42 protein-coding genes (1 of these 42 only partly in view) are annotated in these 46,599 nt (G+C 38.5%); 22 read left to right on the plus strand and 20 right to left on the minus strand.

Features of this window, described 5'->3' with window-relative positions; genetic code table 11:
- From CDOM15925_RS01185 to tupB, 4 genes are all read right to left on the minus strand, one after another.
- Positions 1-493, minus strand: partial view of a HugZ family heme oxygenase gene (locus CDOM15925_RS01185; RefSeq protein ID WP_169940224.1) — the 5' portion only. 299 nt of this gene lie to the left of the window's left edge; the window shows 493 of its 792 coding nt (coding positions 1-493); its start codon is at positions 491-493; its stop codon lies off the left edge, out of view.
- A gap of 73 nt (positions 494-566) precedes the next feature.
- Positions 567-2,147, minus strand: coding sequence for a cyclic peptide export ABC transporter (locus CDOM15925_RS01190; RefSeq protein WP_169940226.1), 1,581 nt, complete (start codon positions 2,145-2,147; stop codon positions 567-569).
- A gap of 65 nt (positions 2,148-2,212) precedes the next feature.
- Entirely contained in the window at positions 2,213-3,178 is a 966-nt protein-coding gene (gene tupC, locus CDOM15925_RS01195) for a tungstate ABC transporter ATP-binding protein TupC (protein ID WP_169940228.1), read from the minus strand.
- Positions 3,175-3,867: a tungstate ABC transporter permease TupB gene (gene tupB / locus CDOM15925_RS01200; protein WP_169940230.1), complete on the minus strand. Its 693-nt coding sequence runs from the start codon at positions 3,865-3,867 to the stop codon at positions 3,175-3,177. Before tupB ends, tupC begins: the two co-directional genes overlap by 4 nt.
- 82 nt (positions 3,868-3,949) lie before the next feature.
- Here tupB and tupA point away from each other — a divergent pair, with 82 nt between their 5' ends.
- The 3 genes from tupA to msrB all read left to right on the plus strand — a co-directional run bounded on the left by tupA (position 3,950) and on the right by msrB (position 6,634).
- Positions 3,950-4,765, plus strand: a complete 816-nt coding sequence (gene tupA / locus CDOM15925_RS01205; protein WP_169940232.1) for a tungstate ABC transporter substrate-binding protein TupA — start codon at positions 3,950-3,952, stop codon at positions 4,763-4,765.
- Between the two features lie 106 nt (positions 4,766-4,871).
- Entirely contained in the window at positions 4,872-5,492 is a 621-nt protein-coding gene (locus tag CDOM15925_RS01210) for an IMPACT family protein (RefSeq protein WP_169940234.1), read from the plus strand.
- 68 nt (positions 5,493-5,560) lie between these two features.
- On the plus strand, positions 5,561-6,634 hold the full coding sequence (gene msrB, locus CDOM15925_RS01215; RefSeq protein ID WP_502707271.1) for a peptide-methionine (R)-S-oxide reductase MsrB: 1,074 nt from the start codon (positions 5,561-5,563) through the stop codon (positions 6,632-6,634).
- 66 nt (positions 6,635-6,700) lie between these two features.
- Here msrB and CDOM15925_RS01220 read toward each other — a convergent pair whose 3' ends face one another.
- Together CDOM15925_RS01220 and CDOM15925_RS01225 are read right to left on the minus strand one after the other, a co-directional pair.
- Positions 6,701-7,150: a low molecular weight protein-tyrosine-phosphatase gene (locus CDOM15925_RS01220; RefSeq protein WP_169940238.1), complete on the minus strand. Its 450-nt coding sequence runs from the start codon at positions 7,148-7,150 to the stop codon at positions 6,701-6,703.
- A gap of 4 nt (positions 7,151-7,154) precedes the next feature.
- Positions 7,155-8,741 carry an ABC-F family ATP-binding cassette domain-containing protein gene (locus CDOM15925_RS01225; RefSeq protein ID WP_169940240.1) on the minus strand — a complete coding sequence of 529 codons (1,587 nt, stop codon included), beginning with the start codon at positions 8,739-8,741 and terminating at the stop codon, positions 7,155-7,157.
- Positions 8,742-8,969: 228 nt separating this feature from the next.
- Between CDOM15925_RS01225 and CDOM15925_RS01230 the strand changes: the two genes are divergently transcribed.
- From CDOM15925_RS01230 to CDOM15925_RS01245, 4 genes are read left to right on the plus strand one after another with little or no spacing between them, the layout of a single operon-like run.
- On the plus strand, positions 8,970-10,082 hold the full coding sequence (locus CDOM15925_RS01230; protein WP_169940242.1) for a diguanylate cyclase: 1,113 nt from the start codon (positions 8,970-8,972) through the stop codon (positions 10,080-10,082).
- On the plus strand, positions 10,067-11,155 hold the full coding sequence (locus tag CDOM15925_RS01235) for a GGDEF domain-containing protein (protein ID WP_211436627.1): 1,089 nt from the start codon (positions 10,067-10,069) through the stop codon (positions 11,153-11,155). The genes CDOM15925_RS01230 and CDOM15925_RS01235 overlap by 16 nt, the downstream gene beginning before the upstream one ends.
- A gap of 44 nt (positions 11,156-11,199) precedes the next feature.
- Entirely contained in the window at positions 11,200-11,952 is a 753-nt protein-coding gene (locus CDOM15925_RS01240) for a DUF5131 family protein (protein ID WP_349644304.1), read from the plus strand.
- An 8-nt stretch (positions 11,953-11,960) separates the two neighbouring features.
- A complete protein-coding gene (locus CDOM15925_RS01245; protein ID WP_169940248.1) occupies positions 11,961-12,758 on the plus strand; it encodes an alpha/beta hydrolase in 798 nt (265 codons plus the stop codon).
- A 41-nt stretch (positions 12,759-12,799) separates the two neighbouring features.
- Here CDOM15925_RS01245 and CDOM15925_RS01250 read toward each other — a convergent pair whose 3' ends face one another.
- The 3 genes from CDOM15925_RS01250 to thiC form a co-directional block, all read right to left on the minus strand.
- Positions 12,800-13,999 (minus strand): 2,3,4,5-tetrahydropyridine-2,6-carboxylate N-succinyltransferase, encoded by a 1,200-nt coding sequence (locus CDOM15925_RS01250; protein ID WP_169940250.1) that lies wholly within the window; start codon positions 13,997-13,999, stop codon positions 12,800-12,802.
- 113 nt (positions 14,000-14,112) lie between these two features.
- On the minus strand, positions 14,113-15,213 hold the full coding sequence (locus CDOM15925_RS01255) for an Mrp/NBP35 family ATP-binding protein (RefSeq protein WP_169940252.1): 1,101 nt from the start codon (positions 15,211-15,213) through the stop codon (positions 14,113-14,115).
- Positions 15,203-16,537 (minus strand): phosphomethylpyrimidine synthase ThiC, encoded by a 1,335-nt coding sequence (gene thiC / locus CDOM15925_RS01260; RefSeq protein ID WP_169940254.1) that lies wholly within the window; start codon positions 16,535-16,537, stop codon positions 15,203-15,205. Before thiC ends, CDOM15925_RS01255 begins: the two co-directional genes overlap by 11 nt.
- A 105-nt stretch (positions 16,538-16,642) precedes the next feature.
- Here thiC and CDOM15925_RS01265 point away from each other — a divergent pair, with 105 nt between their 5' ends.
- The 4 genes from CDOM15925_RS01265 to CDOM15925_RS01280 all read left to right on the plus strand — a co-directional run bounded on the left by CDOM15925_RS01265 (position 16,643) and on the right by CDOM15925_RS01280 (position 20,470).
- Positions 16,643-17,761 carry a bifunctional 2-C-methyl-D-erythritol 4-phosphate cytidylyltransferase/2-C-methyl-D-erythritol 2,4-cyclodiphosphate synthase gene (locus tag CDOM15925_RS01265; protein ID WP_249934649.1) on the plus strand — a complete coding sequence of 373 codons (1,119 nt, stop codon included), beginning with the start codon at positions 16,643-16,645 and terminating at the stop codon, positions 17,759-17,761.
- Positions 17,758-18,648, plus strand: coding sequence for a response regulator (locus CDOM15925_RS01270; RefSeq protein WP_169940256.1), 891 nt, complete (start codon positions 17,758-17,760; stop codon positions 18,646-18,648). Before CDOM15925_RS01265 ends, CDOM15925_RS01270 begins: the two co-directional genes overlap by 4 nt.
- On the plus strand, positions 18,629-19,810 hold the full coding sequence (locus tag CDOM15925_RS01275; protein WP_169940259.1) for a sulfate adenylyltransferase: 1,182 nt from the start codon (positions 18,629-18,631) through the stop codon (positions 19,808-19,810). Before CDOM15925_RS01270 ends, CDOM15925_RS01275 begins: the two co-directional genes overlap by 20 nt.
- Positions 19,811-19,942: 132 nt before the next feature.
- Positions 19,943-20,470, plus strand: a complete 528-nt coding sequence (locus tag CDOM15925_RS01280) for a phosphatidylglycerophosphatase A family protein (protein WP_169940260.1) — start codon at positions 19,943-19,945, stop codon at positions 20,468-20,470.
- 188 nt (positions 20,471-20,658) lie between these two features.
- Here the strand turns inward: CDOM15925_RS01280 and CDOM15925_RS01285 are convergent, their stop codons facing one another.
- The 7 genes from CDOM15925_RS01285 to CDOM15925_RS01315 form a co-directional block, all read right to left on the minus strand.
- Positions 20,659-21,102, minus strand: a complete 444-nt coding sequence (locus CDOM15925_RS01285) for a fatty-acid--CoA ligase (protein WP_169940262.1) — start codon at positions 21,100-21,102, stop codon at positions 20,659-20,661.
- An 8-nt stretch (positions 21,103-21,110) separates the two neighbouring features.
- Positions 21,111-24,182: a cytochrome c biogenesis protein gene (locus CDOM15925_RS01290; protein ID WP_169940272.1), complete on the minus strand. Its 3,072-nt coding sequence runs from the start codon at positions 24,180-24,182 to the stop codon at positions 21,111-21,113.
- 247 nt (positions 24,183-24,429) lie between these two features.
- Positions 24,430-25,206 carry an ATP-binding cassette domain-containing protein gene (locus CDOM15925_RS01295; RefSeq protein WP_169940274.1) on the minus strand — a complete coding sequence of 259 codons (777 nt, stop codon included), beginning with the start codon at positions 25,204-25,206 and terminating at the stop codon, positions 24,430-24,432.
- Positions 25,203-26,057 (minus strand): ABC transporter ATP-binding protein, encoded by an 855-nt coding sequence (locus CDOM15925_RS01300; RefSeq protein WP_169940276.1) that lies wholly within the window; start codon positions 26,055-26,057, stop codon positions 25,203-25,205. The genes CDOM15925_RS01295 and CDOM15925_RS01300 overlap by 4 nt, the downstream gene beginning before the upstream one ends.
- Positions 26,057-26,911 (minus strand): ABC transporter permease, encoded by an 855-nt coding sequence (locus tag CDOM15925_RS01305; RefSeq protein WP_169940278.1) that lies wholly within the window; start codon positions 26,909-26,911, stop codon positions 26,057-26,059. Before CDOM15925_RS01305 ends, CDOM15925_RS01300 begins: the two co-directional genes overlap by 1 nt.
- Positions 26,908-27,915, minus strand: a complete 1,008-nt coding sequence (locus CDOM15925_RS01310) for an ABC transporter permease (RefSeq protein ID WP_169940280.1) — start codon at positions 27,913-27,915, stop codon at positions 26,908-26,910. Before CDOM15925_RS01310 ends, CDOM15925_RS01305 begins: the two co-directional genes overlap by 4 nt.
- Before the next feature lie 13 nt (positions 27,916-27,928).
- Positions 27,929-29,521 (minus strand): ABC transporter substrate-binding protein, encoded by a 1,593-nt coding sequence (locus CDOM15925_RS01315; protein WP_169940282.1) that lies wholly within the window; start codon positions 29,519-29,521, stop codon positions 27,929-27,931.
- Positions 29,522-29,926: 405 nt separating this feature from the next.
- Between CDOM15925_RS01315 and phsA the strand changes: the two genes are divergently transcribed.
- The 5 genes from phsA to CDOM15925_RS01340 are packed head-to-tail and all read left to right on the plus strand — an operon-like array spanning position 29,927 to position 35,554.
- Entirely contained in the window at positions 29,927-32,227 is a 2,301-nt protein-coding gene (gene phsA, locus CDOM15925_RS01320; RefSeq protein WP_169940284.1) for a thiosulfate reductase PhsA, read from the plus strand.
- An 11-nt stretch (positions 32,228-32,238) separates the two neighbouring features.
- Positions 32,239-32,808, plus strand: a complete 570-nt coding sequence (locus CDOM15925_RS01325; RefSeq protein WP_169940286.1) for a 4Fe-4S dicluster domain-containing protein — start codon at positions 32,239-32,241, stop codon at positions 32,806-32,808.
- On the plus strand, positions 32,801-33,772 hold the full coding sequence (gene nrfD / locus CDOM15925_RS01330) for an NrfD/PsrC family molybdoenzyme membrane anchor subunit (RefSeq protein WP_169940288.1): 972 nt from the start codon (positions 32,801-32,803) through the stop codon (positions 33,770-33,772). Before CDOM15925_RS01325 ends, nrfD begins: the two co-directional genes overlap by 8 nt.
- A gap of 5 nt (positions 33,773-33,777) precedes the next feature.
- Positions 33,778-34,446 carry a response regulator transcription factor gene (locus CDOM15925_RS01335; RefSeq protein ID WP_169940290.1) on the plus strand — a complete coding sequence of 223 codons (669 nt, stop codon included), beginning with the start codon at positions 33,778-33,780 and terminating at the stop codon, positions 34,444-34,446.
- A 28-nt stretch (positions 34,447-34,474) separates the two neighbouring features.
- On the plus strand, positions 34,475-35,554 hold the full coding sequence (locus CDOM15925_RS01340) for a sensor histidine kinase (RefSeq protein ID WP_249934650.1): 1,080 nt from the start codon (positions 34,475-34,477) through the stop codon (positions 35,552-35,554).
- On the opposite strand, the gene CDOM15925_RS01345 is transcribed toward CDOM15925_RS01340, so the two are convergent.
- Positions 35,551-36,411 carry a cache domain-containing protein gene (locus CDOM15925_RS01345; protein ID WP_249934651.1) on the minus strand — a complete coding sequence of 287 codons (861 nt, stop codon included), beginning with the start codon at positions 36,409-36,411 and terminating at the stop codon, positions 35,551-35,553. The genes CDOM15925_RS01340 and CDOM15925_RS01345 overlap by 4 nt on opposite strands.
- The gene (locus CDOM15925_RS01350; RefSeq protein WP_169940294.1) at positions 36,404-36,769 is read right to left on the minus strand and encodes an HIT family protein; all 366 of its coding nucleotides are present in this window, start codon (positions 36,767-36,769) and stop codon (positions 36,404-36,406) included. Before CDOM15925_RS01350 ends, CDOM15925_RS01345 begins: the two co-directional genes overlap by 8 nt.
- A 121-nt stretch (positions 36,770-36,890) precedes the next feature.
- Between CDOM15925_RS01350 and CDOM15925_RS01355 the strand changes: the two genes are divergently transcribed.
- Positions 36,891-37,379, plus strand: a complete 489-nt coding sequence (locus CDOM15925_RS01355; RefSeq protein ID WP_169940296.1) for a type 1 glutamine amidotransferase family protein — start codon at positions 36,891-36,893, stop codon at positions 37,377-37,379.
- Between the two features lie 52 nt (positions 37,380-37,431).
- Here the strand turns inward: CDOM15925_RS01355 and glmS are convergent, their stop codons facing one another.
- Positions 37,432-39,243, minus strand: coding sequence for a glutamine--fructose-6-phosphate transaminase (isomerizing) (glmS, locus tag CDOM15925_RS01360; RefSeq protein WP_169940298.1), 1,812 nt, complete (start codon positions 39,241-39,243; stop codon positions 37,432-37,434).
- 2 nt (positions 39,244-39,245) lie between these two features.
- Positions 39,246-41,786, minus strand: coding sequence for an HD domain-containing protein (locus tag CDOM15925_RS01365; RefSeq protein ID WP_249934652.1), 2,541 nt, complete (start codon positions 41,784-41,786; stop codon positions 39,246-39,248).
- Between the two features lie 59 nt (positions 41,787-41,845).
- Between CDOM15925_RS01365 and mqnE the strand changes: the two genes are divergently transcribed.
- From mqnE to CDOM15925_RS01390, 5 genes are read left to right on the plus strand one after another with little or no spacing between them, the layout of a single operon-like run.
- Positions 41,846-42,910, plus strand: coding sequence for an aminofutalosine synthase MqnE (gene mqnE, locus CDOM15925_RS01370; protein ID WP_169940300.1), 1,065 nt, complete (start codon positions 41,846-41,848; stop codon positions 42,908-42,910).
- 13 nt (positions 42,911-42,923) lie between these two features.
- Positions 42,924-44,216 (plus strand): NCS2 family permease, encoded by a 1,293-nt coding sequence (locus CDOM15925_RS01375; RefSeq protein ID WP_169940302.1) that lies wholly within the window; start codon positions 42,924-42,926, stop codon positions 44,214-44,216.
- An 11-nt stretch (positions 44,217-44,227) separates the two neighbouring features.
- The gene (locus CDOM15925_RS01380; RefSeq protein WP_169940304.1) at positions 44,228-44,668 is read left to right on the plus strand and encodes a phosphoribosyltransferase; all 441 of its coding nucleotides are present in this window, start codon (positions 44,228-44,230) and stop codon (positions 44,666-44,668) included.
- A 16-nt stretch (positions 44,669-44,684) separates the two neighbouring features.
- On the plus strand, positions 44,685-45,890 hold the full coding sequence (locus tag CDOM15925_RS01385) for an ArnT family glycosyltransferase (protein ID WP_169940306.1): 1,206 nt from the start codon (positions 44,685-44,687) through the stop codon (positions 45,888-45,890).
- A gap of 2 nt (positions 45,891-45,892) precedes the next feature.
- Positions 45,893-46,549: a pilus assembly FimT family protein gene (locus CDOM15925_RS01390; protein ID WP_169940308.1), complete on the plus strand. Its 657-nt coding sequence runs from the start codon at positions 45,893-45,895 to the stop codon at positions 46,547-46,549.
- Positions 46,550-46,599: the final 50 nt, after the last annotated feature.

The raw sequence follows: 46,599 nt of genomic DNA on the forward strand, positions 1-46,599 counted from the left end.
AGCGGTTTCTTGCAAATATCGTTTTTGCAGAGCTTTCATCTTCTATGAAAAGCAAAGAAATTTTATCAGGGTTTGCCTTTATCGAGTGGTAGTGCTCGGCAACCGAACTTAGGCAGATGTATATATCTTCATTAATTCTTACAAACGGCGTATATGAGCCGACACATTGCATGTTACTATGCACGCTTGAAACGATAACCGTTTTTAGAGAGTCGATAAGTTCGATAACGCCTTTTTCGATCTTTTCAAGCCCGCTTCCTACATCAAGGCTTCTGTAAAGAGCTATTATCTCGTCTTTATAATTTCCATTAACCACTTTTTGCAAAAACGGCGCAAAAACTTCACCTTGATCACATGTGATAATCAGTCCGTCTTCGTTCATATCGGTTAGTTTTACGTTGCTTACGTCTTTAAAAGAACCGAATTTCTTGCAAAACGCAATAACGGTTTCCAGATGATCTGAGTTCATATGCTCGATCGCTCTTTCTTTCATTAACACTCCTTAAAATTTAAAAAATTACTCAATAGTAACAAAATAGATTTTAATTAATAATTAAAATCAAAAATTATTTTATTTGACTTAAATTTCCGTTTTCTATGCTGTAAATTTTGTCCGCACATTCAAAATAAGCATCGTCATGACTGATGGCAAAAACAGTGTAGCCGTCTTGTTTTAGTTCGTTTAAAATTTCTTTGTAAAACATCTTTCTAAACTGCGGATCTTGATCAGCAGCCCACTCGTCAAGTATGATAAATTTGCGTTTTTCAAGTAGTGCCGCAACCATGGCAAGGCGTTTTCTTTGTCCTTGAGAGAGGTTTAGGGTGCTAAATTTATCATCTTTTACGCTTACTTTTTTATCTAAAAACATCTTTTTAAGAAGCTCGTCTATAAATTTATCATCATCGCTTAAGACTTCGTCAAATAGATAAAAGTCGCTAAATACGGCGCTTATCGTATTTGCATAGGCTTTTAAATTCTCTTTTGTGATAAGCAGATCATCCACATACATCTCTCCGCTATTTGGCTTTAAGAGTCCTGCTAATATCATAAAAAGAGTTGATTTGCCGCTTCCGTTTTTGCCCACCAGAAATACAACTTCGCCTTTATTTATCTCTAAATTTATATCGTGCAAGCCAAATTCATCGTTTATGTCGTATTTGAAATTTATATTTTTTAAACTTAGCTTGTCCCAGCTTTGCGGGAAATTTTCACTCATGCTAAATTCTGCTTCGTATTTAGTTAGATCAAGCTTTTTTAGCTTTTCGTAGGCTATTTTTGATTTAAAAAGACTTGGAATGCTTGAAACCACCATCATAAGCGGCGCTCTTAAAAATAGTATGGTCAAGGCTATCGTTATGGCATCTTGCAAAGTCGTAACCTGATACGCAAGACAGATATAAATAACCGCTCCTATGGCGCCTAGCATCATAGCGCTGATCCAATTGCTGGCAAATGATGAGTAAATTTCAGCTTTTATGATATTTGAGCGAAGATCCTTGGCGTTTGGCACGAATCTGTCATTATAAAGCTTTTTTGCTCTTTTTAAATTTAGGCTTAGCTCCCTGTGTCCTTCTATGCTGGTTTGGTAGTCTTTGTATAACGTATCTTCGTTTTGTCTGTGAAGTCCGTAGTATTTATAGATATTTTTCATAGAAGCGTTGCTGATAAATATCGTAACGCTCATCCAAATAAGCAAAAAAATAAAAATTTCATGCGACAAGTAGGCTATATAAAAGCTTGCAAAGGATATGATCAAGCTTCCTTGTATGATGTCCGGAATCCTTGTAAATCCGTTTGTAAGGCTTATGATGTCGCTTGAAAGAGAGGCTAATAAATTCGACTTTCCTATGGCGGCTATTTTTTGATTGGGAGTATCTAAAATTCGCTTTATTATCTGCATTCTCATATCAAAGACGAAGTTGTGACCGATAGCAGACAGCGCTATGCGAGAAAGTATCGAAGAGATCAAAAATGCAGCCAAAAGCCCAAAGAAGCTAGCCAAAACAAGAGCGTTTTTTTGAGTTAAGGTTAGTAGGTATTTGTTTATAAAAAATAGTATCAGTATGCTTGAGCCGCTATAAATAGCCCCCAAAACTATCATCGCAAGGATTTTCATAGCCAAATTTCTTGAAATTTTTGAGTCCATTTTCGATTTTTAACCTTATTAATTTAAAAATCATTATCATATCAAGAAATTTATAAATTTTTAATTTATTCTATATCCAAAAATGCCTCGTCGCTAAAGCCAAAATATACATTTTCGCCTGTTGTTAGTTTATTTCCTATAAAATTTTGGCTACTAACGACCGCTTTTATAAGAAAATCTCCGATTTTGACCTTAACCAAAAGAGATGTGCCGTAGATAATGGAAACGGAGTGCAAAAGTCCGCTAAAACTACCGATAAAAGGCTCTTTGCTTAATATTATCTTGTTTGGATTGATTGCGATTTTGTTTGCGTTTTTTAGAGCTTGCGGCAATGCAAATTTAACTTCGGAGCCAAAATTTAAAAAGCCGTTTTGATTTTCGAATATGTTTTTTATCTCAAATTCGCTTACCTTGCCTCTGTGTAAAAACACGCTATCTTGCGCGATTGCGCTTAGCCATTTTTCATCGTGGCTCGCGATTATAAAGCCGCTTTTATACTGTTCGTGCTGATATTTTACGGCTTTGCCAAACAGCTTTGAAGTGGCTAGATCTACGCTATTTGTCGGCTCGTCAAGCAAATTTAGCCTTGAACGCAAAGCAAGAACGAGAGCAAATGCTATGCGCTGAGTTTGACCCGAGCTTAACTCATAATTTTTCTTATCTAAAAAGCTCTCGTCAAGCCCTACAAGCTCGAGTGCTTCGCCAACTCTTTGGTTAAATTCGTGCTCTAAATTTCTACTTTTTAACGCAAACTCGAAATTTTGCCTCACACCTCTTTTAAGAAGCATGGGCTCGGGAAAAAGCACTGAAATTTGACGTAGGGTTTTTAGACTAGGCTTACTCTCTTTCCAAATTTCGACATAACCCGAATTTGGCTTTTGAAGAAAGGACACAACTCTTATAAGCGTGCTTTTGCCGCTTCCGTTGTTGCCCATAAGCGCGGTTATACCTCTTGTTTGAAGCTCTAAATTTTTTATATCAAGCACGATGTTGTTTTCGTATTTTACGAGCACGTCTTTAAGTTTTATCATTTGTCAAGTCTTTTTAGTTGGTGAGTGGTTAAATTTACGGCAAATGCGATAAAAATCAGCACTAAAGCAAGAGCGATACCCATAGAAAATTCGCCCTTGTTTGTTTCAAGCGATATCGCCGTGGTTATAGTTCGGGTAAACCACTTTATGTTTCCGCCTATCATCATCGCAACGCCCACTTCGGCCACGATCCTGCCGTAAGCGGTTGCAAAAACCACAAGAAGCGAGTATCTAAGCTCGTAAAGAACGGCTAGAATGAGCTTAAATTTGCTCAAACGATAGCTCATTAGCGTAAGATAGTGCTTGCGCTCCATATTTTCTATAACGCTTGCCGTTAGCGAAACAACAATAGGCATAGCTAGCACAAACTGCCCCAGCATGACGGCTTTTAGCGTAAATAAAAGCCCAAATTCTCCAAGCGGACCGTGTCTTGAGATAAAAGCATAAAGTATAAGTCCGATAGCAACCGTCGGCACTGCTAGAGCCGTATCGCTTAGAAGTCTTAGAAATTTCTTTCCGAAGAAGTTGTAAAATCCCAAAACAAAGCCGATAGGAAATCCGCAGATGATAGCAAGCATGATCGATATGCTTGATGTATAAAGTGTCGCCTTAATCGCCGAATAAGTCTCTGCATCGCCGTTTAAAAGCAAGCCGAAGGCGGATATTATCCCTTCTAAGATGTAATCCAAAATTAATTTCCCAAATTTGATTTAAATTTATTTAAAATCTGCTATGATAGCACATCTTTATTAAAATTTTAAAGGGAGAAAAATGAAAAAGTTAATCTTAAGCTCACTTGTTGTTGCATCTACTGTTTTTGCCGCTGATAGCGATCTTGTGATGGCTACTACGACAAGTACCGATAATACTGGCTTGCTAGATGCTATCTATCCTGCTTATAAGGCTGAAACGGGAGTGGATCTAAAATGGACTGCCGTAGGTACGGGAGCGGCACTTAAACTTGGCGAGAACTGCGATGCCGACATACTTTTCGTGCATTCGCCAAAGGTTGAAAAAGAATTTGTTGAAAAAGGCTTTGGTGTTGAGCGCAAGGCTGTTATGTATAACGACTTCGTTTTAATCGCCGATAAATCAATCGCGCCTAAATTTCAGGGTAAAGACATAAAAGGCTCTTTTGAGATGATTAAGGCTGAGGGCATTAAATTTTTCTCACGCGGCGATAAATCAGGCACCGATAATAAAGAAAAAGGAATTTGGAAAAAAGTTGCAGGCGAAGTTCCTGAGAAAGACGCTTGGTACGCTCAAACAGGACAAGGCATGCTAGCTACGATAAATGCGGCTGCCGAGCAAAAAGGCGTTACATTTACCGATCGCGGCACATATATCAAATATGAAGCGAACATGAAAAACGATCCGTCGCTTGTAATCGTAAATGAAGGCGATGACGATCTTAAAAATTTCTACTCCGTAATCGCCGTAAATCCTAAACACTGCGCAAAAACCGACGTAGAAAATGCAAATAAATTTATCGAGTGGATAACAGGCGAGAAAGGGCAAAAATTCATAGCCGACTTTAAGCTTATGAATAAGCCTTTATTTACTCCTGATGCGACTACTCGCAAATAATTTTGCCAAATTTGAGCGGATTTTCCGCTCTCTTTGCTCTTTTTAACTTCTTTAAATTTTACAAATTTGCTAAAATCAACTAAAATTTTTAGGAAATTCATCCGCTATGCAGACAATATCTGAAATTTACACCGCCAAAAGCGAGATCAAAAAATCTACATTTTTAAGCTATCTTGTGCCGCTTAGCAAGTTTAAATCAGTCCATGAGCGACTTAAAACCGAGCATCCAAAGGCGGTGCATATAGTCTGGGCTTACCGCGAGCTAAATAAATACCGTCAAATCGTAGAAAATCAAAGCGATGACGGCGAGCCAAAAGGCACAAGCGGAGCTCCGAGCTTAAACGCATTGCGAGGAGCGAATTTGATAAATGCAGGCGTGTTTATAGTGCGCTATTTTGGCGGGATCAAGCTTGGCACGGGCGGGCTTGTAAGAGCTTATAGCTCGGCCGTAAATTTAGCGATAAATGAAGCGGAGCTGAAAAAATTTGAGTTTAAAGACGAGTGTAAATTTTATACTCCTTTTGCTTTGATGTCTCGCTTTGAGCATTTTTTTAGCTCTCAAAATTTAAACGAATTTGAACGCGAATTTAACAGTAGCGGTGCGATATGGACGGCTAAATTTAACGAAGAAGAGATGAGTAAATTTTATGAATTTGCAAATGTTTTTGAGATTGAAGAGTTTAAATTTCTAGCCTTGCCGCTCTTTGCAAATAAAATTGTTATATAAATTTAACACTAGCTTTACAAATCTAATATATCATTTCAAAATAAAATTAGAAATGAGGAGAGAAAATGATTAAAAAAATCGTTGCGGCTTTGCTTATTACAGCCGTATCAACATGGGCAAAAGGAGCCGAAATGGGAAATAAAACTATAGTTTTAGCGGGAGGGTGCTTCTGGGGAACGGAGGCTTATATTAAGCAGCTCCCAGGAGTGAAAGATACGTATGTCGCTTACGCGAATTCAAAAGTGCCAAATCCAAGCTATCAGCAAGTAAGCTACGGCAACACAAATGCAGCCGAAGCCGTATATGTCGAGTATGATGAGTATGTTATCGATTTGCCGCATTTGCTTAAGTATTTTTTCTATACGATTGATCCGACTAGCTTAAATAAGCAGGGAAATGATCGCGGAACTCAGTACAGAACGGGAATTTACTTTACCGATCCAAAGGACGAAGCTGAAATTTTAGCTTTTATAAAAGAAAAGCAAAAAGAGTATAACAAGCCTATAGTTGTCGAGGTTATGCCGCTACAAAACATCAGCAAAGCAGAGGAGTATCATCAAGACTACCTAACTAAAAATCCAAACGGATACTGCCACGTGACATTTGAGAGCTTACCTCCAAAAGACGCGGTGCTAAGCAGTAAAAAGAAAGAAGCGAAAATGGATATGGATAAGCTAAAAAGTTATCAAAATAAAAACGATGCACAGCTTAAAAGCGAGCTTAGCGATCTGTCTTACGACGTAGTTAAAAACTCGGCTACTGAAAGACCTTTTACGAGCGAACTAAATGATGAAAAAAGGGAAGGGATATTTGTAGATATAACTAACGGACAGCCGCTATTTTCATCTTATGATAAATTCAATTCAGGCTCGGGCTGGCCAAGCTTTACCAAGCCGATAGACGGCTCTTTGCTTGGCGAAGTGGCTGATAACAGCTACGGTATGCGAAGGGTTGAAGTGCGCACCAGTCTTTCTGATTCGCACCTTGGGCATGTTTTTGACGACGGTCCAAGAGATAAGGGCGGTCTAAGATACTGCATCAACGGCGCTGCACTTAAATTTATCCCAAAAGAGGATATGGAAAAAGAGGGCTATGGCTACTTGATACCGTATCTTAACGAGCAAGCCAAGGCTGCAAAATAGATAATTTCATGCATCGTCTAGTCTTAGGCGGTGCATGAATTTTAGGCCAAAACCAAGCAATTTAGCCTAAAATTTTAAAGTAGATAAAAATCCCTCAAGCCCCATCTTGATATCTTTAAATGTGGTTTCAAAATCCCCTGTGTACCAAGGATCGGCGACATCATCGCTAGAGCCTGCAAACGAAAGCAGCTTTGCAACTTTTGAGCTTTTATACCCTGTGATACGCTCGATATTTCTGATGTTTGCCGTATCCATTGCGATTATGTGGTCGTAGTAGTCTATATCGCTCTTTTTCATCTGAACGGCTCTGTGTGATACTACCGCTACGCCTTTTTCTTTTAATTTAGATTGTGTGCCGTGATGAACGGGATTGCCTATCTCTTCGCTGCTTGTGCCTGCAGAAGCTATTTCAAATTTGCTCGCTAAACCATGCTTCGTAACTATGTGCGTAAATAAAGACTCCGCCATCGTGCTTCTGCAGATGTTTCCGTGACATACGAACAAAACCTTTATCATGTACTTAAACTCCAGCCTCAAGCTGCTGCATATACTCTTCAAATGTGCCTTTAAAATCCACTATCTCGCCATCTCCTTTAAGGTGGATAATGCGGTTTGCAAACGCATCAATGAGCTCCCTGTCGTGGCTTATGCAGATTACGTTGCCGTTAAATTTATAAAGCGCCTCACCAAGAGCGATGATAGCCTCAAGATCAAGGTGGTTGTTTGGCTCATCTAAGATCAGCAAGTTTCCGCGGTCAAGCATGATCTTACTAAGCATTAGGCGGTGTTTTTCGCCTCCGCTTAACGAGCTTACCGATTTTTCTTGCTCGGCACCGCTAAAGAGCATTCTACCAAGGCACTTTCTGATCTCATCTAGGTCTTTGTTTTTCTCATCTTGTAGCCACTCGTATAGCTTAAGTTCGCCTGAAATTTTATTTGTCGTATCTTGTGCGAAGTAGCTTGGCTCGATGGTTGCACCTATGTGGATATCGCCGCTATCGGGCTTAACCTCTCCTATGATGATTTTAGCCAGAGTGCTTTTTCCTACGCCGTTTGCGCCGATGATGGCTACTTTATCGTTCTTTTCGAGCTTGAAGCTAAAATTTTCAAAAAGCGTTTTGTCAAATTTCTTGCTTATGTTGCGAACTTCTAAAATTTCATTTCCGATATCGCGCTTAGTGCGAAAGAGTATGCTCGGATCGCGTCTGCTTGAGACTTTTATCTCTTCGATATCAAGCTTGCTTAGTTGTTTTTGACGGCTTGTAGCTTGTCTAGCCTTACTTGCGTTTGCGCTAAATCTGGCGATAAATTTCTCAAGCTCCTCTTTTTCTTTAAGTTTCTTATCGCGCTCCATCTCATGCTGCTTTGCAACAAGGGTTGAGGCGATATACCAGTCGTCGTAGTTGCCCGTAAATTCGCGAATTTTCTTAAAATCCACATCTAAGATATGTGTGCAGACCGCGTTGATAAAGTGGCGGTCGTGGCTGATTACAACCATCGTGCCTTCATGGCGATTTAGCTCGTTTTCAAGCCACTTGATGCTTTCGATATCAAGGTTGTTAGTCGGCTCGTCTAAAAATAAAATATCAGGCTTTGGAAAGAGCACTTGAGCTAAAAGCACTTTAAATTTGTCCGAATTTTCAACTTCACTCATAAGCTTATCAAAGTCGCTAAACCCAAGCGAGCTTAGGATTTTTTCTATCCTTGTTTCATACTCGTAGCTTGGATCTTCTTCGGCCGTTATCATCTCTAAAACGCCTAAGCGCTCGTTTATCTCGTCGGTAAATTCCTCGCTCATGTAGAGCTTTTCTTTTTCTTTAACCGCATCATAAAGGCGTTTGTTACCGTATAAAACGGCGTCTTTAATAGTGAAATTTTCAAATGCGAACTGATCTTGCCCCAGCGTGCCTACTCTAAGTCCGTTTTCTATGACAATGTCGCCTGAATTTGCTTCAAGCTCTCCTGATAAAATTTTTAAAAACGTTGATTTACCCGCGCCATTTGCGCCGATGAGCCCGTATCTATTTTGGCGATTTAGCTTTAAATTTACATCTTCAAATAGAAGTTGCGCATTAAATCTCATAACTAAATTTTTAATCTCAACCATAAATTTACCTCTGAATTTCGTTATTTTTAATAATCTAATTATCTTGCCAAAAAGTTGTTTAAAATTCGTATAAACTAAATTTATATAGCGATAAAATAGAGCTTGATAATATTTATTATTACTTCTTTTGTTTTTGTGTTGTATTAATTTTAATTTAATATTGTGATATAATTGTGTTTTGATATAGTCGCTTAAAGCAAATAAGGGTAGTTTAGGTTGATTTAAAATATGACGACAAAGTACAATATACTAAATATCCAGCATAGAGCCAATAAAAGCGGTCAGGGTCAAGTATATAACTTTTTGCTATTGCTTTTTGTGTTTATAAATATTGTAGTTTCCATATTTTTAGCAACTCAAAATATAGACTTCAAAATCATCACCGTATATCTCATTACCGCTTTAGTTACATTTGGATTTTACTACCAAAGAAGATCTTCAAAAGAAGTTGTCGTGTATTGGGTTCATGCAGCGGCTGTTTTTCACGCTGTTTTTGGAGTTTTGGTCTTTGGCTGGGGATACGGCATAGAAAATATTCTCATTTGGGCTATAGGCGCTAATTATTTTATGATATTAAAGAGGAATTTTTTCTCTTTTGTTATCATAGCTATAGAGGCTACTCTTTATCTGGTGCTTTATATTTATAGAGATAGCTTGGGTATGCAGCTGCTTGATGAGCAATTTAAAGAGGGCTGTTACGTATTTATATTTGTTTGCATATTTACTTCGTTTTTAAAAAGAACCATGGCTCTTGGCTCTATGCATGTTCAAAATTTTAAAGATATTCAGATGAGAAGCGATAGAGTTAAGGAGATATCCGAGCATGACTATCTAACAGGGCTTAAAAATCGCTCAATCGTCGAAGAGAGAATTTCTCAGATGATAAAAACCCATCTAAAACAAAGCAAGACCGGCGAAGGCAAAAAAGAGATATTAATAGCGCTTGCGGATATAGATAACTTCAAAAACATAAACGATACTTTCGGACATACTCAAGGTGACGAGGTTATAGTAGCCACTGCAGGAGTACTTAGCGAAAATTTTAGAGCCGATGAGGATATAGTCTCCAGATGGGGCGGAGAGGAATTCTTAATAGCCGCTTTCATCTCAAATAAAGGCGATGCAGAGAAAATTTTAAATAGAATTTTGCGTAAAATAAATATGATAAAGACTCCTGATGATAAAGGAGTCGGAGTAACTTTTGGAGCCATTATTTTAAGCGAAGGCGTTAAGCTTGATACTGACATTAAGCAGATTATAAAGAGTGCCGATGAGCTTTTATACGCAGGTAAAAAAGAGGGTAAAAACCGAGTTAAGATTAAAAAATGGGCGCAGGAATGACAAGGTCGTTTATCGGTTCTGATATCAGCAAAAAATTACAGATCATAATGATAGCTTTTATGCTCGTTCATGTGGTCTATTTTGTTATATTTTTGTATATCAATAAGCCTTATTTATCCATGATGAATATCGCTAGCGTTTTGATATATGTGTATCTTGCTTATATATTAAAAGATAGCAATATGATTCAAAGAGTCCTTGCGGTAACGAGATTTGAGATATTTATCCACGCTTTTGTTTGCGCCTGTGTGCTTGGATGGGGATATGGATTTCAAAATATCATTTTAGCCCTTATATCGGTGGCTTTTTTTACTAATTCCATAGGCAAGATACTTGGATATATAGTCGCGTTTATTCAGGGTGCGGCTTATTTGTTGCTATATGTTTTGTTTCATGATACTGCCGAGGTTGCAAGTAGCCAAGCTCAGCTCATATACGTATTTAACTTTTTTTTGGTAGTTTGCGCTCTTGTGGCTTTTTCCTCTCTGCTTGGAATTTTAAACACCATGATATATCTAGGTATGCTTGATAAACAGCAAGAGCTTGAAATGGCGGCAAATAAAGACCCGCTTACTCAGTTGCCAAATCGCAGGGCTTTTATAAATTTAGTTCAAGGAAACGCTTTTAACTCTAAAAGCAGCATAAGTGTAGCGGTAGGCGATCTGGATGATTTTAAACGCATTAACGACAAATTCGGACACAATGCAGGTGATGAGGTGCTAAGAAAAGTTGCGGATATTATAAAAACAAGCCTTAGGAAGCAAGACTATGCGTTTAGATTTGGAGGTGAAGAGTTTTTGCTACTTATAATAAATACGAATTTAAAAAATTCAAACATCATATTAAATCGCATTAGGGAAAAAATCCATAAACACACCTTTAAATTTGAGCAAGAAAAGCTTAACGTATCGATAACTTTTGGCTTTGTTCATGCCGATATAGACGATAAATTTGACATTGATAACGCTATTAAAGAGGCTGATAGCTTGCTAGGTCAAGGCAAAAAATCAGGCAAAAACTGTATCACGGGCAAAGTTTTAAGGGATATTAAATTTAAAGAAGCTTTATCCTGAAACTCTCTTTCGTAAAATCCAAAAACATCATCTCTTCTTCTAAAATTTCAGGCTTTAACTTCGCTATTAATCCTTATGTGGGTTGCCCGCACGCTTGCATTTATTGTTATGCCGAATTTATGCAAAAGATGAGCGGACACTCTGAAAAGTGGGGAGAATTTGTTGATATTAAGGAGTTTGATGAAAGCTCGCTTGAAAAATTTATGCGAAATTACAAAGGCGAGAGGATTTTTATGAGCTCGGTCACGGATTGTTATAATCCGTTTGAAGCTAAATTTAAAAACACTCGCAAAGTGCTTGAAGCGTTAGCAAATTCGGATGTGAATTTGCAAATTCTAACCAAATCAAGCTTGCTAATGCGTGATATCGATCTTTTTAAAACTATGCTGAATTTAAGAGTAGGGCTTAGTTTTTCTACTCTTGATGAGAATTTGCGAGCCGTTTTTGAGCCCAGAGCAAGCAGGATTAGTAAGCGTTTAGATGCGTTAAGGAGCTTAAAAGAGCAGGGCATTAAGACATTTTTATTTGTTGCTCCTATTTTTCCTGCTATTACTCCTGCGATTAAATTTGCGCATGATTACGGCGATATGGCAGATGAGATTATGTTTGACAGGCTAAATTTGTATCCTGCTTTTAAAGATAAAATTTTAGCCTTTATAGGGCGAAATTTCCCGCATATTTTAGGACTTTATAAGCAAATTTATATTTTTGGCGATGATAGTTACTACGCAGGTCTTAAATCAAATTTGCAAGATGTTTTAAACGCTAATAAGCTACAATACAAGATATTTTTTTAAGGATTTTTATGGGCAAGACCGTTTTATATCTTTCTAGTGTATTTTTTCTGTTTTATCTGGTTGTTTTAGCTCTGCTTTATGTATTTCAAGAAAAACTCTTGTTTGTTCCCACAAAGCTTGCAAGCGACTATAAATTCGAGTTTGGCGGTAAGTTTGAAGAGATAAATTTAAATGTAGAGGGCGCAACATTAAACGGGCTTCATTTTTATGCGCACAACCCAAAGGGGGCGGTTTTGTTTTTGCACGGCAATGCAGGCTCGCTAAAAGGCTGGGGCGGTTTTAGTAAATTTTATACAGATTTAGGCTATGATTTTTATGTTTTTGACTATAGGGGCTATGGCAAAAGTAGCGGCGAAATTTCAAATCAAAACGAGCTTTATAATGATAGCTACGAGATGATGAAGCGAGTGCTTGAGGATTTTGATATAGGCAAGATAAGGCTGGTCGGATACTCGCTTGGAAGCGGACTTGCGGCAAATATCGCGAGTAAATTTGACGTACGCGAGCTTGTTTTGGTTGCGCCTTATTTTAAATTTGACGAGCTGGCAAGCTCAAAAGTGTTTTTTGTGCCAAAATTTATAGTTAAATACAAAATTCCAACAGTTTCGTTCTTAAAAGAGGCAAAAAATACGAACATATCGATAATTCACGGCAAATTTGACGATCTTATAGAGGTTGTAAATTCTCATAAATTATCTAAAATTTTAAAGCCAACGGATAAATTTTATGAGATTGATGCGGAGCATAACGACATACTTCATAATGCGGAATTTGAGCAAATTTTAGAAGGAATTTTAAGCAAGTAGTCTTAAACCCGCCTTGTTTTAAGCGGGCTTAAAAGCAAATTTTAATGAAGCGCTTCGTTTAGTTTTATCGCGCGCTTGCTTGCGCTTGCCGTGATCTGACCTGTTTGGCTGTTTTGTCGGAAGTGAAGTCCGTCAAGGTTTGCAAGCTCAAGACCCTTGTAAATTTCGCGATCAAATTTGAAATTTGGATTTATCTCGTTTAGTTTTGCTCGCTCGACTTCGTTTATAAAGACCTTTGTACCTTCTAGTATCGCGATTCCCGCATCGACTATGCATTTGTCGCCAAGCGGTATTCCTGTAACTGAATTTGCGCCAAGCAAGCAGTTTTTGCCGATGCTTACAGGATTGCCGTTTGTGCCGCTTAGCACGCCAAGGATGCTTGCTCCTCCGCCCACGTCGCTTCCTTCGCCGACTACGACTGAGCTACTTACTCGTCCTTCTATCATAACAGAACCCGTCGTGCCAGCGTTAAAATTCACATACGCAGCGCCCGGCATTACCGTAGTGCCCGAATGTATGGATGCGCCTAGGCGAACCTTTGCGCTATCAAGGATTCTTGTATTGTCGCTTGGGATGATGTGGCTTAAGAAGCGCGGGAACTTATCTACGCTTACTATCGCAGGATATCCGCCGCTCATCTTTAGCCAAATTTCGTTTTTGCGAAGCCACTCAAGCTCGATCGGGATATTTCGGCTCGTCCATGCTACGTTTGGTAGCACGCCAAACGCTCCGTCAAGCACCAGGCTTCTAAGCGGAGCTTTGTTTAAAGAGAGTAGATAAAGCTTCAGATATACGATTTCAACGCTCTTTGGCTTGGCATCTTCAAACATAAAAGCGATCTTAAATTTATCTTCGTTGTTTTCCAAATCCTCTTCAAAAGCGTGCTTTATCATGTGTAAAACTTGCACGTTTTTGTGTTTTTCAAGCTCGTTTTCAAAGACGCTAAAGAGTTTGCTTGCTTTTTTGGCTACTTTTGGAGTAAATTCGGCTACAAATTCGCTATCTGTAAAATCAACCTCCACTCCGCACTTTTCAAGCGCCCATATAAACGCGGCGGCTGATAAAAAGCTTTCGTTGTAATTTACTACCGCGTAGCTTGCTTGCAGGATTTTATCTCTGTTAAGCTGCCCTCTATCTACTCTAGCGATAGCAAACGCAACCGGGTCTTTATAGCCCTTTTTAGCTCTAAATTTCTCGCAAAATTCTTTGAATTCATCCGCTGTTTTAAACTCTTTTGACATTTTTACTCCTTGTAAATTTATTTTGTGAAGTTTAACTAAATATTGTTTAAGATGAAATTTTGAAGTTGTGTTAGTTGGTTAAATCCCCAAAAACAGGGGATTTAAACTAGTTATTATTTACTGCAGGCTGATTTGCCGTCCATTACGGGCTGGATTGATGAATTGTCCGCTCCGCCGCCGTTATTGATATTTTCTATTATCTCCCAAAGGCGAGCGGCGGCTTTTTCGTAGCGTTTTGCGGTTACGGAATTTGGCTCATAAAAGCTTATCGGTTTTCCGCTATCGCCACCTACGCGCACCGCAGGTTCGATCGGCACTTCGGCTAAAACTTCAGTTTTATAGGCTTTTGCCATCTCTTCGGTCGTGCCTTTGCCAAATATATCATACTCCTTGCCACTTTCAGGACAGATAAATCCGCTCATGTTTTCTATCACGCCAGCTATTGGGATATGAAGTTTTTCAAACATATCAAGCGCTCTTTTGCTATCATCAAGTGCGACTACTTGAGGTGTTGTTACGCAAATTCCTGCTGTTACCGGTACGCTTTGAGCAAGCGTCAGCTGCGCATCGCCCGTTCCCGGAGGCATATCCAAAAATAGCACATCAAGCTCGCTCCATATAACATCTTTTAAAAGCTGCTCGATAGCTTTCATTATCATGGACCCTCTCCATATAAGGCTCGTTCCTTCCTCCATAAGCACGCCCATGCTCATCATCTCAACGCCGTGGCTAAGTATCGGACGAAGCTTGTTGCCTATAACTTGAGGCTGAGTATTTACCTCTCCAAGCATTCTTGGGATGTTTGGTCCGTATATGTCGGCATCCAAAATTCCCACTTTTTTGCCGAGTTTTGCCATTGATATAGCTAAATTTAAAGTCGTTGTCGATTTGCCTACGCCGCCTTTTCCCGAGCTTACCATGACGAAATTTTTAACTTGCGGAGCTATGTTTTTACCGCTTTGAGAGTTGCTTTTTTCCTCGGGAATTTTTGGCTGGATTATATTGATAACAGCCTCGTTTGAGCCAAAAACTCTTTGGATATCCAAGCGAAGCTCTTTTGCTATGTCGGGATTTGAGCTTACGATCTCAACCTCTACTAAAATTTTATCGCCAATCTCTACGTTTTTTACAAATCCAAAGCTTACTATGTCTTTTTCAAAGCCCGGATATATAACGCCTTTTAATCTTTCGATAACCTGTTCTTTACTTAACATCATTCTCCTTTATAATATTTCTTGAAATTTTATAAGCGCAAAATTTCGGCCCGCACATCGAGCAAAATTCAGCCTCTTTAAAAACATCCTGAGGCAGGCTTTCATCGTGAAGTTCACGCGCCTTATCAGGATCAAGAGCTAGTTCAAACTGCTTGTTCCAGTCAAAGTTATACCTAGCATCACTCATTGCGTGATCGCGCTCTATGGCGCCGGATCGCTTTCGCCCTACGTCCGCTGCGTGAGCGGCTATCTTGTGAGCTATGATACCGTCTCTTACATCAGCGGCATTTGGCAAGCCTAAATGCTCTTTTGGCGTTACGTAGCAAAGCATACTAGCTCCGTGATACGCCGCTAAAGCGCCGCCTATGGCGGATGTTATATGATCATATCCCGCGCCGATGTCGCTAACAAGCGGTCCAAGCACGTAAAACGGAGCATTGTGGCAAAGCTCTTGTTCTATTTTCATATTATACTCAATTTCGTTTAAAGGTATATGACCCGGACCTTCAACCATTACCTGCACGTTCTTTTCCCACGCTCTAAGCGTTAGCTCCCCAAGTACTTTTAGCTCGCTTAGCTGCGCTTCGTCCGTTGCGTCATACAAACATCCCGGGCGCAAGCTATCTCCAAGCGAGAGCGCTACGTCATATTTAGCGCAGATATCGCAAATTTCATCAAATGCTTCGTAAAAAGGATTTTCTTTATGATAGTGCATCATCCAGCTTGCCATAAGGCTTCCGCCACGGCTTACGATGCCCATTTTTCGCTTTGAGATTAAAGGCATGAATTTTAGCAAAAATCCCGCATGTATCGTAAAGTAACTAACACCTTGCTTAGCCTGTCTTTCTATGACCTCTATCATCTTATCTATGGTCAAATTTTCGATGTTTTTTACATCGTGTATGATTTGATACATAGGCACTGTTCCTACGGGAACGGTTGAATTCGCGATGATTGCCTCTCTTATTTTATCAAGATCTCCGCCAGTTGATAGATCCATAACGGTATCGGCGCCGTATTTGAGGCATACGGATAGCTTTTCTAATTCGCCTTCTATATCGCTTGCAAGGCTTGAGTTGCCGATATTGGCATTTACTTTTGTCTTTGCTTGCATGCCTATTGCCATTGGAGTTAAATTTACGTGATTGATGTTAGCAGGTATTATCATGCTACCTTTTGCTACTTCTTTACACACTAGCTCGGCATCTAAATTTTCGATTTTAGCTACGAATTTCATCTCTTCCGTGATAATGCCATGCTTAGCATAATACATCTGTGTCGGTGTTTTATCGTTTAATCTATCTTTTATCCAGTCTTTTCTCATTAGCTAATTCTCCTAAATAAAATAGAAATAATACTACTCAAAAAAAGATAAAAAAAAGCTTTTTAAGTGTATAATATCGTAACACTTTTGTAAAAAGGATGAAATTTGTTTGATATATCGCTTATCATGCTTGGAGCCGGCAACTCAACCAGATTTGAAATGCCCGTAAAAAAGCAGTGGTTACGTATAGGAGATGAGCCGCTTTGGTTGTTTGCCACTAAAAATTTAAGCTCTCATTATCCATTTAAAGATGTCATAGTGGTAAGCAATGAGGCTGATTACATGAGTAAATTTGCGCCACATTATAGCTTTGTGCGTGGTGGAGTTACACGTCAAGAGAGTTTAAAAAACGCTCTTAATAAAGTTAGCAGCGAATTTGTTCTGGTTAGTGATATAGCTCGACCCTGTATCGGTGCGAATTTACTATCAAAGATAATAGAAGGTTTAAATAACGCCGACTGCGTAGTGCCGGTGCTTAAAGTCGCAGACACGGTCTATCTTGAAGATGATGTCGTCGATAGAGATAGGGTAAAGCTAGTCCAAACTCCGCAGCTTTCAAGAACCGATCTGCTTAAAAAAGCCTTGCAAAGCGATAAAATTTACACTGACGATAGCTCGGCTATGAGAGCGATAGGGGCTAAAATTTGGTATGTTTTAGGCGATGAAAACGCTAGAAAGATTACTTTTAAGGAGGATTTGGCCAAAATTTCTTGCTTAGAAGCTGTGAAAAATGAAATTTATCTTGGCAACGGCTTTGACGTACATGCCTTTGAAGAGGGAAATTTCGTAACAATTTGCGGTGAGAAAATTCCGCATAAATTTAAATTCAAGGCTCATTCTGACGGCGATGTGGCAACTCATGCCTTAATAGACGCTATTTTAGGAGCGGCATCGTTAGGCGATATAGGCGAGCTTTTCCCTGACACTGATGATAAATATAAAGGAGCCGATTCGATAGAGCTTTTAAAGCAGGCGTATAAGCTCGTTCAAAGCGTTGGATTTGAGCTGGTAAATGCCGACATAACCGTTATGGCACAAGCTCCGAAACTAAGCACTTTTAAGCTTAAGATGGCTCAAAATATCGCACAAGCGCTAAATATAAGTGCAAGCAGGATAAATGTAAAGGCAACAACTACGGAAAAATTAGGATTTGTCGGGCGTGGCGAAGGCATAGCCGCAAGTGCGACGGCAAGCCTTAGATATTATGATTGGACGCAAGCATGAAAGTTTTAATAGTAGAAAATGAAATTTATCTAGCTCAGAGTATGGCGACTAAGCTAGGGGATTTGGGCTATGAGTGCGAGATAGCAAGGACGGTAAAAGAAGGGCTTAAGAACGAGTATTTTGATGTTGTGTTACTTTCTGCAACACTGCCGGGTGAGGATTTTTATAAGATCATCAACAAATTTAAAAGCTCTATCATCATCTTACTCATAACCTATATAAGCAACGATACCGTCTCAAATCCGATAAAAGCGGGTGTGAGCGACTACATACAAAAGCCTTTTATGATAGAAGAGCTTGTGCGCAAGATCAAACATTTTGAGGAATTTAAAAGGCTGCAAAGCTTCATAAGGACTTATCAGGATTATCTGAATTATCATTTTAAGGCGGTTTCTAATCTGAATTTTGATTTTAAGAAACTCAAACTTCCTATGCTTATAAAATGCAATAAAATAATAAATGCCGATAATTTCGTATTTGAATACGCAAAGGCTATGAATTTATCCTTTAAATTTATCCCGCTTGATCAAAATCCAGATTTTGAAACCATAGCAAAAGACAATCCTAGAGATTTGCTGTATTTTTCAAATTTTCAAATTTTAAGAAGCGACGATAAGAATAAAATTTACAACCTCGCGATAAAAAGAAAGCTTATAATAAGCTCTACCAATCAGAACGAAAGCGCAAATTTTGAAATTTTAAATATCACTACCGATGAGAAAAATTTCCAGATAGATGAAATTTTGACTATTGATGATTATATCAAGCATATTATAGTGAATTATCAAGAGAATTATCCTGACACCGAGCTTAGTAAGAAGCTTGGCATTTCGCGTAAATCGCTTTGGGAAAAGAGGAAAAAATACGATGTTGTCAAGAAAAAATAACACTATATTAATAAACGAGGAAGCTTACGGCGCACTTGAGCTGATTCACAATCAAATTTTTAGCAAATTTAATCGCTTGATGAATGAAAAAGAGGCGCAAGAGGTGTATGAAACAGGCTTTTTAAACGGTGAGCCGATGCCTTATAGCTTTATTTTAGCCCCTTTTGGCAAGCGCAACCAAGAGTGCTTAAAAAATGCAAAGAGCGGAGACAAGATCGAGCTTTTAAAAGATGATAAGATAGTCGGACACATCGTCGTTGATAGTGTTTTTAAATTTAACCAATCTAAAAAATATCAAAACATCTTTCATGCCAATGAGACTATCCAAACTGAGCTGATTCAAAGCGGAGAGCTTGCGGTAAGCGGTAAATTTGAAATTTATAGCGATATATTTAAAAAAGTAAAAGAGGAGATAGCAACCGTAAAAAACGAGCTAAACGCGCAAAAAATAACCGCCGTAATGCTAACTGCCGAGCCTTTTAACAGAGCTCATGAGAGGCTTATTAGGATGACGATAGATAAGGCGGACATAGTGCTTTTGTTTTTGCTTAAGAGCTACAAGAGCGACTGGGAGATAGAATTTGGGCTTAAAAAGCGCGTAATGGAGTATTTTTCGCAAAATTACCTACCCAAAAATCGCCTTATAATAGTGCCTTTTGAAAACTCAAATTTATTTAGTGCGCATATGAACCCGACTCTTGAGTGTATAGCCGCAAACAGTCTTGGCGCAGATAAGCTCGTTGTCGGGCAAAATCACGCAGGCATCGGGATGTTTTATGATCAAAATGTCGCGCATACCATACTTGAAAAATACAAAGAGGCTTTAAAGCTTGAGATAATCGTGCTTCCTGAGCTTGTGTATTGTAACGAATGCAGGACGATAGTAAGTACGAAAACTTGCCCGCACGGACAGCATCATCATATAAAATATCACACAAGCACTCTTAAAGCGCTTCTTCAACAGGGAATTTTGCCTCCTGCGATTTTGATGAGGCGGGATATCTCGGCAATTATTTTAAGTGAAGTTTTTCCGAATAGATTTAAGAATCTACAAAAGCTTTATGATGATCTATTTCCAAATTCGGGACTTCTTGAAAATCATACCGAGAGAGAATTTTATGAGGAACTTATGCAGCTTTATCAGACGACTTCGCTTACTTGATTTTGTCTTTGGCTGCGACTTGTTAAATTTGAGGCTTAAATTTATGCAGCTTAAGATATCTTTATGTAAAGCGGTTTGGCTATGTTTTGCCTTAGATATAAAGCCGGAAATTTAATAATTTTAAGGAAATTTATGCAAAAACTATTTTTAACCTTTTTTTATACGGGACTTAGTCCAAAAGCGCCCGGCACCGTAGGGAGTATCGCAGGAGCCTTGGCGGCTTATCTTATACTGGTTGTATTGCCTCCTGAGACGCTATTTTTGTCATCTATTTTGCTGTTTGCCGGAAGTATCGGTGTTATAAATAAATACGAAGAGCAAACGGGCGTGCATGATGATAAAAGTATCGTTATAGACGAGGTTGCAGGAGTTTGGCTTGCGCTTTCGATGAGTTCTATTACGGTGGTTCAGTTTGTTTTATCGGTAGTGTTGTTTAGAATTTTAGATATCACGAAGCCTTCTATCATTGGGCGGGTTGATAGAGGAGTTAAGGGCGGACTTGGCGTAATGGGCGATGATATGCTAGCGGGCTTTTTTGCCGCCTTGATGAGCGCGATTACTTATGCCCTACTTGTGAAATCTGGACTTGATTACGAATGGATTAATCTTCAAATGCCGTTTTACGAAGTGCCAAATATGATAGAGGGAATTTTAAAATAGACTAAGTAGGCATAAATTTGAAGAAATTTATGCCTGTATTGCAAATTTAACAACTGAATCTAATGTTTGTATTTTTCTTTTTGCTATCTTTTTATAAATTAATCGTATTTTAAAGATTGGAATTGTTAAAATGTAAGATGCGTAGGCTTAATTTAGGCATCTAATGGATTGTAATTTACTATCGGAATTTACTTCTTGCGCCTTGCTTTACCTTGTTCTTCGTATAGTTCTATCTCGTTTGCATAGGTCGGATTTTTCTTTTTTAGTTCGTTATTCATGAACGCTATTAGCTTCGCATCGGCATTTGAGTGGCTTGCAAGAAGAAGGATAAAGCTTAGATAAGCTTTTGCTTCATTTGGAATTTTGCCGTTTTGTTTAGCGGGTATGCTAAATTTATCAGCAAAGATTTTAAGCGCGCCAAACAGCTCGTCTTTGGTTGAGGATTTGTTCGCTACTATATCAAGCAAGGAATTTAAGTTGATATTTTCATCCGTTTTTAAAGCAGGCTCGCTTGATACTTTAGGCTTTGGTTGAGGAGTTCTTCTTAGCTTAAATATGATCAATAGCAGTATGGCGATGACTGCCGCTACTGCTATTATCAGTGATATTATAACTATGGATTTGGTATCCAAATTATTCCTTATAGTCTTACATTTGGCGACTTTCTAAAGTATGCCGCGATAGCTATTATTACCATTATAAGCATGGTTATCCATACGAAATCAGGTACCGGCACCGGATCGCCCGCCGCATACGAGTGCATACCGCTTAAATAGAAATTTACGCCAAAATAAGTCATTATAATAGCCCAATAAGCAAACATCGAGCTAACTGCAAAAGTGTATTGGTTGTTGAGTTTTGGAACAAATCTTATATGCAAAACTACTGCATAAACCAAGATGGAAACGAGCGCCCAAGTCTCTTTAGAGTCCCAGCCCCAGTATCTTCCCCAGCTTTCGTTTGCCCAAACACCTCCAAGGAAGTTTCCAAGCGTAAGAAGGCTAAGACCTAATATCATCGCCATTTCGTTGATACGTGTCGCTTCAAGGATATTTCTTGATATCTCTTTATTTTCTTTTTTGCCTTGGAATATAAATAGTATAAGCGAAAACATTCCAAGCAGAGAACAAAGTCCTAAAAATCCGTAGCTAGCCGTTATAACAGATACGTGGATAGTTAGCCAATATGACTGAAGTACCGGCACAAGAGTAGTGATCTGCGGATCCATCCAGCTAAGGTGAGCCACAAATAGCGTAATGCCTGCTAGAATCGAAGTAAGCGCCATCGCGATAGGGCTTTGGCGAGAAAATACAATACCAGAAAGGCTTAGTGCCCAAGCGATGTAGATCATGGATTCATACGCATTACTCCAAGGCGCGTGCCCCGAGATATACCAGCGAAGTCCTAGTCCTGCCGTGTGTATCAAAAAGGCCAGGATATTTACCGAATAAACTATCTTAAACATCCAGTTGATGTTAAGTCTAGGGCGAGCCATCTTGATAAATACGAATATGAGCAGAGCAAAGCCCGCTAATAGGTAAAATGGCGTTAGAGAATCAAAAATTTTATATTTGTTAAATAAAATTTCCATATCTATGCGTTTTTTAGTAGGCATTACCGCAGAGCCGTGCTCTTCTTGGTATGTTTTTATTTCTACAAGCGCTCTGTTTGGCACGCTCCAGTTGCCGCTTCTGCTCGCATCGCTTACTCCCGTAAAATAATCTTGTAAAATCCTACTAATCGGCTCTCTTTCCTCTTTAGGAAAATACATCATCGCGCTAGCCGGCGCATACCAAGTATGGTTAGGATCATCTATCTTTGGAAACATCGTGAAAATTTCACCGACAAATACCATATAAAGTATATTTAGTCTCTCGTCTACTTTTTGGACGTCTTTATCAAAAGTTCCCCTTTCGGCAGGACGCTTTCTGTTGGCTTCTTCGGCATATTTGGTTAGCTTGTATGTGCTTTTAGTTGTGTTTTGATCATAGGTAAAAAAATCGTTAAATTTAGCGTATTTTGCATTTTCATCTACGCCTATCATCTTTTTAAGATCTTTGTTGTGAATCGCTATTATCGGAATTTCACGCCAGTATGGAGCATTTACCATCATAGAAAGCATGACTTGATTTGCGTTCATGCCGTTTATTGTATCTTTTCTATGAACTTTATTTAAAATTTCTCTTGCTATCGTATCAAAAGGCTTCATACGACCGTCTGCGCTTTGAACTATGACGGTTGAAAGCTCTTTTGCGTGATCTGCATTTATGTTCGGAGCTTCGTAAGCTTCAGCGCTTGGCGTAAATGCACAGGCGGCAAATATAACAAGCAGGCTTGCTACTTTCTTTATGGCGTCTTGATTTATAAGTTTTGCAAGTTTTCTAAATCTGCTATGAGGATTTACCACGTTAAAAAATAACCCGACTCCAAGCAAGAAGTATCCGAGGTAAGTAGGAATTTTGCCAGGGTCTTTATTTACAGAAAGGATAGTGCCTTTTTCGTCCATGTCGTAAGAGCTTTGGAAAAATCTATATCCTGCATGATCTAGCACGTGGTTCATGTAAATTTTATAGTCGTAATTGCCGGTTTGACTATCTTGCACGACTACGTCGCTTGAGTAGCTCATCGGAGAATTTGATCCCGGATAGCGTTTAAGCTCAAAGTCTTTTAGGTAAAGAGAAAACGGAAGCACTATAGGTTGAGCGCCCCATGTAAGCGTAAAGTCCTGTCCTCCTACGGTTTCATTGACGGGAATGACGTGGTTTTCATAAAGGATCACCTCTTTATTTTCGCCCTCAAAGCTTAAATTTGCCACGATTGCGTCAAAATCGCCATTTTTGCTAACAAGCCTTCTATCGGCCTTTTCTAAAATTTTTCTCGGAGCGAAATTTATCGTTCCTATCGTATAAAGCTGGCTAGGCAAGAACTCAACCTTGTCTTTTGCGGCATATTCGCCTTTGTCGTTTGATGCCATAATGAAATAGCCGATATTGTGGCTTGAATTCATACTAAATTTGCCGTCTTTGTATTCAAACTGCACGAATTTTTCAAGTGTCGGCTCGGTGTTAAATACAAAGCTAACTCCTCCAAGCTCTCTAACGCTACCAGGTCTTAGAGCTACCTCTTCTCGGTTTTGCGTATCTGAAACCACAAGCTCTATTAAAGCTTCGCCGCTACCTGATTCAAAATACTCAAATTCGGCACTTTTATAGTAGGCTTTGTATGTTAGATTCGCCTTTTTGCCTTCTATATCAAGGCTCATATCAAATTCGTTTGGACTCATTGAAGTTATCTGCTTTGGAATAGCTACTTTAAATTCCTTGCCGTCTTTTTTGGTCTCCATAGTTATCTTTGAGCCCATCTCATACATTGTGTTTTCGGCAGTATTTTCTCTGATATGAATATTGCCTTCAAACCCAAGATAACGCGTCATAGCAGAGCCTAGCAGCATGAAGAGAAAACTAAGGTGAAATATAAAAACGGGAAGTTTTTTAGAATCAATAAGCCTGTAGCGGTAGATATTGTAAGCTAAATTTATACCTAAAAGCAGTTGGATCGCAGCGAACCAGCCTGCACCATAAACCGCAGCCCATGCGCTTTTAGTATCGTAATAAGTCTCGATAAACGTAGCAAGACCGCTTGCGATAGCAAACAAAAGCAACAATATAAGAGCTGAAGTCATACTAAAAAATATAGATTTTACCCCTCTCATTATTATCCTTTTTAAATTATCAAATGGCACATTATAACAATATTTCTTTAAAAATTTCTGCGCTTAGTTATTAATATGTAACGAATTTTAATATTTTTAGATTATTTTGTATCATTTTTTAAGAAGGATTTATAATTGTAAGATTTAAATTTGATAATACATATTAAAAACAGGCTAAATTCGGCGCAAAATAGCCTGAAATTTGAAAATTTACTTCCGTTTTGACAAAATTTATAAAAAATAAAAATTAAATTTTAGGTATTGCTTTCATTAAAGTTTTTGTAAATTCGTTCTTAGGCGAGCTAAAAATCTCATCCACTTCACCGCTTTCAACTATTTTGCCGTGATTCATTACTAAAATTCTATCCGTTATATGCTCAACCACACCTAAATCATGACTTATAAAGATATAGGTAAGCCCAAATTCATCCTGCAAATCAAGAAGTAAATTTAAAACCTGAGCTTGAATGCTTACATCAAGTGCACTTACAGGTTCGTCGCAGATGATGACTTCCGGACGCAGGATAAGAGAGCGAGCGATTCCGATGCGCTGACGCTGTCCTCCTGAGAATTGATGGGCGTAGCGATGATACCACTCCTCTTTAAGCCCTACCTTTTTCATGATCTTTAGCACTTCGCCTTTGATCTCGTCCTTGCTTAAATCGGTATTTAGCACTAGCGGCTCTGATATGATTTTTCCTATGTTCCAGCGCGGATTTAGGCTGGAATAAGGATCTTGAAAGATCATCTGAACATTTTTTCTAAAATTTTTCAGATCGTTTTTATCAAATTTAGCCTTGTCTTTGTCTTTGTAGATTATATGTCCGCCTGTCGGTTCGTCAATCCCTATTAGAAGTTTTGCAGTGCTTGATTTGCCGCAACCGCTTTCGCCGACTATGCCTAAAATTTCGCCTTTTCTAAGCTCAAAACTTATGTCATCAACCGCTTTTATAACCTCTTTTTTTAAAATTCCGGTCTTTATCGTGTGGTATTTTTTTAAATTTTTAATCTCAAAAAGGTTCATCTTATCTCTTTTTTAAACTCTAAATAATTGATATTTTCATCGACGAATTCAAGCCTAGTTTTACGTTCGCCCTCTTTTGGGATCGAGCCCATAAGAGCTTTTGTGTATGGATGTCGCGGGTCTTTTAATACCTCTTTTACTCCGCCACTTTCAACGATTTGACCTTTATACATTACTATCACGTCATCAGCGATATTTGAAACGACGCCAAGATCGTGCGTGATAAATAAAATCGCCATATTGTTTGCTCTTTGCAAATCTTTCATAAGTTCGATAACTTGAGCTTGTATAGTTACGTCAAGTGCCGTTGTGGGCTCATCCGCGATAAGAAGCTGTGGCTTGCAGACCATAGCCATGGCTATCATTATGCGTTGGCGCTGACCGCCTGAGAGCTTAAAGGCATACTCTTTTACACGTTTTTCAGGCTCTTTTATGCCGACCATCTCAAGGCTTTCAATTACTTTTAAAGCTCGCGCTTTTTTGCTTAAATTTGGCTGATGAAGCTTTAGTGCCTCATCTATCTGATATCCTATTGTTAGGCTAGGATTTAGGCTAGTCATCGGCTCTTGAAATATCATAGCGATTTGAGAGCCTCTGATATTTCGCATACCGCTTTCTTTGAGGCTTAGTAAATTCGTGCCGTTAAATAAAATTTCACCCCTTTTTATACGCGCCTCTTTATCAAGCAGTCTCATTATGCTTAAGCTTGTTACGCTCTTACCTGAGCCGCTTTCTCCGACTATACAAAGAGTTTTATTATTTTCAAGACTAAAACTTACGTCGTTCACCGCTTTTGTATAGCCTAGCTCGCTTTCAAATCCTACCTCTAAATTTCTAACTTCAAGTAGCATCATCTACTCCTTAGCTTCGGATCAAGCGCATCTGTTAGAGCATCTCCGATAAGGTTAAATCCAAGCACTGTTAGAAATATAGCAAGGCCCGGATATAGTATCATCCAAGGAGCCGTCGTGATGTACTGGAGTGAATTTGAAAGCATCGCTCCCCATTCTGCAAGCGGAGGTTGCGCGCCAAGTCCTAGGAAGCTCAGTCCTGCCGCTTCTAGCACCGCGCTAGCAAAGCCCATAGTGGCTTGCACGATGATAGGACTTAAGCAGTTTGGCAGGATAACCAGTAACATTAGTCTAAGATCGCTTGAGCCGTTTATGCGAGAAGCGATGACGTATTCTTTCTCTTTTTCGGCAAGTACGCTTGCTCTTATTATCCTTGCGTAAGTTGGAATTCCGACTATACCGATTGCTATCATGGCGTTATATAAACTTGGTCCAAGGATAGCTACGATAACGATAGCAAGCAAGATCGCAGGGATTGCAAGCATGATATCAACAATTCGCATTATGATTAGATCAATTAGCCCGCCGTAATAACCTGCTAAAATTCCAAGCAAGAGTCCAATTGCAAGAGATATAACGACGGATATAAAACCTATCATTATGGAAACTCTTGCACCATATATGATGCGCGACAAAAGATCTCTTCCAAAATCATCGGTTCCTAGTATATAAGCCGAATTTGCTCCGTTTTCATAAATAGGTGGCAAAAGGCGCATTGCCAAATTTTGCTCGTTTGGATCAAATGGAGCTATGAGAGGCGCAAATATAGCACACACTATAAGAACTAAAACTATAAATAGACCAAACATAGCAAAGTAGTTTTTAGTAAATTGTTTTATTAGTTGGTTGCTCATTGGCCAAGCCTGATTTTTGGATTTATGACCGCATAGAGTAGGTCGGTGATCAAATTTATAACAATAAATATAGTTGCGATTATAAGAGTGGCTGATTGGATAATCGGAAAATCTCGCTGATAAACGGCGTTTACTAGCCACTTGCCGATACCGGGCCAAGAAAACGTAGTCTCTGTTAAAATGGCTCCTGCAAAGAGAGTTCCAAACATAAGCCCGATAACTGTAATAACAGGCATTAAAGCATTTTTAAGGGCGTGTGAGATAATAACCCTAAACGAGCTACAGCCTTTTGCTTTTGCCGTTCTTATATAGTCTTCTTTTAGCACGGAAGTCATACTTGCTCGCGACATTCTTGCGATTATCGCCATTGGAATAGTTCCAAGTGCAAAAGCAGGCAGCACAAGATGCTTAAGTGCGTCTTTAAAAGCATCTATATCGTTTGCCAAAAGCGTATCTATAAGGTGAAATCCCGTAACTTGCTCAACGTAAAATTCATACCCGAGCCTTCCTGATACGGGTAGCCATCCGAGCTTTACGCTGAAAAAATAAATAAGCATCAATCCAAGCCAAAATATCGGCATACTAACGCCTGCAAGCGCAACAAACATTGAAGCGTAATCAAAAGTGCTGTATCTTTTTACCGCAGATATTATGCCGGCCGTAACACCTATAATGATAGCAAATAGCATAGCTATCGTAGCAAGCTCTACCGTAGCCGGAAATCTCTCTATAAATTCGTCCCAGACGGGCTGCTTGGTCTTGATAGAATTTCCAAAATCTCCTTTGAGAGATTTAGTGACGAAACTTATATATTGCTCGGTTAAAGGCTTATTAAAGCCCATTTCTTCATTAAATTTCTCAATACTTTCTTTTGTAGCCCGCTCACCTAAAACTGCCAAAGCAGGCTCACCCGGAGTTAGGTGAACCATAGAAAATACAAGGAGCGACACCCCAAAAAGTGCAGGTATCGCCCATAAAAACCTCTTTATAATGTAACGTAACAATTAAGCCTTCTTTTTATTTATTTAGCCATACTTCTTTAAATCTTCTTTTGCCGACAGGGTCTATCTTAAATCCTTCTACGAATTTAGCTACCGGCACGACATTAACCGAATTTGCCAATGTCACCCAAGGAACATCTTTAGCAAATACCTCTTGAGCCTCTTCATAAAGCTTTGTTCTTTCATTTACATCGCTTGTCTCTTTCGCTTTTGCTACGAGCTTGTCGAATTCAGGATTTTTCCAAGCCGCGTAGTTTTGCGCAGGGACGTTTGCCGCATGAGAGGTTAAAAGGATGTTCAAGAAGTTATCCGGATCTCCGTTATCTCCCGTCCAGCCAAGCAAGCACATATCATGCTCTAAATTTTTAGTCTTATCAAGATATGTTACCCAGTCATAGCTTACTATTTTAGCTTTTATGCCTACTTTTGCAAGGTCTGATTGGATAGCTTCGCCCACTTTTCTACCATCAGGAATATACGGTCTTGATACGGGCATAGCATAAAGCGTAACCTCAAATCCGTTTTCATACCCTGCCTCTTTAAGAAGGGCTTTTGCTTTTTCTACATCATATTCGTATTTGGTGATATTATCATTAAAGCTCCATAAATTCGGCGGAATCGGAGCATATGCAACCTTGCCGAAACCTTCATATACCGCATCTACGATAGCTTTTTTATTAACCGCATGGTTTATGGCTTGGCGAACTCTTAGGTCTTTAAACATCTCTCTATTTGTATTCATAGCAAGATAGCCTACGTTCATACCTTCTTTTTCGATAAGTTTTACGTTAGGATCTTTTGCCAGATCTTTTACTTCGGCAGGGTTTGGCTGCTCTAAAATTTGAATTTGACCGGTTTTAAGCTCTGCGGTGCGAACCGAAGCGTTTGGTATAACGCGAAGAATAACTCTATCAAGATACGGTCTGCCGCCCCAGTATTCTTTGTTTGCCGTAAGTATAACGCGATCGTCTTTTATCCATTTTTCAAAGACAAACGGACCTGTTCCTACAGGAAGGCGATTTAAATCCTCGGCTTTGCCGTTTTTCATAAGCTCTTCAGCATACTCTTTTGAAAGAATTCCCGCAAAATCCATAGCTATGTTTGCCAAAAACGGAGCTTCAGGCTTTTTAAGAAGAAATTTGACCGTGTATTTATCTACTTTAACAACATCTTTTACGATATTGTCCATGTCCATATTTATCCAGTATTCATAAGCGCCGCCTACTTTTGCAAAAGGATGACTTTTGTCAAATTGGCGTTTAAATGAAAACACTACATCGTCCGCGGTAAATTCTACTTTTTTCTTAAAGAATTTGGTCGGAGCAAAATACACACCCTCTCTTAAGTAAAACGTATATTCAAGTCCGTCCGCGCTTACATCCCAACTCTTTGCAAGAGCTGGTTCTATCTCGGTTGAACCGTATTTAAACTGAACTAGGTTGTCAAATATATTGTCTGTTACAAATATACTTTCACCGTCGGTAGTGTGAGCTGGATCCATAGCGGTAGCGTCACCGCTGCGTCCAAAGACAAGTGTGCCGCCGTATTTTGGTTCGGCAAGCAACAAACTAGCGCAAAAAAGCATTAAAAGCATCGTAAGCTTTTTCATTTTGGCTCTCCTTTATCGTAAATTAAATTTGCATTCTGTGTCAGATTGTATCAAAAAAGCTTTTTGGTAGCGCATAAAATGGGCTAAATTTATCAAAAAAATTTACAATATGTTAATTTTTGTTATATTTTAGTAACTTTAGTAACAAATTTACACTATACAAATCAAATATGAATAAACCTGTTTAAATTCTTAAAAAATATCAATTTTACAAAAAAATGAAAATAAATAAATTTTAAATTTACGTAAGAAATTTAAAATTTATTTTTATAAAAATACGATAAACACGAGATTTTATAAGATAATAATTATCAATTAACTACTAAATATGATATGAAAAATTTACGCATAATTTACGCAGTTATTTTATGATTTCATCAAATTAAAATTTAATGAGGAGGAAATATGAACAAATCAAGACGTAATTTCTTGAAGGCTTCCACGGCAACCGGTTTTTTAGCTATGACTTATGCTCCCGGCACTTTGGGTGCGGTCGGCGCTAAAGCATTGGAAGGCGGAGAGAGGGTAGCTTATAGTTTTTGCGAGATGTGTTCGACTCGCTGTCCTATCGAAGCTAAAGTAGTGGACGGCAAAAACATCTTTATACAAGGAAACGGCAAAGTTAGCGGAACCGCAACTTCGGTTTGCGCAAGAGGCGGCGCGGGTCACAATCAACTATACGATCCGCAAAGACTTGTAAAACCTCTCATTAGAGTAGGTGAGCGCGGTGAAAATAAATGGCGTGAGGCAAGCTGGGACGAAGCTCTTGATCTTGTGGCTAAAAAAATGCTTGAGATCAAAGAAAAATATGGTCCTGAGAGCTTTGTATTTACCGCAAAATCAAGCCAAACTCATAAACTTATGACAACTTTTGCAAGCGCATACGGCTCGCCAAACTGCTTTTCTCACATGTCCTGTTGTCCGATAACTTACAGAATGGTCTGTGAGCATATGTATGGAGACGGAAGATTAAAAAGAGACTTCGGAAATGCAAAATATATCGTAAATTTCGGTCACAACCTCTTTGAAGGTATCGTTATATCAGACACTAAAAAGGTTGCGAAAATGGCTGAAAAAGACGATACTAAACTCTTAGTTCTAGAGCCAAGATTTAGCGTTATAGCCGCTAAAGCCGATGAGTGGCTTCCTGTAAAACCGGGAACAGACTTAGCATTTGTACTAGCGCTTATTCATACATGGATTAAAAACGGAACTTACGATAAAGAGTTTATCGAGAAATTTACAATCGGATTTGATAAAGTCGTAGAAAGCACTAAAGATACAACTCCTGAGTGGCAAGAGAAAATTACCGGAATTCCTGCTAAAACCGTTGAGAGAATAGCAGGCGAAATTTGGAAAGCCGCTCCAAAAGTCATCATCGATTTTGGTCATAAAACAACAACCGCAAAGGCCGAATACATCCGCACAAGAGCTATCATGGTTGCAAATGCGATGATGGGCAACTGGGAGAAAAAGGGCGGAATTTTCGGTGGCAAAAATGCCAAAAAATACAACTCTTTAGCAGGAGAAGAGCTAATACCTGCTATAACAAACCCAGATGCGGCTATAAAAGTTCCAAAAACTCCAAGACTTGATGCAGCTGGCGAAGATGGAAGAAATAAATTTGTAGGCAGAAGCCACGGCGTTTTGATGGAAATTCCTGATGCCATAATGAGCGAAAAGCCATATCCTATAAAAGGTTGGTTTAATATTAGATTTAACCACATGATCAACGTTGCAGGAACAGACAAAACTATAGAAAGCCTTAAAAAGCTTGACTTTATAGTAAGCTCTGACGTTTATATGAACGACTTTTCAATCTATGCAGACGTTATCTTGCCTGAAAGCACATATCTTGAAAGAGATGAGGGAATTGAAGATAAATCAAGCCAAAAACCTGCGTATATGATAAGAAATAAAGTAATCGATCCTGTAGGTGATACAAAAAATGGCTATGATATCTTTAGAGAGCTTGCAAGACGCATGAAAATAGATGAAAAATATACAAACAACACTATGGATGAGTGGAGAATGCAGCAAGTTAAAGGTAACGCCGAGCTACTAGCGCAACTTGCAAAAGACGGATATGTGACTTGGAAAGTGCCTGGAATTTTATTCAGAGAAAAAGACAGCGTTAAAAATTTTGTTAAGAAATTCCCTCATGCAGAGAAATTTGTAGGCGAAAACGGACTTATGGATTCTCAAGTGAAATTTAAAACAGAGAGTGGAAAAATCGAACTGTTTAGTGAAAAGGTTGATGCGCAATTTCCTACTTACGGCTGCTTAGGAAATATGGAAGATAACGTTAAGGATATGGATGTTTATGCAGGACATGAGCTTGCTATCATGACAGGAAAAACTCCTATCCATACTAACGGCCACACTCAAAACGTTCCTTTCTTGAATGATTTAATGAGCGAATCTCCTGTGTGGATAAATCCAAAAACAGCTAAAAAATATGGTGTAAAAACAGGCGATAAAGTCTTTTTGCAAAATAAATTTTCAAAAGATAAGGCAACTATATTTGTAACCGAAGGTATTAGAGAAGATACATTATTCTTGTATCATGGATTTGGACACGTGTCTGCAGGTCTTAAACGAACGGACGGAATGGGAACAAACCAAAGCAAGCTTCTAAATCCTGAAGCGGGTCCGGTGTGCTCTACGATGGTTACAAACGTCGGCGTTGATATAGTTAAAGCTTAAGGGAGAGTGAGATGAAAAAAGCATATAGAATGGTTCATAACGAGAACCTTTGTATAGGTTGCCAAGCTTGTTCGGTAGCTTGTAGAAGTGAAAATGACGTTCCAAACGGAGTTTATAGACTTCAAGTTCATGCAAAAATGAGCGGAACGTTTCCAAATTTAAAGACGGATTTTATAAGAAACAGTTGCGTTATGTGCGAAGATAGTCCTTGTGTAGACGTATGTCCTACGGGAGCTAGCTTTAAGACAGAAGATGGACTTACGTTAATGGATCACAGCACCTGCGTAAGCTGTAAATACTGCATCCTTGCTTGTCCTTACGATGCAAGATACGTTGAACCTGGTACCGGTGAAGTAGGTAAATGTACGTTTTGTTTTGAAACAAGAGTTAGCAAAGGCGAACAACCTGCTTGCGTTACCGTATGCCCTACGGACGCGCTTGCATTTGGCGATCTAAATGATCCAAATAGCGAAGTTAGCAAAATTTTAAACGATAAGGCTCACTACTATCCAAAAGCCGAGCTTAAAACTAGACCAAAACTGGCTATGATAGCAAACCGCAAAGGAGGAAGCCATGAATAATATGTGGGGAAGCGTAGCTCAATATCACGAAATTTACTGGCCGTGGCCGATTGCGGTCTATCTGTTTTTAGCGGGTCTTTCAGCCGGCTCTATGATGGTTGCACTTTTAGTTAAGTGGAACTATCACAAACAAGAAAACGATACCATTTGGGACGCGATGGTAAAAGCGGGCGCCATAGTAGCCCCCGTAACTATCTGTGTGGGCCTAGCTTTGCTTGTGCTTGATCTTGGTAAGCCGCTTAGTTTTTATTGGATTTTGATTAAGTATAACTTTGGCTCTGTTATGTCAATAGGTGTTGCATTGCTACTTATCTATACGCCGTTTGCGTTTTTGTTTGCGATAATTATCTTTGAAAAAGAGATAGAAAAATACGCAATCTTTTCGCTATTACGTCCGGTATCAAGAGTGATACGCTCATTTGCACCTCTTGCTAAAACCATTGAAACGATACTATTTTTAATGGCGATCGGGGTTGGAATTTACACAGGCTTCTTGCTAAGTGCGGTTTATAAACTTCCGCTTTGGAATACGCCTATACTTCCGATCTTATTCCTAACTTCAGGATTTAGCTCAGGCGTAGCGGCAAATATTTTAGTAGGAATGACATGCTTTAAGCACCTAATCAATAAAGAAAATGTAAAATACTTGCTTGTGCTGGATTTGCGAGCGGTTTTATTTGAGATACCTTTGATAGCGATTCTTTTCCTAGGTCTTCATTTTGAAGGCGGAGCAAGTGCTGTAGTGGCTAAGCAAGCTCTTACTACGGGACATTACGCTATGATATTTTGGATAGGAGTTGTAGGCATAGGACTTGTTACTCCTATAATTATCGCAGCTACCGCACTTAAAAATCACGCTTACAGAGTTGGCTACATCGTAGTAAACTCATTGGTTATAATTTGCGGCGTTATCTTGCTTAGATATTATATCGTGTATGCGGGACAAGTCTTTACAGGAGCTTAATAGAAGTGAGAATCCTACTTTTAGAGGATGATTTTAATTATAGAGAGAGCGTCTCGGAGTATCTTCAGGCCTTAGGCTATGAGGTTGACGAGGCGCCCGACGGGCAGGTGGCTTGCGACAAGATCGCTAACAACTTCTACCACCTGCTCATACTTGATATCAAAGTTCCGCATATAAGCGGACACGAAGTTATAAAATACGCAAAAGACATCGGTCTTGAAACTCCCATCATGATAACCACTTCACTTGTAGATATAAACGATATGGCCGTAGGTTATCAGCTTGGCTGCAACGAATATCTAAAAAAGCCTTTTGAGTTAGCCGAACTGAAATTTAGAGTAAATGAGCTTATGCGCAAATATCACGGAACGGACGATAAAAATTTGCTCGCGATAGAGGGTGGATTTGTTTTTGATTTTATTAAAAAGCAGCTTAAATTTGAAGGCAATGTGATCGATATCAGCGCAAAAGAGATAATGCTTATAGAGTGCTTGCTGTATCACAAAAACAGCTTTGTTTCTCTTGAAACTCTGCGCGCGGAAGTTTGGGGCGATAAGGATGTAGATCCTGCAGATGTTCGTATGCACGTGCGTAAAATTCGTCAAAAAACCAAGGCTGATTTCATAGTTTCATCTCGCGGACTTGGTTATAAGATTAATGTTAAAAAGCCTTAAAATCCCTATTTTCGCCACCTTGGCGATCATGACTCTTTTTTTGTTTCAAAGCTATGAGATTATAAATTTAAGCATGAAGGACGAATACTCTAAAAATATCTTTGAGCTTATGGAGTATGAGGGCGAAATTCGCCAAAATTTAGAAAGAAACGAAGCTATTCCCTCATCATTAATATATCGTTACGCGATATTTGATCTGAGAGAAAAAAAGATCGTTTCAAATTTGGATATCACGCCAAAAAATCTAAAATTCATCACCAAAGAGGAAAACGGTTATCTCTTTTACAAAAGTTACCTTAAGATAAAAGATGAAATTTACTATCTTGTAATATCCAAAAAACAAAACAGCGCAAGGATATTTTTTATAGCTACGCTAATGCTCGTGTTTATATTGATAGTTGTTTTTTTCACTCTTTATCTGTCTTTTGTAAGTAGTATAAAGCCCTATAAAGACGCTAAAAAATATATGAACAGCTTTTTTAATGACGCTATGCACGAACTTAAAACCCCGCTTGGAGTAGTCGGCATAAATTTAGAGATGCTTAATATCGACAACAAATACACGGCCAGAATGCGCTCAGCCTTAAAGCAGATGCAAATAACCTATGAAGATGTCGAGTATTACATAAAACACAGCTACATACTCTTTCCGCCCGAAATTTTAAATTTCAGCGAATTTTGTCTTGAAAGAGCGCGCTATATGCGAGGCTTTGCCATGTCAAAAAACATTAAAATTTACGACTTTATAGAGCCTGATCTAAAAATTTTTATGAGTAAGATAGAAGCTGGCAGGATAGTGGATAACAACCTTAGTAACGCGGTTAAATATAGCTCTCCGGGAAGCGTTATAAACGTAACTTTAAAGCTTGAAGACGATTGGATTATATTTGAGGTGGAGGATTTTGGCGAAGGGATAAAAGATACGAATAAAATTTGGAAACGCTACGTTAGAGACGAGGGAGTTCAGGGGGGCTTTGGGCTTGGGTTAAATATCGTCCAAAGTATCTGTGTGAAAAATAGCGTCGGCTATAGCGTAACTTCGGAGCTGGGCAAGGGTAGTAAATTTACTTATAAATTCACTCCTTACTCAAAACATCTGCTTGATTAGTTTTTAAACCAGATGTTTAATTTCGATAAATTTCTCTCCTTTTGATTTGAGTTAAAGTATATCACGAAGTAGCCTATGCGCTTGTTTTGAGAATCAAGCATAGGCTTTATAGCGAAGTTGTGATTGTCAAATTTGTAAAATTGATTATCTTTAAAATCAATGTCTTTTAGTATCGGCAATACGTTTAAATTCGCATACTCTTTATTTATAAGATGGTAGTTTTGGATTATGCCGCTTTCTTCTTCTGCCTGGTAAGGCGAGCTTGAGGACTTATCAAGCAGCACAAAGAGATCAACTCCTTGATCTAAAAAAAATTCGCTCAGATGTCCAAAATCAAGCAAAACTTCAACGCTTCCTAAAATTTTATTATCTTTAAAAACCGGCGCAACAGATCTTATGAGGGCTCCGGCTCTACCTGTTTCTATGCCTGCTACAACCCCTTTTTTAGCTTCTTTTAGCATAAAGCGAAAGCTTGAAAGATTGTCGTTATACATAGGTATCCAACTTCTTGCAAGGCTCTTTAGCTCGGGCGTATGAAGGTGAAATCTGACGTTTTTAAATATCGGCACTTTTTCAAGCATGTGAGTAAAATCGTGCAAAGTATGCATGCAGTGAGTTCTGTTATCTTCCAAAAAGCACTTTTTGATATTTTCGCTTTCCGATAGAAGCACCGCGACCGTCATCGCGGAGAGCTTTTCTTCCTCTATGTTTTTGTTTAAAATTTGCGTTTGAAAGTCAAGAATTTTTTTGATATTTTCTATCTCAACCTCTTTTTCATACTCTATCCAGTAAAATATCAAAAAGCACATCAAAGCAAATGCTGCTAGCGCGGTTATGAAGGCGAATTTTTTATTCATTTTTTAGCTTTCTTGTTAAAATTTCGCAAAATTCGCTAAAGCTTGGCAAATCCAGCTTGCCTTCGCGTTGTTTTTTACCCCACATCGGCTCAGGAAAAAAGCTATCAGTCTCAAACCTAGCCATAACGTGCAGATGAACTCTCGGGACGTAGTTTGCAAAGCTTGCGATATTTATCTTTTTGGGTTTATAAAACTCTATCATAGTTTTTTCGGCGATAAGCAGCGCTTCAAATAGCCTGTTTCTAGTCCTTTCATCGCAGTCGCTAAGCTCCACAAAAGGAGTTTTAGTAAAAATTTTAATCCAAGGAATTTCGCTCTCTTCACGCTCTATAAATATAAAATCATCTTGATATATCATGGCTAAGCCTTTGTTTGCTAATTAGGTTTTATTTTATGTTTATTTGGCTAAGAAAAGGGTTAAAATTTGCGGAATTGAATTTTAATCTTTTAAAACCTATACTTATTAAAAAGGAATAATTATGAAGACGGCAATTGTGATTTACGATAAGATTAATTTATTAAGTTTCGCTCAAATTTGGCAGATGTTTCCTGCCGATTTAAGAAGTAACGTGAAAATTTGTGCTTTTAAAAGCGAGATAGTAGATGAGCATGGACTTAAAATTTCGCCTGAAATTTACGGTGAAAGCCTTTACGGGTATGATTGCGTGATAGTGCCTGACGGTATGGGCGCGCTTGGACTTAGATACGATGAGATATTTTTAAGCTGGATTAAAAGTGCATCAAGTGCAAGGCTTAAAATAGCCTTTGATTTAGGTGCTCTCATCTACGCAGGAGCGGGATTTTTAGAAGGCAAAAAAGCTTGCGTAAGGGCCGGATATAAAAATGCGCTTAAAGAATACTGCGAATTTAGTGAAGAGAAAATTTGTCAAAACGGTGAAATTTTGACGATTTGCGAGTGGAGTAAAGAGGCGAAAGAAAAATTGGCTGAAATTTTAGGCATCAACTAAATTTAAAAGCCAAAGCGGATTTTTCTAGTCCTGCTTTAGCTTTGATAGTTATTTACTCGACCGTTACGCTTTTAGCCAAATTTCTTGGCATATCCACGTCATTTCCGAGCCTAACCGCGATCTCAAGAGCAAAAATTTGAAGGATTATCATCATCTCAAAAAACTCGCTCATAGGATGAGTCTGCTTGCTTGTTTTGATAAAATCATCGCTTAATTCAAACTCCTCAGGACTTATAACTAATATATAAGCGTCTCTTGCGGCAAGCTCTTCTACGTTGCTTTTGCTCTTTTCATAAAGAGTAGTTTTTGGAAGCAGGGCGATCGTAAATAGCTTTTCATCTGCAAGCGCGATAGGTCCGTGCTTCATATCGCCGGCAGGATAGCCTTCTGCGTGCAGATAACTTATCTCTTTTAGCTTAAGTGCGCCCTCAAGTGCAAGCGGATAAAAGATATCCCTGCCGATAAAGAAAAATCCGTGTCCGTGCAGGTAATGCTTAGAAAGCCTACGAATTTTTTCTTGTAAATCATCTTTGATATTTAAAATTTGCGGTATATGAAGCAGGGCTTTTATCTCGTCTTTTAGCATATTTTTATCTATAGTTCGTCTAATTTGCGCAATTTGCAAGCAGAGCAGCCAAAGCGTGATGACTTGCGTTGCAAAGGCTTTTGTGCTGGCAACTCCCTTTTCTATGCCTGCGCGAGTTAATATCGCGGTGTCGGCAAGTCGGACGATAGAGGAGTTATCGACATTGCAGATAGCTATAGTCTTAAGTCCTGCGTTTTTGGCTATTTTTAGCGCTTCAAGAGTGTCTGCCGTTTCGCCGCTTTGAGAGATGACGATAAATAACGAGCTTTTATTTAAAATCGGCTCTCGGTAACGAAATTCGCTTGCTATTTCGACTTTAGCGCGAATTTTTGCGATGCGCTCATATAGGTAGCTTGCAGCAAGCGCGGCGTGATAGCTCGTACCGCAAGCGCAAAATATGATGTCGCCAATACCTTCTAAAAAGTCTTCTTGAAGCTCCTCGAGTTTTACCTGTTCGTCTTTAATTCGCCCCATTAATGTTTCGGTAACGACGCTGCTTTGCTCGTAAATTTCTTTCTCCATAAAGAATTTATACCCTTCTTTTTGAGCGTAAGCCTTATCTTGAGGCAGTTTTACGAAGGATAAATTTAACTTGCTATCGTTTTTAAAGATATTTATGTCATTAAGCCTTGCATAGCCATACATCCCGTCTTCAAGATAGATAGCCTCGTCTGAAATGCCTATAAGAGCCGCATCTGATGAGCCGAAAAATACTTCGCCGTCTTTGTTTTTGCTGATTATTAAAGGCACCGCGTTTTTAGCGAAAAATATCTTATTTGGCTCAAGCTTGGTTATTAAAAGTGTCGCATAAGCACCTTCAAGGCGTGCTATAGTAGCCTTATAAGCTTCAAAAACATCTTTTTTTTCTTTTAAAATTTCTTCAAATAGATGAACTATCACCTCCGTATCGGTCTGGCTTAGGAATTTAACCCCTTTTGCCTCAAGCTCATCTTTTATCTCTTTATAGTTTTCTATGATGCCGTTGTGAATCACGAAAGAGTGCTCGCCGATATGCGGGTGTGCATTTATCTCCGTAGGCTTTCCGTGCGTCGCCCAGCGAGTGTGTCCGATAGCTAGACCAAAGCCGCTTGAGCTAAAATTTTCGCACTTTTGGACTAAATTTTCAAGCTTGCCTACGGCCTTAAAATAAGATATGTCATCATTGCTCATTACCGCTATTCCCGCAGAGTCATAGCCTCTATACTCAAGCTCTTTTAGACCGCCTAAAATTATATTTTTTTTCTCTTGATTTCCTATGTATCCTACGATTCCACACATTTTTACTCACTTATTAGTAGATTTAAAATTTTATTTTCATTATACGGCGCGACGTCTGACTTCTCTATTAAAAATAGATTTCGCGTGCGATTTTTGATAGTTTGAATTCTTGCGCTTGCTATTTTTATACCCAAATTTTCAAAAACCATCATCACGTAAGCCATAAGCCCGCGCTGATCTTTTGCGTTTATGCAAAGTTTAGCGTAATCTTTTGAATGATTAGTATCAAAACTAAGCTCCTCTTTTAGTATTGTCGGCTTTGAAACATTGATTTTATTATTGCTTTCAAGCGAAAGCGTGATCAAATTTCTAACGCTTTCAAGCTCGCTTGTGCGAACATTTTTATTAAATTCAAGCCTTATATAAAATTTATCGTCAAACAGTTCAAAAATTTCCATATAGGCAAGATCTAAATGTGCTAAATTTGAAAGCGCTAAAGCCAAATTAGGATGAGATTTTATGATAATCTTAATGCTAAAATTTTGATGATTTTGTGTAAATACGCTCAGTTCTTTTGAAGACTGCGCTAAATTCGCGATATTTATGATATCTGAAGGCTGATACTTGATAAAGAGCAAATTTGAAGGGATGGAAAATATCTTATCTTTTAAATTTTCGCTAAGTTTTACAAATTCCGGATTTCGCCTTATGCTATGCTCTTTTTTAGCCCTTCTTGTAGCTTCATCAAGCAAATTTTCATCCTCAAAGCTCTCAAGCGAGATGAGATAAAATTCTTTCAAAAGTCTTGCTATATAAGGATTATAAAGCTTCTCGTCGGTTGCATTTATCACGCAGTAAGTAAGGATATAAAGCAGCTTTAGGGTCTGCTTGTCGTTTAGCTTTGATATGAAGCTAAAAATAGTTCGCTGATTGTAGATGTCTTCACGGTTTGCCGTATCGCTCATAAGAGTATGGTATCTAACCAGCGTTACGCCTATATTTACGGCTTTTGCGCTTAAATTTAGCTTCATTGCGTAGGCTCTAAATATATTTGCTCCCGTTATACTGTGATCGCCCGGCAAGCCCTTGCCTACATCGTGCAGAAGAGCAACCAGCTTTAGCATAGTTTTGCCCTCTATGCAAAGCTCGTCGTATAGGGATTTTATGAATTTATCTTTTATGTTTTCAAGGAATTTAAGGCTAGTTACGCAGTGCTCATCGACGCTAAATTTATGATATCCGTCAAATACCGCAAGGTGTCTTGTGTGCTCCATCGGCTTTACGATAGTTAGCAAAATTCCAGCGTCAAGTAGCGCTTTTATTATGCAGTGGCTGTTGTTTTTCTGCAAAAGTTTTTTGAAATTTGCAAGCGTTTTTTCGCTTTCGCCTTTTTTTGCGACTGCGCGTTTTATGTAAAAGATAGCGCTTATGTCAAATTTATAGTCCATATCTCCAAGCTCAAGAAGCTCTAAAAGCACCGAATTTAAGCTTGTAGGACGCTTTTTGAGCGGAGTGTAAACAGTATTTTCGATTCTATAAAATCCATTTTTAAGTCTTGCCGTTTTTAGCTCGTTAAAGCTTGCTTCGCTAGTGAAATTTGAGCGATAAAACGAGCTTGTAAGATATCTTGCGTAAATACCCACCGTATGCATACAGCTAAGCAGTTTTTGAGAGATGATGCTAGTTGTTTCTTGCGTTTTTTTGGATTTTGTCTGCATTAAAGCCGTTATCTGGCTTAAATTTTGCGAACTAAAATGATCTGAATTTAATAGTAAATTTTGAGCCGATTTTATGCAAAGTATAAAATCAATCGCCAAATTTAAAGAGCTAAGCTCCTTTTCGTCGATAAATTTAAGCATCTGTGAGCGCAGGCTTATCTCATTTTCAAAGCCGTTTAGCGCGCAAGTCAGATAATAAATTTCATCGCTTCCGCCAAAATCCGATTTTAAATTCGGCTCTTGATTAAGGTTTTTTATCTCATTAAACGTGCCAAAAATTTTCATATAGTGTTTTAAGTTTTCTTGCCTGTCATGCTCTCTTGCCACGTAAATTTCAGCCCTTGCGAGCTTATACATGTATTTCGAGCCTGCTATGAATCGAATTTTGCTAAGTGCGGCTTTGGCTTTGAAGTCGTTTTTAAAATTTTTTATTATCTCGCCGACTTCTGACGTTTTGATATTTAAATTTAGTCCGCACTCGCTAAGAGCTTTTAAAACGAGCTTTAAAATTTGCCTTACGTTAAATCCGCTTGAATTTTTATAGACTACTAAAATTTCAAGCACGGAGTTAAGGCTTACTAAATTTTGAGCATATTTTTCGGTTGCGATTATACAGATGGGAATTCTGTCAAGATCGGGCAGGAAGTCATCAAAAATTTCATTTAAAACGGCATTTAAGCAGAGCTTTATGAGCTCATCGCTCTCTTTTGAGATGAAATTTACAAAGCCTTTTCCTTGTAGTTTTTTAAGCTCTTGTTTTAAATTTATCTCGTAATTTTTAAATCTCTCTTTTAGCTCTAAAAAGTCTATTTTTTCCTTCTTTAAAGCCGTTTTTTGCATACGCGCCTTTCTGAAATTTTCATAAATCATACTAAAATTTTGCAAAAACAAAGCTTTTTTTACCTATAATCGCTCTATTATTTCTAAAAACGGACAGAGTAAAATTGACAAATTTGATTGAAAAACTACAAAGCGGCGATAGACTTTCTCGCAAAGAGTGTTTAAAGCTTTATGAGCTTGATCTCTTTACTCTCGGTAAATTCGCTAATATCAAACGCAAGCAAATGCACGGCAAGAAGATTTTTTTTAACGTTAATCGCCATATAAATCCGACCAATATCTGCGCTGATGTGTGCAAATTTTGCGCTTTTTCTTCTCATAGGAAAAATCCAAATCCTTACACGATGAGCCACGATGAAATTATGGCAGATGTCGCTACCAGCGTAAAAAACGGTGCTAAGGAGATACATATCGTCTCGGCGCACAACCCTCATACAAGCTGGCAGTGGTATCTTGAAATTTTTAGAAAAATTAAGCAAAGTTATCCTGATTTACACGTCAAAGCGCTAACTGCAGCAGAGGTTGATTTCTTATCTCGTCATCACGGCTTAAGCTATGAAGAAGTAGTAGAAAAGATGGTCGAATACGGTGTAGATAGTATGCCGGGAGGCGGAGCCGAGATATTTGACGAGGAAATTCGGGCTAAAATTTGCAAAGGTAAAGTAAGTAGCGAAAACTGGCTTAAAATTCATAAAATTTGGCATGAAAAAGGAAGGCTGAGCAACGCCACAATGCTTTTTGGTCATGTGGAAAACGAAGCTCACAGGATCGATCATATGCTTAGAATTCGCGACTTGCAAGATATCACAAAAGGCTTTAACGCCTTTATTCCGCTTGTCTATCAGCGCGATAATAATTTTATAAAAGTTAGCAAATTTATAGGCTCGGTTGAAATTTTAAAAACTATGGCTATATCGCGTCTTGTGCTTGATAATGTGCCTCACATAAAAGCTTACTGGGCTACTTCTACGATAAATTTGGCGATGGTTGCGCAAGAATTTGGCGCAGACGATCTTGACGGCACTATCCAAAAAGAGAGCATTCAAAGCGCAGCAGGCGCAAAAAGCGCAAGAGGAATGGATATGAAAAGCTTCATAGAGCTTATAAAAAGCTCAGGTTTCATTCCTGTAGAGCGCGATAGTCTTTATAATGAGTTAAAAATTTATTAAAAGAGGAGAAAGAATGGATTATTTTAAGCTAAAGGAGCACGGCACTAGCGTTAAGCAAGAGCTAAATGCCGGACTTACGACGTTTTTAACGATGATGTATATCGTGCCGGTAAACGCTATCATCATGAGTCAAGCCGGTATGCCTATGGACGCGCTTATAACGGCAACTGCGCTTATAACGTTTTTTGCGACCGCGCTTAACGGAATTTGGGCGAATACTCCTGTTGCGATGAGCGTCGGAATGGGATTAAACGCTTATTTTACTTTCGGTCTTGTAATCGGTATGAAAATTCCTTGGCAGACTGCGCTTGGAGTGGTCTTTATCTCGGGTATTATATTTTTAGCGCTCTCTTTTACGAATTTTAGAATTTGGGTCATAAAATCAATCCCTATCGATCTTCGCCGAGCTATAAGTGCAGGTATAGGCGTGTTTATAAGCTTCATCGGACTTCAACAAATGGGCATAGTCGTAAATAACGATGCCGTGCTCGTAGGACTTGGAAATTTAAAAGATACAAATGTAATGCTAGGTCTCATAGGACTGCTTTTTGTTATTGCATTTTGGGCTTGGAGAGTAAAAGGGGCTTTCATCCTTGCCATACTATCTACTTCTATAATCGCATGGGTTTTTAAAATCGCCCCTTATCCGAAAGAATTTTTCTCAGAACCTGCATCCATCACACCTATATTTTTAGAGCTTGATATAGCAAGCGCATTTTCTCTTGCTCTTTTGCCTGTTATCATTACATTTTTCGTAACCGATCTTTTTGACTCGGTAGGAACGCTTGCCGGAGTGGGAAATAGAGCGGGGATATTTGATGAGCATAGCGATGAAGGTATAAAAAGGCTTGAAAAGACTCTTGAAGCCGATGCCGTAGCTACGGTAGTGGGGTCTTTGGTGGGAACTAGTACCACAACTTCGTTCGTAGAGAGTGCAAGCGGTGTGGAGGAGGGCGGAAGAACAGGTCTTACTGCGGTATTTTGCGGACTTTTGTTTGTGCTTACTATTTTTATGCTTCCTCTTTTTAAGGCTATCCCTTCAAACGCAGTGTATCCCGTGCTTGTAATGGTTGGCGTGCTTATGTTTAACGAGCTTGCGCATGTGAATTTCAAAGATCCCGCCATAAGCGTTGCCGCGTTTTTGATAGTAGTTATTATGCCGCTTACTTACTCGATTACCAATGGACTTTCTTGCGGATTTTTGGCGTATTTGATAGTTAGGCTCTTAAGAAAAGAGTTTGAGCATATAAATATCGGCGTAATCGTCCTTGCGCTTATTAGTTTTATAGTATTTTGGGTTCAATAAAAGGAGAGAGTATGATTTATTATCCGTATGAAGAATTTGAAAAAGATGTAAGAGAGCTTGCTAAGGAGATAAGAAGCGAATTTGATCCGGACGTGATTTTGGCTATAGCTCGAGGAGGGCTTACTTTGGGGCACTCGCTTGCGGTTGCACTTAACAAACGAAACCTCTTTACGCTAAATTCGATTCACTATGAAGAGACTAAAAAGCTTGATACTATCGATATATTTAACGTGCCTGATTTGACTAACTATACTAAAATTTTGCTGGTGGATGATATTATCGACACCGGAGAGAGTATGGTTGAGATTAAGCGTGAGCTTTTAAAAATGTATCCGCATCTTGATATTAAGATAGCGGCTGTATTTTACAAGCAAAAAGCTTTGATATTGCCTGAATTTAAAGTAAAAGAAGCTCACGAGTGGGTTGAGTTTTTCTGGGATATCCATATATAAATTTATAAAGCAAACGATGCAAAAGCAATCCGTACTAAGCTCTGAGACGTTTTTGATATTTCTTATATGTTTTATCGACGTGATTTTTTTGACGTATGGAATTTCAACGCTTAGCATAAGCTACTACGAGGCTGAAATTTTTTATAATACAGATCAAATTTCAGCCCTTCTTGCAAAAATTTCAACCGGAATTTTCGGGCAAAACGACTATGCTTTAAGACTTCCTTTTGTGATCTGCCATCTTATAAGTGTCGCTTTGCTTTATAAAGTTTCAAAATCGATTTTAAAACGTAAATTCGATAGAGTGATAAGCGTAGCGATGTTTATATTACTGCCGGGAGTCCTGGCTTCGGCGATCTTGGTAAATGACGCTGGCATTGTTATAATGCTAACCTTGCTTGCTTTGTATTGTTATCAAAATAGGCAAATTTTAGCTTTTTATCTGCTTTTGATCGCTCTTGCTTTTATAAGCGGATCGTTTTTAGTTTTTTTCTTGTCGCTTTTTATTTTTGGAATTTTTAGAAGAGACGCTAAATTGGCTTGGATTTGCGCGATTTTATTTGGACTTTGTTTTTATCTGCACGGCTTTGAAACAGGAGGCAAGCCAAGGGGGTATTTTTTAGATACGGTTAGCGTATTTGCAGCTGTTTTTTCACCTTTTGTATTTTTTTATTTTGTATATGCTATCTATAGAATTTGGATTAAAGAGCAAAAAAGCTTGCTTTGGTTTGTTGTCGTTACGTCATTTTGTCTTTGTATAGTTTTATCTTCAAGACAGCGCCTTGAACTTGAAAATTTTTTACCGTTTTGCGTGATATCAACTCCTTTGATAGTAAGAGTTTTTTTTAGCTCTTATAGGGTTAGATTGCCTTTGTTTAGGAGATTTTATAAAATTTTAGCCACATTTACAATTATTTCTTTGGTTGCTAGCTTTTCCTTTGCGCTATTTAATGAAATTTTTTATAAATTTTTAGAAAATCCAAAAAAACACTTTGCTTATAAATACCATATAGCAAAAGAACTAGCCGAAGAGCTTAAAAAAATAGGAGTAGATAAAATTTATACCGATAACGAAAAGTTGGCACTTAGACTTCAATTTTATGGAATTGAAAACGGTAAAGACAAACTTATAAATTTAGATATAAAAGAAAAATATGCTAATATAACCATCGAAAAATTTAATAAATCGATAGCTAAATTTAACTATATCAAAGAGAGATAAAAATGCTTAAAAAAGCCTTTACTATGATTGAACTTGTGGTTGTTATTGTTGTTATAGGAATTTTAGCTGCTATGGCTATACCAAGACTTGAGCGCGATAATCTTGCCGAAGCCGTCGATCAGATTGTCTCCCATATAAGATACACTCAACACCTTGCTATGCAGGATAATAGATTTAATACAGCAGACGGCAACTGGTTTAGAGGCTATTGGAGGATATTGTTTCATAGCGGAACGGTTACAGGAGAGCCTGCTGGAATGTGGAGATATACTATTTTTAGAGATGGTGGTGTCTATAGCGGCAATCCAAACGCATTAAATCAAATTGCGGTAGACCCATTGGATCCTCAAAAAAGGTTAACCTCAGGTTTTGGTAATCAAGGTTATCCTGCCGCATCTATTAAGCAAAATTTAAATTTAACTAGAACATTTGATATAGTAAATATTGTATTTAATGGATGCGGAGCCAATAGAACACAGACCATATCTTTTGATAATTTTGGACGTCCAAATGGTGCCATGCAAGGAGCTGCGAGACAGCACGATAGATTATTTAATACAAATTGTGTTATATCATTAACTACTCGAAGCGGACGTACCGGTACTATAACTATTGAAAGAGAAACAGGCTTTACTAGAGCTACCGTGCCTACTTTGTAGTATGTCAAAAAACTCAAATAAATTTTATAAGAAAAAGTTTTCATTATTCG

The organism is Campylobacter sp. RM15925 (assembly GCF_012978775.1).
Lineage (GTDB): Bacteria > Campylobacterota > Campylobacteria > Campylobacterales > Campylobacteraceae > Campylobacter_A > Campylobacter_A canis.

Bases quoted from the DNA above. Each gene is read 5' to 3' on its own strand.
- CDOM15925_RS01190 (WP_169940226.1), bottom strand. From the start codon at position 2,147: ATGGACTCAAAAATTTCAAGAAATTTGGCTATGAAAATCCTTGCGATG.
- tupC (WP_169940228.1), bottom strand. From the start codon at position 3,178: ATGATAAAACTTAAAGACGTGCTCGTAAAATACGAAAACAACATCGTG.
- tupA (WP_169940232.1), top strand. From the start codon at position 3,950: ATGAAAAAGTTAATCTTAAGCTCACTTGTTGTTGCATCTACTGTTTTT.
- CDOM15925_RS01210 (WP_169940234.1), top strand. From the start codon at position 4,872: ATGCAGACAATATCTGAAATTTACACCGCCAAAAGCGAGATCAAAAAA.
- CDOM15925_RS01220 (WP_169940238.1), bottom strand. From the start codon at position 7,150: ATGATAAAGGTTTTGTTCGTATGTCACGGAAACATCTGCAGAAGCACG.
- CDOM15925_RS01225 (WP_169940240.1), bottom strand. From the start codon at position 8,741: ATGGTTGAGATTAAAAATTTAGTTATGAGATTTAATGCGCAACTTCTA.
- CDOM15925_RS01230 (WP_169940242.1), top strand. From the start codon at position 8,970: ATGACGACAAAGTACAATATACTAAATATCCAGCATAGAGCCAATAAA.
- CDOM15925_RS01235 (WP_211436627.1), top strand. From the start codon at position 10,067: ATGGGCGCAGGAATGACAAGGTCGTTTATCGGTTCTGATATCAGCAAA.
- CDOM15925_RS01245 (WP_169940248.1), top strand. From the start codon at position 11,961: ATGGGCAAGACCGTTTTATATCTTTCTAGTGTATTTTTTCTGTTTTAT.
- CDOM15925_RS01250 (WP_169940250.1), bottom strand. From the start codon at position 13,999: ATGTCAAAAGAGTTTAAAACAGCGGATGAATTCAAAGAATTTTGCGAG.
- CDOM15925_RS01255 (WP_169940252.1), bottom strand. From the start codon at position 15,213: ATGTTAAGTAAAGAACAGGTTATCGAAAGATTAAAAGGCGTTATATAT.
- thiC (WP_169940254.1), bottom strand. From the start codon at position 16,537: ATGAGAAAAGACTGGATAAAAGATAGATTAAACGATAAAACACCGACA.
- CDOM15925_RS01270 (WP_169940256.1), top strand. From the start codon at position 17,758: ATGAAAGTTTTAATAGTAGAAAATGAAATTTATCTAGCTCAGAGTATG.
- CDOM15925_RS01275 (WP_169940259.1), top strand. From the start codon at position 18,629: ATGTTGTCAAGAAAAAATAACACTATATTAATAAACGAGGAAGCTTAC.
- CDOM15925_RS01280 (WP_169940260.1), top strand. From the start codon at position 19,943: ATGCAAAAACTATTTTTAACCTTTTTTTATACGGGACTTAGTCCAAAA.
- CDOM15925_RS01290 (WP_169940272.1), bottom strand. From the start codon at position 24,182: ATGAGAGGGGTAAAATCTATATTTTTTAGTATGACTTCAGCTCTTATA.
- CDOM15925_RS01295 (WP_169940274.1), bottom strand. From the start codon at position 25,206: ATGAACCTTTTTGAGATTAAAAATTTAAAAAAATACCACACGATAAAG.
- CDOM15925_RS01300 (WP_169940276.1), bottom strand. From the start codon at position 26,057: ATGCTACTTGAAGTTAGAAATTTAGAGGTAGGATTTGAAAGCGAGCTA.
- CDOM15925_RS01305 (WP_169940278.1), bottom strand. From the start codon at position 26,911: ATGAGCAACCAACTAATAAAACAATTTACTAAAAACTACTTTGCTATG.
- CDOM15925_RS01315 (WP_169940282.1), bottom strand. From the start codon at position 29,521: ATGAAAAAGCTTACGATGCTTTTAATGCTTTTTTGCGCTAGTTTGTTG.
- phsA (WP_169940284.1), top strand. From the start codon at position 29,927: ATGAACAAATCAAGACGTAATTTCTTGAAGGCTTCCACGGCAACCGGT.
- CDOM15925_RS01325 (WP_169940286.1), top strand. From the start codon at position 32,239: ATGAAAAAAGCATATAGAATGGTTCATAACGAGAACCTTTGTATAGGT.
- nrfD (WP_169940288.1), top strand. From the start codon at position 32,801: ATGAATAATATGTGGGGAAGCGTAGCTCAATATCACGAAATTTACTGG.
- CDOM15925_RS01340 (WP_249934650.1), top strand. From the start codon at position 34,475: ATGACTCTTTTTTTGTTTCAAAGCTATGAGATTATAAATTTAAGCATG.
- CDOM15925_RS01345 (WP_249934651.1), bottom strand. From the start codon at position 36,411: ATGAATAAAAAATTCGCCTTCATAACCGCGCTAGCAGCATTTGCTTTG.
- CDOM15925_RS01350 (WP_169940294.1), bottom strand. From the start codon at position 36,769: ATGATATATCAAGATGATTTTATATTTATAGAGCGTGAAGAGAGCGAA.
- CDOM15925_RS01355 (WP_169940296.1), top strand. From the start codon at position 36,891: ATGAAGACGGCAATTGTGATTTACGATAAGATTAATTTATTAAGTTTC.
- glmS (WP_169940298.1), bottom strand. From the start codon at position 39,243: ATGTGTGGAATCGTAGGATACATAGGAAATCAAGAGAAAAAAAATATA.
- CDOM15925_RS01375 (WP_169940302.1), top strand. From the start codon at position 42,924: ATGGATTATTTTAAGCTAAAGGAGCACGGCACTAGCGTTAAGCAAGAG.
- CDOM15925_RS01380 (WP_169940304.1), top strand. From the start codon at position 44,228: ATGATTTATTATCCGTATGAAGAATTTGAAAAAGATGTAAGAGAGCTT.
- CDOM15925_RS01385 (WP_169940306.1), top strand. From the start codon at position 44,685: ATGCAAAAGCAATCCGTACTAAGCTCTGAGACGTTTTTGATATTTCTT.
- CDOM15925_RS01390 (WP_169940308.1), top strand. From the start codon at position 45,893: ATGCTTAAAAAAGCCTTTACTATGATTGAACTTGTGGTTGTTATTGTT.